Annotated in this window: 57 protein-coding genes and 1 tRNA gene; 30 read left to right on the forward strand and 28 right to left on the reverse strand. The window is 58.6% G+C overall.

Translation table 11 applies throughout. From position 1 onward, the window contains the following. Complete coding sequence (locus ACR0M9_RS03080; RefSeq protein WP_480504857.1) at positions 1-531, forward strand: sugar O-acetyltransferase; 531 nt, start codon at positions 1-3, stop codon at positions 529-531. Here the strand turns inward: ACR0M9_RS03080 and ACR0M9_RS03085 are convergent. The 3 genes from ACR0M9_RS03085 to ACR0M9_RS03095 all read right to left on the reverse strand — a co-directional run bounded on the left by ACR0M9_RS03085 (position 528) and on the right by ACR0M9_RS03095 (position 3719). Continuing rightward, positions 528-2336, reverse strand: a complete 1809-nt coding sequence (locus ACR0M9_RS03085) for an ABC-F family ATP-binding cassette domain-containing protein (protein WP_480772814.1) — start codon at positions 2334-2336, stop codon at positions 528-530. The genes ACR0M9_RS03080 and ACR0M9_RS03085 overlap by 4 nt on opposite strands. A 68-nt stretch (positions 2337-2404) precedes the next feature. Then, positions 2405-3145 carry a GNAT family N-acetyltransferase gene (locus ACR0M9_RS03090; protein WP_480772815.1) on the reverse strand — a complete coding sequence of 247 codons (741 nt, stop codon included), beginning with the start codon at positions 3143-3145 and terminating at the stop codon, positions 2405-2407. A gap of 100 nt (positions 3146-3245) precedes the next feature. Beyond that, positions 3246-3719, reverse strand: a complete 474-nt coding sequence (locus ACR0M9_RS03095) for an outer membrane protein assembly factor BamE (protein ID WP_480772816.1) — start codon at positions 3717-3719, stop codon at positions 3246-3248. 85 nt (positions 3720-3804) lie between these two features. Here ACR0M9_RS03095 and ACR0M9_RS03100 point away from each other — a divergent pair, with 85 nt between their 5' ends. From ACR0M9_RS03100 to ACR0M9_RS03135, 8 genes are all read left to right on the forward strand, one after another. Then, complete coding sequence (locus tag ACR0M9_RS03100) at positions 3805-4341, forward strand: YceD family protein (protein ID WP_480480538.1); 537 nt, start codon at positions 3805-3807, stop codon at positions 4339-4341. 205 nt (positions 4342-4546) lie between these two features. Further along, positions 4547-4753 (forward strand): 50S ribosomal protein L32, encoded by a 207-nt coding sequence (rpmF, locus tag ACR0M9_RS03105; RefSeq protein WP_008756996.1) that lies wholly within the window; start codon positions 4547-4549, stop codon positions 4751-4753. A gap of 24 nt (positions 4754-4777) precedes the next feature. Beyond that, complete coding sequence (plsX, locus tag ACR0M9_RS03110; protein WP_480480536.1) at positions 4778-5866, forward strand: phosphate acyltransferase PlsX; 1089 nt, start codon at positions 4778-4780, stop codon at positions 5864-5866. Between the two features lie 22 nt (positions 5867-5888). Beyond that, positions 5889-6860: a beta-ketoacyl-ACP synthase III gene (locus ACR0M9_RS03115; RefSeq protein WP_480772817.1), complete on the forward strand. Its 972-nt coding sequence runs from the start codon at positions 5889-5891 to the stop codon at positions 6858-6860. 96 nt (positions 6861-6956) lie between these two features. Continuing rightward, a complete protein-coding gene (ihfA, locus tag ACR0M9_RS03120; protein WP_209503673.1) occupies positions 6957-7259 on the forward strand; it encodes an integration host factor subunit alpha in 303 nt (100 codons plus the stop codon). A gap of 18 nt (positions 7260-7277) precedes the next feature. Continuing rightward, the gene (locus tag ACR0M9_RS03125) at positions 7278-7883 is read left to right on the forward strand and encodes a MerR family transcriptional regulator (RefSeq protein ID WP_480772818.1); all 606 of its coding nucleotides are present in this window, start codon (positions 7278-7280) and stop codon (positions 7881-7883) included. 61 nt (positions 7884-7944) lie between these two features. Beyond that, a tRNA-Pro gene (locus tag ACR0M9_RS03130) sits at positions 7945-8021 on the forward strand. Between the two features lie 61 nt (positions 8022-8082). Continuing rightward, positions 8083-9162 carry a 2'-deoxycytidine 5'-triphosphate deaminase gene (locus tag ACR0M9_RS03135; protein WP_480772819.1) on the forward strand — a complete coding sequence of 360 codons (1080 nt, stop codon included), beginning with the start codon at positions 8083-8085 and terminating at the stop codon, positions 9160-9162. A gap of 93 nt (positions 9163-9255) precedes the next feature. On the opposite strand, the gene scpB is transcribed toward ACR0M9_RS03135, so the two are convergent. From scpB to ACR0M9_RS03165, 6 genes are all read right to left on the reverse strand, one after another. Next, complete coding sequence (scpB, locus tag ACR0M9_RS03140) at positions 9256-9903, reverse strand: SMC-Scp complex subunit ScpB (protein ID WP_267363960.1); 648 nt, start codon at positions 9901-9903, stop codon at positions 9256-9258. After that, positions 9896-10690 (reverse strand): segregation and condensation protein A, encoded by a 795-nt coding sequence (locus ACR0M9_RS03145; RefSeq protein ID WP_480517368.1) that lies wholly within the window; start codon positions 10688-10690, stop codon positions 9896-9898. The genes scpB and ACR0M9_RS03145 overlap by 8 nt, the downstream gene beginning before the upstream one ends. Next, entirely contained in the window at positions 10680-11687 is a 1008-nt protein-coding gene (nagZ, locus tag ACR0M9_RS03150) for a beta-N-acetylhexosaminidase (RefSeq protein ID WP_480772820.1), read from the reverse strand. The genes ACR0M9_RS03145 and nagZ overlap by 11 nt, the downstream gene beginning before the upstream one ends. Then, entirely contained in the window at positions 11684-12748 is a 1065-nt protein-coding gene (locus ACR0M9_RS03155; RefSeq protein ID WP_480772821.1) for an SPOR domain-containing protein, read from the reverse strand. Before ACR0M9_RS03155 ends, nagZ begins: the two co-directional genes overlap by 4 nt. Positions 12749-12836: 88 nt before the next feature. Continuing rightward, positions 12837-14582, reverse strand: a complete 1746-nt coding sequence (gene argS, locus ACR0M9_RS03160; protein ID WP_480772822.1) for an arginine--tRNA ligase — start codon at positions 14580-14582, stop codon at positions 12837-12839. Between the two features lie 252 nt (positions 14583-14834). After that, positions 14835-15974, reverse strand: a complete 1140-nt coding sequence (locus ACR0M9_RS03165; RefSeq protein ID WP_480772823.1) for a deoxyguanosinetriphosphate triphosphohydrolase — start codon at positions 15972-15974, stop codon at positions 14835-14837. Positions 15975-16050: 76 nt separating this feature from the next. Between ACR0M9_RS03165 and ACR0M9_RS03170 the strand changes: the two genes are divergently transcribed. Together ACR0M9_RS03170 and xth are read left to right on the forward strand one after the other, a co-directional pair. Next, positions 16051-16374 (forward strand): HesB/IscA family protein, encoded by a 324-nt coding sequence (locus tag ACR0M9_RS03170; protein WP_480772824.1) that lies wholly within the window; start codon positions 16051-16053, stop codon positions 16372-16374. Positions 16375-16653: 279 nt separating this feature from the next. Next, positions 16654-17433, forward strand: coding sequence for an exodeoxyribonuclease III (gene xth / locus ACR0M9_RS03175; RefSeq protein ID WP_480538056.1), 780 nt, complete (start codon positions 16654-16656; stop codon positions 17431-17433). A gap of 4 nt (positions 17434-17437) precedes the next feature. On the opposite strand, the gene ACR0M9_RS03180 is transcribed toward xth, so the two are convergent. Both ACR0M9_RS03180 and dksA read right to left on the reverse strand, forming a co-directional pair. Then, positions 17438-18586: an FAD-dependent monooxygenase gene (locus ACR0M9_RS03180; protein WP_480772825.1), complete on the reverse strand. Its 1149-nt coding sequence runs from the start codon at positions 18584-18586 to the stop codon at positions 17438-17440. Positions 18587-18657: 71 nt separating this feature from the next. Beyond that, positions 18658-19080: an RNA polymerase-binding protein DksA gene (gene dksA / locus ACR0M9_RS03185; protein WP_209504868.1), complete on the reverse strand. Its 423-nt coding sequence runs from the start codon at positions 19078-19080 to the stop codon at positions 18658-18660. Between the two features lie 381 nt (positions 19081-19461). Here dksA and ACR0M9_RS03190 point away from each other — a divergent pair, with 381 nt between their 5' ends. The 7 genes from ACR0M9_RS03190 to ACR0M9_RS03220 all read left to right on the forward strand — a co-directional run bounded on the left by ACR0M9_RS03190 (position 19462) and on the right by ACR0M9_RS03220 (position 25081). Continuing rightward, complete coding sequence (locus ACR0M9_RS03190) at positions 19462-20307, forward strand: AAA family ATPase (RefSeq protein WP_480504831.1); 846 nt, start codon at positions 19462-19464, stop codon at positions 20305-20307. Between the two features lie 109 nt (positions 20308-20416). Beyond that, entirely contained in the window at positions 20417-20866 is a 450-nt protein-coding gene (locus tag ACR0M9_RS03195) for an N-acetyltransferase family protein (protein WP_480480508.1), read from the forward strand. Beyond that, positions 20863-22230 carry a DUF2927 domain-containing protein gene (locus tag ACR0M9_RS03200; RefSeq protein ID WP_480772826.1) on the forward strand — a complete coding sequence of 456 codons (1368 nt, stop codon included), beginning with the start codon at positions 20863-20865 and terminating at the stop codon, positions 22228-22230. The genes ACR0M9_RS03195 and ACR0M9_RS03200 overlap by 4 nt, the downstream gene beginning before the upstream one ends. Positions 22231-22237: 7 nt before the next feature. Next, positions 22238-22408: a hypothetical protein gene (locus ACR0M9_RS03205; protein WP_209503658.1), complete on the forward strand. Its 171-nt coding sequence runs from the start codon at positions 22238-22240 to the stop codon at positions 22406-22408. Between the two features lie 4 nt (positions 22409-22412). Continuing rightward, the gene (locus ACR0M9_RS03210) at positions 22413-23597 is read left to right on the forward strand and encodes a vWA domain-containing protein (protein ID WP_480772827.1); all 1185 of its coding nucleotides are present in this window, start codon (positions 22413-22415) and stop codon (positions 23595-23597) included. 100 nt (positions 23598-23697) lie between these two features. After that, on the forward strand, positions 23698-24294 hold the full coding sequence (locus ACR0M9_RS03215) for an NAD(P)H-dependent oxidoreductase (RefSeq protein WP_480772828.1): 597 nt from the start codon (positions 23698-23700) through the stop codon (positions 24292-24294). A gap of 100 nt (positions 24295-24394) precedes the next feature. Further along, complete coding sequence (locus ACR0M9_RS03220; RefSeq protein WP_480480500.1) at positions 24395-25081, forward strand: M48 family metallopeptidase; 687 nt, start codon at positions 24395-24397, stop codon at positions 25079-25081. A 71-nt stretch (positions 25082-25152) separates the two neighbouring features. On the opposite strand, the gene ACR0M9_RS03225 is transcribed toward ACR0M9_RS03220, so the two are convergent. Genes ACR0M9_RS03225 through ACR0M9_RS03245 form a run of 5 tightly spaced genes read right to left on the reverse strand, consistent with a single transcriptional unit; the run spans position 25153 to position 30417 of the window. Then, entirely contained in the window at positions 25153-25695 is a 543-nt protein-coding gene (locus ACR0M9_RS03225) for an RSP_2648 family PIN domain-containing protein (protein ID WP_480480498.1), read from the reverse strand. Beyond that, on the reverse strand, positions 25692-26894 hold the full coding sequence (locus tag ACR0M9_RS03230) for an RSP_2647 family RNA methyltransferase (RefSeq protein WP_480772829.1): 1203 nt from the start codon (positions 26892-26894) through the stop codon (positions 25692-25694). Before ACR0M9_RS03230 ends, ACR0M9_RS03225 begins: the two co-directional genes overlap by 4 nt. 38 nt (positions 26895-26932) lie before the next feature. Continuing rightward, entirely contained in the window at positions 26933-27205 is a 273-nt protein-coding gene (locus ACR0M9_RS03235; RefSeq protein ID WP_480504821.1) for a hypothetical protein, read from the reverse strand. Then, positions 27189-29984 carry a [protein-PII] uridylyltransferase family protein gene (locus ACR0M9_RS03240; protein WP_480772830.1) on the reverse strand — a complete coding sequence of 932 codons (2796 nt, stop codon included), beginning with the start codon at positions 29982-29984 and terminating at the stop codon, positions 27189-27191. Before ACR0M9_RS03240 ends, ACR0M9_RS03235 begins: the two co-directional genes overlap by 17 nt. A gap of 49 nt (positions 29985-30033) precedes the next feature. Then, a complete protein-coding gene (locus ACR0M9_RS03245; protein ID WP_480545449.1) occupies positions 30034-30417 on the reverse strand; it encodes a DUF4440 domain-containing protein in 384 nt (127 codons plus the stop codon). 148 nt (positions 30418-30565) lie between these two features. Here ACR0M9_RS03245 and ACR0M9_RS03250 point away from each other — a divergent pair, with 148 nt between their 5' ends. From ACR0M9_RS03250 to ACR0M9_RS03265, 4 genes are all read left to right on the forward strand, one after another. Then, positions 30566-30988: a DUF2852 domain-containing protein gene (locus ACR0M9_RS03250; RefSeq protein ID WP_480558102.1), complete on the forward strand. Its 423-nt coding sequence runs from the start codon at positions 30566-30568 to the stop codon at positions 30986-30988. Positions 30989-31054: 66 nt separating this feature from the next. Beyond that, positions 31055-31486 (forward strand): RDD family protein, encoded by a 432-nt coding sequence (locus ACR0M9_RS03255; protein WP_209596678.1) that lies wholly within the window; start codon positions 31055-31057, stop codon positions 31484-31486. Between the two features lie 75 nt (positions 31487-31561). Beyond that, positions 31562-32386, forward strand: coding sequence for an arginyltransferase (locus ACR0M9_RS03260; RefSeq protein ID WP_480480490.1), 825 nt, complete (start codon positions 31562-31564; stop codon positions 32384-32386). Between the two features lie 7 nt (positions 32387-32393). After that, on the forward strand, positions 32394-32783 hold the full coding sequence (locus tag ACR0M9_RS03265) for a VOC family protein (RefSeq protein ID WP_480772831.1): 390 nt from the start codon (positions 32394-32396) through the stop codon (positions 32781-32783). A gap of 135 nt (positions 32784-32918) precedes the next feature. Here the strand turns inward: ACR0M9_RS03265 and ACR0M9_RS03270 are convergent, their stop codons facing one another. The 3 genes from ACR0M9_RS03270 to ACR0M9_RS03280 all read right to left on the reverse strand — a co-directional run bounded on the left by ACR0M9_RS03270 (position 32919) and on the right by ACR0M9_RS03280 (position 37422). Further along, positions 32919-35273, reverse strand: coding sequence for a TRAP transporter large permease (locus ACR0M9_RS03270; RefSeq protein WP_480480486.1), 2355 nt, complete (start codon positions 35271-35273; stop codon positions 32919-32921). A 17-nt stretch (positions 35274-35290) separates the two neighbouring features. Continuing rightward, complete coding sequence (locus ACR0M9_RS03275; protein WP_209503644.1) at positions 35291-36217, reverse strand: TRAP transporter small permease subunit; 927 nt, start codon at positions 36215-36217, stop codon at positions 35291-35293. 122 nt (positions 36218-36339) lie between these two features. Then, positions 36340-37422 carry a TRAP transporter substrate-binding protein gene (locus ACR0M9_RS03280; protein WP_209503643.1) on the reverse strand — a complete coding sequence of 361 codons (1083 nt, stop codon included), beginning with the start codon at positions 37420-37422 and terminating at the stop codon, positions 36340-36342. 245 nt (positions 37423-37667) lie between these two features. Between ACR0M9_RS03280 and ACR0M9_RS03285 the strand changes: the two genes are divergently transcribed. Both ACR0M9_RS03285 and ACR0M9_RS03290 read left to right on the forward strand, forming a co-directional pair. Then, entirely contained in the window at positions 37668-39101 is a 1434-nt protein-coding gene (locus ACR0M9_RS03285) for a cache domain-containing protein (protein WP_209503642.1), read from the forward strand. Then, positions 39098-39745, forward strand: a complete 648-nt coding sequence (locus tag ACR0M9_RS03290) for a response regulator transcription factor (protein WP_267363844.1) — start codon at positions 39098-39100, stop codon at positions 39743-39745. Before ACR0M9_RS03285 ends, ACR0M9_RS03290 begins: the two co-directional genes overlap by 4 nt. A gap of 91 nt (positions 39746-39836) precedes the next feature. On the opposite strand, the gene ACR0M9_RS03295 is transcribed toward ACR0M9_RS03290, so the two are convergent. Together ACR0M9_RS03295 and ACR0M9_RS03300 are read right to left on the reverse strand one after the other, a co-directional pair. After that, positions 39837-40682, reverse strand: coding sequence for a HalD/BesD family halogenase (locus ACR0M9_RS03295; protein ID WP_267363842.1), 846 nt, complete (start codon positions 40680-40682; stop codon positions 39837-39839). Between the two features lie 114 nt (positions 40683-40796). Beyond that, positions 40797-41033 (reverse strand): hypothetical protein, encoded by a 237-nt coding sequence (locus ACR0M9_RS03300; RefSeq protein WP_480528328.1) that lies wholly within the window; start codon positions 41031-41033, stop codon positions 40797-40799. Positions 41034-41102: 69 nt separating this feature from the next. Between ACR0M9_RS03300 and ACR0M9_RS03305 the strand changes: the two genes are divergently transcribed. From ACR0M9_RS03305 to ACR0M9_RS03315, 3 genes are all read left to right on the forward strand, one after another. Next, the gene (locus tag ACR0M9_RS03305) at positions 41103-42854 is read left to right on the forward strand and encodes an acetolactate synthase 3 large subunit (RefSeq protein WP_480772832.1); all 1752 of its coding nucleotides are present in this window, start codon (positions 41103-41105) and stop codon (positions 42852-42854) included. Positions 42855-42922: 68 nt separating this feature from the next. After that, positions 42923-43483, forward strand: a complete 561-nt coding sequence (ilvN, locus tag ACR0M9_RS03310) for an acetolactate synthase small subunit (protein ID WP_209503637.1) — start codon at positions 42923-42925, stop codon at positions 43481-43483. A 313-nt stretch (positions 43484-43796) separates the two neighbouring features. Then, positions 43797-44516 (forward strand): helix-turn-helix domain-containing protein, encoded by a 720-nt coding sequence (locus ACR0M9_RS03315; RefSeq protein ID WP_480772833.1) that lies wholly within the window; start codon positions 43797-43799, stop codon positions 44514-44516. A 9-nt stretch (positions 44517-44525) separates the two neighbouring features. Here the strand turns inward: ACR0M9_RS03315 and ACR0M9_RS03320 are convergent, their stop codons facing one another. The 4 genes from ACR0M9_RS03320 to prfB all read right to left on the reverse strand — a co-directional run bounded on the left by ACR0M9_RS03320 (position 44526) and on the right by prfB (position 48673). After that, positions 44526-45311, reverse strand: coding sequence for a DUF2189 domain-containing protein (locus tag ACR0M9_RS03320; protein WP_480772834.1), 786 nt, complete (start codon positions 45309-45311; stop codon positions 44526-44528). 25 nt (positions 45312-45336) lie between these two features. Next, on the reverse strand, positions 45337-46737 hold the full coding sequence (locus ACR0M9_RS03325) for an amidase (protein WP_480772835.1): 1401 nt from the start codon (positions 46735-46737) through the stop codon (positions 45337-45339). A gap of 102 nt (positions 46738-46839) precedes the next feature. After that, entirely contained in the window at positions 46840-47544 is a 705-nt protein-coding gene (locus tag ACR0M9_RS03330; RefSeq protein ID WP_480772836.1) for a M50 family metallopeptidase, read from the reverse strand. A gap of 1 nt (position 47545) precedes the next feature. Further along, positions 47546-48673 (reverse strand): peptide chain release factor 2, encoded by a 1128-nt coding sequence (prfB, locus tag ACR0M9_RS03335; RefSeq protein ID WP_209503633.1) that lies wholly within the window; start codon positions 48671-48673, stop codon positions 47546-47548. A 77-nt stretch (positions 48674-48750) separates the two neighbouring features. Here prfB and ACR0M9_RS03340 point away from each other — a divergent pair, with 77 nt between their 5' ends. Next, positions 48751-49581 (forward strand): aminoglycoside phosphotransferase family protein, encoded by an 831-nt coding sequence (locus ACR0M9_RS03340; protein WP_480504794.1) that lies wholly within the window; start codon positions 48751-48753, stop codon positions 49579-49581. Here the strand turns inward: ACR0M9_RS03340 and ACR0M9_RS03345 are convergent. The 3 genes from ACR0M9_RS03345 to ACR0M9_RS03355 all read right to left on the reverse strand — a co-directional run bounded on the left by ACR0M9_RS03345 (position 49575) and on the right by ACR0M9_RS03355 (position 54609). Next, positions 49575-52064, reverse strand: a complete 2490-nt coding sequence (locus ACR0M9_RS03345) for a penicillin-binding protein 1A (RefSeq protein ID WP_480772837.1) — start codon at positions 52062-52064, stop codon at positions 49575-49577. The genes ACR0M9_RS03340 and ACR0M9_RS03345 overlap by 7 nt on opposite strands. 94 nt (positions 52065-52158) lie before the next feature. Continuing rightward, positions 52159-53379 (reverse strand): N-acetylmuramoyl-L-alanine amidase, encoded by a 1221-nt coding sequence (locus ACR0M9_RS03350; RefSeq protein ID WP_480772838.1) that lies wholly within the window; start codon positions 53377-53379, stop codon positions 52159-52161. A gap of 66 nt (positions 53380-53445) precedes the next feature. Beyond that, positions 53446-54609: a pyridoxal phosphate-dependent aminotransferase gene (locus ACR0M9_RS03355; RefSeq protein WP_480772839.1), complete on the reverse strand. Its 1164-nt coding sequence runs from the start codon at positions 54607-54609 to the stop codon at positions 53446-53448. Here ACR0M9_RS03355 and ACR0M9_RS03360 point away from each other — a divergent pair. Together ACR0M9_RS03360 and ACR0M9_RS03365 are read left to right on the forward strand one after the other, a co-directional pair. Beyond that, positions 54608-55990, forward strand: coding sequence for a M48 family metalloprotease (locus ACR0M9_RS03360; protein WP_480772840.1), 1383 nt, complete (start codon positions 54608-54610; stop codon positions 55988-55990). The two genes, ACR0M9_RS03355 and ACR0M9_RS03360, sit on opposite strands and share 2 nt — an antisense overlap. Further along, entirely contained in the window at positions 55987-56745 is a 759-nt protein-coding gene (locus tag ACR0M9_RS03365) for a DsbA family protein (RefSeq protein WP_480558133.1), read from the forward strand. Before ACR0M9_RS03360 ends, ACR0M9_RS03365 begins: the two co-directional genes overlap by 4 nt. Positions 56746-56784 lie beyond the last annotated feature (39 nt).

A 56784-nucleotide genomic window follows, 5' to 3' on the forward strand; every position in this document is an offset into this window, starting at 1 on the left:
ATGCAGTCCGGGCAGTGGTATTGCTGTCTCGATCCTGAGTTGGACGATCTGCGCGCGCGGGCACGACGGGCTGTTCACGCTCACAACACCTGTCCGCCCGACACACGCGGCGCGATGGCCCCGGAACTACACGCGCTGCTGGGCCATGTCGGCGAGGACTGTTTTCTCGAAGCCCCTTTTCACTGCGCGTATGGAATGAACATCCATCTGGGCAGCCGGGTTTTCTTCAATGCCGGATGCGTGGTTCTGGACACGGCCCTCGTTCGGGTCGGCGACGACACGATGTTTGGCCCCAATGTTCAGATTTACTGCGCTCATCATGCCAAAGACCCGGCTGATCGGGCACAAGGGTTGGAAATCGGCCTGCCCGTCACCATCGGCAGGCAGGTTTGGGTTGGCGGCGGAGCGATCCTGTTGCCCGGCATTACCATAGGCGACTACGCCACAATCGGCGCAGGCAGCGTCGTCACCAAAGACGTCCCCGCCAGAGAAACCGTGGCAGGTAATCCGGCAAAACGTCTGGCGCGCTAAGCGCTTTCAGCCTTCTCTTCGAGCGTCAGCCATTCCTCTTCAGCGGCCGAGAGTTTCTCCTGCCGCTCAACCAGCGCCTCGGTCGCTTTTTGGAACTTCACCGGTTCGCGCGTGAACAGCCCGGGGTCGGACATCAGCTCTTCCAGCTTGGCAATCTCGGCCTCAAGGCGCGCGATCTCGGCAGGCAGTTTCTCCAGCCGGTGCTTTTCCGAGAAGGATAGGCCGGATTTCGGCTTTTCTTCCTGCTTGATCTTTGGCTTTGAAGCTTTTGCTTTTTCTACGCTTTTTTGGATCACGTCGCCACGCTGCGCAATGTAATCCGACCAGCCGCCAGCATAGACTGTCGCCCGTCCATTCCCCTCCATCGCGATGGTGGTTGTCGCCACGCGGTCCAGAAAATCCCGGTCATGGCTAACCAGCAGAACGGTGCCGTCGTAATCGTCCAAAAGCTCTTGCAGCAGGTCCAGCGTCTCGACATCCAGATCGTTGGTCGGTTCGTCCAGCACCAGAAGGTTCGAGGGTTTCGCCATCAGCTTGGCCAGAAGCAACCGGGCTTTTTCCCCACCTGACAGGGATTTCACGGCTGCTCGGGCCTGCCGTTCGTCAAACAGAAATTCCTTGAGATACCCTACAACATGTTTGGGCTGCCCGCCCACCATTACCTGATCGGCCTTGCCCGACACCCGCATATCCGGATCGCCGGTCAGACTGTCCCACAGGCTCATCTCGGGGTCCAGTTGAGCGCGGGTCTGATCGAACACCGCGATTTCAAGGTTCGTCCCCAAGGAAACCGAGCCCGCGTCCGGCTCCACCTGCCCCAGCAGCATCTTCAGCAACGTTGTTTTGCCAACACCGTTCGGCCCGACAAAGGCCACCCGGTCACCGCGCTGCACCAGCAGATCAAAGTTCCGAACGATCTGCTTGTCGCCAAACCCTTTGGCCAGCGCCCTGGCCTCAATCACTTTACGGCCTGATTTTGGCCCGGCCTCCAGTGCCATTGCAGCCGAACCCTGACGTTTGATCTGCGCCGCCTTTTCGGCCCGCAACGCCTGCAAGGCCCGCACCCGGCCTTGGTTACGTTTGCGTCGGGCGCTAATGCCCTCAACCGCCCATTTCGCTTCGGACTTAATCAGGCGGTTCAGCTTGTGGCGTTGCTGGTCCTCTTCCTCCCAGACCTTGTCCCGCCAGGCCTCAAAGGCTTCAAAGCCCTGCTCCTGTCGCCGAACAGCCCCCCGGTCGATCCAAAGTGTTGCCCGGGTCAGCGCCCTTAGAAAGGCCCGGTCATGCGAGATCAGCACAAAGGCCGCTCGGGTCGCGCCAAGTTCGCGTTCCAGCCACGCGATGGCTTCGATATCCAGATGGTTGGTCGGCTCGTCCAGCAACATCAGATCCGGAGCTTCTGCCATCAGCTTGGCCAGCGCAGCCCGCCGCCTCTCTCCGCCCGAAGCCGTCTCAACCGCCCGTGAAGGATCGAACTTCAACCCTTCACCGGCCCGTTCAACCTTGTAAAGTTCTCCCGGCTCCAACCCGCTGGAGGCGTAATCCCCCAACGTGGCAAAGCCCTCCATCGTCGGATCTTGCTCCATATAGCCAACGGATTTTCCGGGCGGCACGACAATCTCGCCCCGATCAGCCTCGACCAGACCGGCCATCACTTTCATCAGCGTGGATTTTCCGGACCCGTTTCGCCCCACCAGCGCAACACGATCACCGGGCTGAACCACCAGATCCAGTTCGGAAAACACCGGGTCACCCCCGAAAGTCAGGGAAATACCGGACATCTGCAACAAAGGAATTCTCGCCATGTGCGCCAGCTAAACCGGCTGACACATTGCGTCAACGCCCCGTCTTCACCTTTTGAAAAATACTCAATCTACCCGGCCACCGCCCGCAACAGACGTTTGCGTGCCGGGGGGATCGCACCGATTTCCACCCCTGTGAAAACGTGCAGCGTGTTCATGTGGCGATCCACCACTGCATGATCGCTGACCCAACCGCCCATCATCAGATAGGTCCGCAACAAGGGTGGCATCCGCAGCATTGCCTTTTTCACGTCCGGTCTGCGCCGCAGACGCGCGGCAAATCGAAACACATCCGGAGCCTTCACACGCGGCAACCAACGTTTCGGGCCCAGATGGCGGTGTTTGAGCATCGCAAACGCATCCAGATACTGCTCAGTTTCGGTTCCGGCAAAAGAGGAACATCCAAACAGCATCTCGACGTTGTTCCGGTCAACGTAGGCCGTCATTGCCCCCCAGGCTACACGCAGGATGTCGGGGTCGCTGTGATTGGGGTGGATACAAAATCGTCCCATTTCAACCATCCGGCCTTCGAAGCCTTCGAGCGAGGTCAGGTCGTAGAACTGTGCCGAATAACTTCGCCCGATCTCGCCGCCACTATCCATGGTCAGCATCCGAAAGCAGCAGACCAGCCGGTCTGCCGAGCGCATATCCTCGATCAGGATATGGCTACAGCGTGCATCAAACTCGTCGCAGTCCGGTTGCTCTGTGCCAAAAGCCAAGGTCCGCAATGCCTGAGCTGTTCTGATATCCTCGGGCGACTGCGCCAGTCTGGCGCGATAGCGCCCCTTGCTTAACAAAACTGCCGTTGCCACGGTCGCGTCCTCCACGGTTGCCGACCCTCAGGCGTCGGTACGACACCGTTAGCACAAGACATGTGACTGCCCTGTGACCACCGCAAGGTTTTGGCGCAAATTAGTTGGCGCCCGGAATGTTGGCCGGATTGAAGTTGCCGATATTGCCCAGCAGCTGACGCAGGAAGCCCTTGTCCTGAACGTTGGAATCGGTAACGCGGCGCTCCAGAGCAATCACATTCCCGTCTTCAAGACCAAAGCGTTCGATGTTTCTGACGACACCGCGCTGATCAAAACTGATGGCAACCAGTTCGCGCGATACTACCTCGGGCCGTTTCGGACCGTAGTGACGCACGCGAGAGCGGACATAGTAATAGCCCGAATCCCGAACCAACCCGGATGCGCCCGGCGCGCCGATGGCCTCTTGCACGCTGTCACGCGTGTCTACGCCAACTTTGATTTCCGCCAGTTCCTCGGCCGGTGGCACATAGCCGTGATTCTTGAAGACAGCCGTACAAGCCCCGGTCGCAGCCAGACAGGCAACAAACACAAGCGATTTCGCAGCTGGTTTCAACTGGTTCACTACCTTCAACATCTGCACCCTCTTGCCTTGGCCTTCTTCGGCTTCTATCCGATTACATAAACCGCTGCCACGGTTCAACACATAGAAAGGCTCACGAATGAGCAACACGACATCATTTCGGGTGTCTGACCTGCCGCAGAACGCCCCGACACGGTTTGATCTGCGCCCTGCAACCACCGTGCTTGAGCAAATCAGGCAAGACCTTGGGCTGCTGGGGCTGCGAAAGCTCAGCTTTTCCGGCGAACTGCGGGCACAAGGCAAACGGGACTGGGTATTGAACGGCAAACTCGGCGCAACTGTCACCCAACCTTGCGTGGTGACGCTGGAACCGGTGACGACAAGGATCGACATTCCAGTGCACCGGACATTTCTTGCGGATTGGGCGGACCCTGATGATCCAGAGTTCGAGATCCCGGAAGATGACGAATCTGAACCTTTGGGACCTGAAATCGATCCGGCCCTTGTCATGATCGAGACCCTGTCTCTGGCTCTGCCACAATATCCACGGAAAGACGGCGCGGAACTGGGTCAGGCTGCCTACACAGAACCGGGCAAACAGGCGATGACGGATGACGATGCCAAACCCTTTGCAGGATTGGCAGGATTGCGCGATGTGCTAAAAAAAGACGAGTGACAGGTGCCGGATTTCCTGTCATAGCAGGCGGTCAGAAAAATCGCTTGAACATGCCGAGAATCGCAGTATTTTCGCGCGCTCATCGGATTTTGGGTTGGACATTGCGGGGCTCGTCGCCTAAACGCGCGTCAAACCACGATAAACGAACTACGAAACCCGGGTCGGCAGCGAATCTGCGGCCCCCAGTCAGACAAAGGTTGAGACCATGGCCGTCCAACAGAACAAAGTTTCCAAGTCGCGTCGCAACAACCGCCGCGCACACGACGCTCTGGTTGCTGCAAACCCGAACGAATGCCCGAACTGCGGCGAGCTGAAACGCCCGCACCACGTTTGTGCATCTTGCGGCCACTATGACGATCGCGAAGTCGTCGCACAGGCCGACGAAATCGATCTGGACGAAGACGCAGCCTAAGCCTGATCGAGCACAGGCCAAGGCATGAACGATCAGCCCACGCACGCCGGACGGATCACCATCTCGGTTGACGCAATGGGAGGGGACGCAGGCCCCGCTGTCGTCGTTGCAGGTCTGGCAAAATCGGCTGGCAAGAACCCGAATATCGGGTTCCTGCTGCACGGGCCCGAACAGGTATTGCGCAAGCTGGTTGCCAAACGACGTGTCCTTGAAGGGCGCGTCGTTTTTCGTGATTGTCCCGACGTTGTCACGATGGAGGACAAGCCCAGCCAGGTTGTGCGCAACGGCAAGCAGACCTCGATGTGGTCCGCGCTGGAAGCGGTTCGTCAGGGCGAAGCCCATGGCGCGGTATCCTGCGGCAACACTGGCGCCCTGATGGCCCTGTCGATGATGCGGCTGCGCAAATTACCGGGTGTCAACCGCCCCGCAATCGCGATCCTGTGGCCTTCGCGCAACCCGCAGGGGTTCAATGTGATGCTGGACGTGGGCGCCGATGTGCGCGCCGACGCCAAGGACTTGCTGCAATTCGCCCTGATGGGCGCGTCTTATGCGCGCAACGGCATGGCCCTGAACCGACCCCGGATCGGGCTGCTGAACGTTGGCACAGAAGAGCATAAAGGCCGCGCGGAACTGAAAGAAGCACACGCCTTGATCTCGGATTTCGCGGAACAGGCGAATTTCGAATTTGTTGGCTTTGTCGAAGGCAGCGACATTCCCGGTGACAAGGCAGATGTCATTGTTACCGATGGGTTTACCGGCAATGTCGCGATCAAAACGGGTGAAGGCACCGCCAGCCTGATCGGAGATCTTCTGCGCGAGGCGTTCAAATACTCTCCGTTGTCCCGATTGGCTTCGGTCCTGGCCATCACGTCGCTACAGCGCCTGAAAAAGCGCATTGATCCGCGGCGCGTAAACGGTGGCGTGTTTCTGGGTCTGAACGGGACAGTTATTAAATCCCATGGCGGGGCAGATGCGACCGGAGTGTCGGCGGCGATCAAACTGGCCTTTACCCTGGCACAGTCCGGCTTTGCCGAAAAATTAGCTGCGCGGGTTGCATCCACGGCCCAGCTTGCACAAGATGCCGCGCAAGCTGCGCCGCAGACCGATAAATAACAAAAAAGGCAGTACCTCAAAAATGGCAGGCCGTTCAGTTGTAGTAGGTGTCGGGCATTATTTGCCGGCACGTATTGTTCCAAATTCCGAGTTCGAGAAAACGCTGGACACGACGGATGAGTGGATCAGAACCCGGTCGGGGATCGAACGCCGTCACTTTGCCGCCGATGACGAAACGACGTCGGACCTGGCCACCAAGGCTGCCGAAGCTGCGCTGGCCGATGCGGGCCTGACAGCGGATGATATCGACGCGATCGTCCTGGCGACCTCGACCGCGGACCTGACCTTTCCTTCTGCCGCGACCATGGTTCAGGCCCGGCTGGGCATGACCAAAGGGTTTGCCTTCGACGTACAGGCTGTCTGCGCAGGATTCGTTTTCGCCCTCAGCAACGCAAATGCTTTGATTCTGTCAGGTCAGGCCAAACGCGTGCTGGTCATTGGTGCCGAAACCTTTTCCCGGATTATGGACTGGACCGACCGCTCGACCTGCGTTCTGTTCGGGGATGGTGCTGGCGCATTGGTACTCGAAGCGCAGGACGGCGAAGGCACCGCTGCGGATCGCGGCATACTCGCAACCGATCTGAACTCGGACGGGCGCTACAAGGACCTTCTTTATGTCGATGGGGGGGTTTCGACCCAATCCACCGGGCATCTGCGTATGCAGGGCAATCAGGTCTTCCGACATGCCGTTGAAAAGCTTACCAAAACCGCTGAGACAGCCCTGGGCCGCGCGGGGCTGAGCAACGCTGACGTAGACTGGATTGTTCCTCATCAGGCAAATATTCGCATCATTCAGGGCACGGCCAAAAAGATGGGCCTGCCAATGGAAAACGTAGTTGTGACCGTTCAGGATCACGGCAACACCTCGGCTGCATCCATCCCATTGGCATTGTCGGTTGGTAAACAACGCGGGCAGATCAAACCCGGCGACCTGATCGTGACCGAAGCGATTGGCGGCGGTCTGGCCTGGGGCGCGGTGGTTCTGCGCTGGTAACCGGCGCAATCCAGCTTACACAGCTTCTTGCAATTCATTGATATTGACAGCGAATTTGCCGTACCCGTATGCTTTGACAGCAACAGGGGAAATGACATGGGCGACAATACACTGACTCGAATGGATCTGAGCGAGGCCGTCTTTCGCGAAGTTGGGCTTTCGCGCAACGAAAGTGCGCAGCTGGTCGAAAGCGTTCTGAACCACATGTCCGACGCTCTGGTGCGTGGTGAGCAGGTGAAAATCTCGTCCTTCGGTACGTTCAGTGTTCGCGACAAGACCGCGCGAGTCGGCCGCAACCCCAAAACCGGCGAAGAGGTTCCGATACAGCCCCGCCGTGTACTAACCTTTCGCCCGTCGCATCTTATGAAAGATCGCGTCGCCGTCGGGAATCGCAAGTAACCCCAGGGTCACGCGGATATGAGCAAATCCCGCGACGCGTTTCGCACGATCAGTGAAGTAGCGGATTGGCTTGGTGTTCAGGCCCATGTTTTGCGTTTCTGGGAAAGCCGCTTCACTCAGGTCAAACCGGTCAAACGCGCGGGCGGGCGTCGGTATTACCGCCCCAATGACATGCGTCTTCTGGGCGGCATCAAGAAACTGCTTCACGAGGACGGGATCACAATCAAAGGTGTGCAGCGCATCCTGCGCGAGCAAGGCGTTGCACATGTCGCAGCACTGTCTCCGCCTCTGGACGAACCGGGCCCTGCCCTGATTGAACCCGTTCAAGGTACTGTGGTGCCGTTCGAACCCAAACCAGCTGCAGCCACCGAACAAATCCCTATGGATCTGGACGAACCGGCCAAGCAGCCGGTGAATGAAGGTGTGCAGGCCGAAGCACTTCCCGCGGCTGTGTCAGAACAAGAACCAGAGTCTGACCTGAACACAGCGCCCCTGATGGGCGGAATTGCTTCGCTGGCGTGGAAGTGCGCCGACTTTGACGACGAACTTCTGCGCCGGATTGCACCAATTGCAAAAGACCTGCGCCGCTGGCTGGATCGGGTCGAAACACAGGCGACGGGTTAGGAAAAAAGGCAGTGTTTTCCTCTTGCCCCTGCCGGGAAAATCTTTATGAACGGCCCAACGTCGGGCTATGGCGCAGCCTGGTAGCGCGTCCGTCTGGGGGACGGAAGGTCGCAGGTTCGAGTCCTGCTAGCCCGACCAAATCACACCGACGTTTATGGCACAAAGGCCAGATCCCGCTCTGGCACACGAGGGGATCGAGATGACAGGTGTTTGCGCGAACCAGCAAATCGAAGCGATGATCGCGCGCGGAGAGATTGCCGCCAACCCCGATGTTCTGCCAGCGCAAATTCAACCGGCCAGCCTTGATTTGCGTTTAGGAACAGTTGCTTACCGAGTACGTGCCTCGTTTCTCGCGGGCGAAGGACGGACTGTTACGGATCGCTTGGCCGAGTTTGAAATGCACCGCATCGACATCTCGGACGGCGCTGTTCTGGAAAAGGGCTGCGTCTATCTGGTGCCTCTGATGGAATCACTTGCCCTGCCCCGCGATATAACCGCCGTCGCCAATGCCAAAAGCTCGACCGGGCGGCTTGACCTTCTGACCCGTACCATCACCGATGGTGGCACCGAGTTCGATCGCGTGCCCGCAGGCTACAAAGGCCCGCTGTATGCCGAGATCTGTCCACGTTCGTTTTCGGTTCTGGTCCGACCCGGTATGCGTCTGAACCAGATCCGTTTCCGTCAAGGTCAGGCCGTCTTGTCTGACGCGGAACTGACCGCCCTGCACGCCGAATCGCCGTTAGTAGATGGCCCTGCTGTAATTCAGGACGGTCTTGGCTTTTCGGTCGATCTGCAACTGCCCGATACCGATCTGGTCGGCTATCGCGCCAAGCCCCATACCGGGGTAATCGATCTGGACCGAATTGGCGAATACGACCCCCAGGACTATTGGGAGGAAGTGCGCACCAAGGACGGCCGCATCATACTTGACCCCGGCGCATTCTATATCCTTGTCAGCCGCGAGGCGGTCCACATCCCGCCGATGTATGCCGCCGAAATGGCACCTTATCTGGCCATGGTTGGTGAATTCCGGGTGCATTATGCCGGATTCTTCGATCCCGGCTTTGGCCATGCAGCCGCCGGGGGGGCCGGGTCGCGAGGCGTGCTTGAGGTGCGATGCCACGAAGCGCCTTTCGTGCTGGAGCACGGACAGGTGGTCGGGCGCCTTGTCTATGAGAAAATGGCTGAAATGCCCACGCAGCTATATGGTGCCGGGATTGCATCGAACTATCAGGGCCAAGGCCTGAAGCTGTCCAAGCACTTCAAAGCGGCCGGCTAGTCCTCAGAATTTCTTGCAACGGTGCACGTGCCGGATAACCCGCGTTGCCTGTCGCAGGTTTGGCGCCTGACCCGTAGTGACCTGTCCGGGTAATTATTCCTCAAACAGTTCCGACTGGTCCTCGTCCACTTCGTCCTCGCGCCCCTCGCCCAGAGGGATAGCCCCCGGTGGAGGCCGGTTTTCCAACAAACCCGCAGCCCTCAATTCTTTGAGCCCCGGCAGGTCGCGGGCGTTCTCCAGACCAAAATGATCCAGAAATTCGGACGTCACCACAAATGTCACCGGACGACCCGGTGTCATGCGACGACGGCCCAGCCTGATCCACTCCATCTCTAGCAATTGATCAATCGTCCCGCGAGAGACTGACACGCCGCGAATTTCCTCAATCTCGGCGCGGGTGCAGGGTTGGTGATAGGCAACGATGGCCAATGTCTCGATCGCGGCCCGGCTGAGTTTACGAGTTTCAACCGTTTCCTTTTGCATCAGAAAGCCCAGATCAGGGGCCGTACGGATCGCCCATGCCTCTCCAACGCGCACCACACGCACGCCGCGCCCTTCGTAACGTCTCTGAAGCAACTCAACGGCTTGTGCGGCGTCGCTTCCATGCGGCATCCGCGCCTCAAGGTCGGCAATCGTCACCGGATCGGCGCTGGCAAACAAAACGGCCTCGACCATACGCTCCTGTTCCGCCAATGGTGGCGCCTCGAACAGGGTGCCGGTTTCTTCTGGGGCGTCAGTCACGTGTCTGGGTCCTCTTGCGCAAATGGATCGGTGCGAATGTCTCGCTCTGCTTGATCTCCATATGTCCTTCTTTCACCAGTTCCAGCGAGGCCGCAAAGGTCGCAGCCGTCGCCGACCTGCGGCGCACCGGGTCAGTATCCCAACCATCGGGCAGATAGGTTTCCATATCGGTCCACGTCCCCGCAAAACCGATCAGCGGGCGCATCCGCTCCAGTGCCTGCTCCATCGTGAACACCGAGTCGCGGTCCATCACAAAGGGGCGGAACTCGTCACGGGTGCGAATACGGGCATATCCCTGCATCAGATCCAGCAGCGTGGCGGAATATGTTACGGTGCGGATGCGGGTTACGTCCTCGCCCTGCCCGCGCTTGAAAAAATCACGACCCAGTTGGTCGCGGGCCATCAGCCGCGCAGCGACGTCGCGCATTGCCTGCAGGCGTTCAAGTTGAAACGCCAGATGTGCGGCCAGTTCTTCACCCGATGGCCCATCGTCATCCGGATCTGGCGGTAGCAACAGACGGGACTTGAGAAAGGCGAGCCACGCCGCCATGACCAGATAATCGGCGGCCAGTTCAATGCGCAGCGCACGCGCCTTTTCAACAAAGGCCAGATATTGCTGCGCCAGCGCAAGAACCGAGATCTTGCGCAGATCCACTTTTTGCGTGCGTGATAGAGTTAGCAGAACGTCCAACGGGCCTTCGAACCCGTCGACATCAACAATCAGCGCTTCGGCCGCAAGACGATCCGCGACCGAGACAGGGTCTTCGCTAAAAAGATTATCGTTCATTTACCTGCCCGCCCATTAGGGCAGATAGTTCCGCTTCGGCGGCTTGGATGTCAAGTTCCCGCGGGCGTTTGCGCATCGCCAGCGCCCGTTCTGCGCGGGCTTGTGCCACATCCGACATTTCTCCGGCAGTTTCCATTACAGTGGCACGTTCAGAAAAACTGCCATTGCAATGCAGGACTACATCGCAGCCCGCCTGCAAAGATTGGCGGGAGAGGTCCGTCAACGCCCCGCTGAGCGCTTTCATCGAGATATCGTCGGTCATGATCAGCCCGCCAAAGCCGATATTGTCTCGGATCAGACCCATCATGGCCGCGGAAATGGTGGCCGGCCGGGGATCGATCTGATCGAAGACCAGATGTGCTGTCATCCCCATCGGCAGGTCATTCAAGGCGCGGAACGGCGCGAAATCGCTGTATTCCAACTCTTCCAGCGGCAAATCAACGTGCGGAAGGTCATGGTGACTGTCCAGAGTGGCACGGCCATGGCCGGGAATGTGCTTGAGAACCGGAAGAACACCCCCATCCAGATGACCCTGTGCCACGGCCCTGCCGATCCTGGAAATCTGCTCAGGATCAAAGGCATAACAGCGGTTTTTCAAAAACGCGTGGGTCTCGGGCCGCGCCACATCGACCATGGGGGCACAGTTGCTGTCGATACCCAGACCAAACAGCTCATCCGCAATCAGGCGGTACCTGAGGTACATGGCGCGTTCCGCTTGATCACCCGCCCTGATCACATGATCCAGCGGCGGCAGCCATTCGCGGGCCAAGGGTGCGCGCAAACGCTGCACGCGCCCACCTTCCTGATCGATGGTAATGGGGCAGTTGCGCCCAACGGCCTCGCGGAAATCATCACACAAGGCCCGCACCTGATCGGCGCTTTCAATATTGCGGGAGAACAGGATAAACCCAAACGGGTTCATCTGGCGAAACAGGTCTCTTTCCTCCTGCGTCAGGCGCAGTCCTTCAGCATCTGTGATCGCTGCTCCGAACTTCACCTCACGGCCACCGGGATACAATCAGCGCCTTGCGCGACCAGAGCAGCGCAGAACTGGCGCGAGTCGCTCAGGTCTTCGAACCCCAGAACACGAAGGCGGTAGAAGGTCCGTCCACCGCTTGAAGTTTTCTGGATAACCCGCTGTTTTCCCGACAAATAATCACCAAATTGACCATTCAAACGGTCCCACTCGGCCTGTGCCACTTGCGTGCTGTCATAAGCTCCAAGCTGCGCCAGCCGGGTTCCCTTGGCCAGTGTATCCGGATCAACATCCACCCCGACCGCGGCTTTCACCGCTGCATTGATGGCGTCTTCGGAAGTCTCACTGGGCGCGACCTGACTGCGGGTGGACCGTGCCGGACGCGTCACAGGGCGCAATGATCGGCGCACGCCCGGCAACTCGGCGAAGCTCGGGTCCGGCAAGGCCGCAGCAAAATCTGCCGGGTCAATGGCGGGTTCTTCATCAGGGGTGGTCAGCGATGCCAGTTGCACACCATCTTCGAACTCTTGCTGCGTTTCTGCCGCCGCACCCGCCAATTCCGCAACCAGCGCATCTACTGCGTTCTGGCGCAAGCGCGCGGCCTCCTGCGTGGTGATCGGTTCTTCGACCACATGCAGCGCAGGGGTCGGCTTCAGTTCTCCGGCGGGCAGATCTTCGTCCGTCAAGGACACCGGGCGCGGCGCAAGGATCAACCGGTCGGCCGGCGCCGCAGCACTGCCTTCGGCGGCGACGGCATTCACGGCAAAGCCCTGATGATCGGCCGGAGTTCCACCCGGATTTTCCGGCTGTACACGCATCGGCCCTTCGGCGGCACGAACAACCGGCACGCCGCTGACATCGCGCATGATCAGTTGATAGCCCCAGACCCCGACACCGGCGACCAGCGCCAAGGATGCAACAGCCCCCAGAAAATTGACCGCCCTGCCCAGACCAAACGAGCCACGCGGCGCGTCATCTTCCTGCATGTCTTCGGGAAAATCATACACATCATCAGAATGCGCTTGATTCGGGTAATGAATCTGCCCGGGGCGTTGATGCCCCGAGTAATCGTAACTCGCCATGTCCGCCTCACTGCCCGTTTCGCGCCTGGAAATAAGGCCCGCGGGTCATTTCTTGCCTACCTCGTACCGGCGGTTCGGGCGATATTCGTTACCGCATCTCCTGCGCCGGAGTAACGCCAAGAATACCCAAGCCCGCTGAAATCACAACAGAAACGGCCCGGGCCAAAGCGATTTTTGACTGGCTTGTGGCAACATCGCCATCCTGGATGAAACGCAGTTGCGTCTCGTCATTGCCCTTGTTCCACAACGCGTGAAAGTCGCCTGCGAGTTCATAGAGATAAAAGGCGACCCTGTGCGGTTCATTGGTTCGGGCCGCAATCTCGACCAGCCGTGGCCATTCTGCCAGCTTCTTCGCAACAACCAGTTCCGAGGCATGATCGTTCTTGCTCAGGTCAGCGCCCTCAAGGGTCGCATCATCAGCGGCAATCCCAGCCTCGGCCGCACGACGCAGCACGCTCATGACACGGGCATGTGCATACTGAACGTAGAACACGGGGTTCTCGCGGCTTTGTTCCAGCACCTTGTCAAAATCGAAATCCAACGGCGCATCGTTCTTGCGAGTCAGCATAACAAACCGCGTCACGTCCGGGCCCACCTGATCGACCACATCGCGCAGAGTGACAAAGTTCCCTGCCCGCTTGGACATCTTGAACGGCTCACCATTCTTCCACAGCTTCACCAGCTGTGTCAGCTTGATATCAAGCGGCACCTTACCGTCGGACAGTGCCGAAACAGCCGCCTTCATCCGTTTGACATAGCCGCCATGGTCGGCGCCAAACACGTCGATCAGTGCGTCAAAACCACGGGTCACCTTGTCATAGTGATAAGCAATATCCGGGGCAAAATAAGTCCAGCTACCATCCGATTTCTTGACAGGGCGGTCGACGTCGTCGCCATGTTCGGTCGATTTGAACAGCGTCTGTTCGCGTGGCTCCCAATCCTCGGGCTTTTTGCCTTTCGGCGGCTCGAGCACGCCTTCGTAAATCAGGCCCTTGTCAGTCAGCGATTGCAATGCGGCCTCAATCCGACCAGTGCCATAGAGAGATTTTTCCGAGAAGAACACATCCATCTCGACGCCCAGCGCTTTCAGGTCAGCGCGGATCAGATCCATCATCGCGTCAGTCGAGAACTCACGCACCTCTTCCAGCCAGTCACTTTCCGGCTTGTCGATCAGGCTGTCGCCGTATTTCTCTTTCAACGCCTCACCGATCGGGATCAGGTAGTCGCCAGGATAAAGACCTTCGGCAATCTCGGGGCTCAGACCATTGGCCTCGCGATAGCGTTCGTAAGCCGAGCGCGCCAGCACATCCACCTGCGCACCGCCGTCGTTGATGTAATACTCACGGGTCACGTCATGGCCGGAATAGGCCAACAGGCTTGCCAGAGCATCCCCGAAAACCGCGCCCCGTGTATGACCCACGTGCAGCGGACCGGTTGGGTTGGCCGAAACATATTCAACGTTGACCTTTTGCCCATGGCCCATAGTCGAGCGGCCATAATCGGTGCCCTTCTCCAGCACGGCCGCCAGCACGCCTTGCCAGACCGACGGTGCCAGCCGCAAATTGAGAAAGCCCGGACCCGCCACATCGGCGCTGGTGATCCGATCATCCGCCACCAGCTTCCCTGCCAATGCCTCGGCAATGTCACGCGGTTTCATCCTGGCCGGTTTTGCCAGCACCATCGCCGCGTTGGTCGCCATGTCGCCATGCGCCGCATCACGCGGCGGTTCGACCGCCACGTTGTCAAAATTCAGCCCCTCGGGCAACGCGCCTTCGGACTGCATCTGTGCCAGCGCGTCCAGTACAAGGCCGCGGATCTCGGAAAACAGGTTCATTTCGGATGTCCTTTTGCTTGCCCGGCGGTTTACCACGCATCACGGCAAGGTCAATGGACGCCTATTGTTTGGACATGGTTTGCGCCCAATGTCTGCCAATGGCGCCCAGATATCCTCTGTCTGAAATTTCAAATACCCTGCGCGCTGTCCGTCGTACGGCTTCTGATCATCGCTTCCCGCCCGCGCAAGGTACTAATCAACCCGCAATAAAGGTCGCAAACATGGACCATTACCCGTGTCATTGCGGCCCAGTCAGCCCGTCAGCCGCGCGTGATCCTGCAAAGCGAAACGGTCGGTCATTCCTGCAATATAGTCCGATACGATCCGGGCCAGAGCAGTCTCGTCCGCCGCAGCTTCAATATCCTCGTGCCAGCGTGCGGGCATCTGTTTCGGATCGTTCAGGTAGATCGGGAACAGGTCTTCGACAACCGTTGCAACCTCGGCCCGCACCTTCATGACGCTGGGCGCGCGATACATCCGGGTGAACAGGAACGCCCTGATTTGTTTCAGATCCGCCCAAGTCCCGACCGAGAATTGGATGACAGGATGCCCAAGATGGCGAATCTCTTCGACCGACTGCGCGCCCGAGGCCGCGATCAAGTCGCGCGACGTTGTGATGACGTCCGCCACCATGACCCCAAAAACCCTCCGCAGTGCTTCATGACGCCGCCGATACGGATCAAGACCGGGGTATTTCGCATCCACATCTGCGTAACACGCCCCCACGATCGGAAGGTGGCGCAGATCATCATCTTCAAACAACCCCGCACGCAACCCATCCAGAAGGTCGTGATTGTTGTAAGCAATGTCATCAGACAAGGCCGCCACCTGCGCCTCGGCACTTGCATGGGTATGAAGTTCAAGGTCAAAGCCCTGGTTGCATTCCGCCAGGGCCCAGGGCAATTCGCCAACAACCGGGCCGTTATGCTTGGCGATACCCTCCAGGCACTCCCAGGTCAGATTGCATCCGTCAAACCCGGCATAATGCCGCTCCAACTTGGTTACGATCCGAATGGCCTGAGCGTTGTGATCAAACCCCCCGTAAGGCGCCATCAGCGCGTGGAGGGCGTCCTCACCCGTATGACCAAAGGGGGTATGACCCAGGTCGTGCGCCAGGGCTACAGCTTCGGTGAGTTCAGGATTCAGGCCCAACGCCCCTGAAATGGTTCGCGCGACCTGAGCGACTTCGATGGAATGGGTCAGCCGTGTTCGATAGCTGTCACCTTCGTGCTCGACAAAGACTTGCGTCTTGTGCTTGAGCCGTCGAAACGCACTGGCATGAATGATCCGGTCGCGATCGCGCTGAAAGCTTGACCGGAAGCTGCTTTCTTCCTCTGGAACCAGCCGCCCCCTTGCGCGGTCTGGGTCCGAAGCAAAACCCGCTCTGTCCAAAGGCCTTGTCCTTGTCGCCTGTCTTTTGGTTTCATATATTGTAGGACGCTTGGGAAATAAACCTTTGGAGACCGGCATGAATCTGCCCCCATCAGTCACCGAACGCGCCTTTGACCGCCTTGCCGAAATCGGTGCCGCGGAACAGGGGCAAGCCCTGCGTGTCGCAGTGGAGGGCGGTGGATGTTCCGGTTTTCAATATGAAATTGCTCTGGATACGCCAAACTCCGACGACCTCATTCTTGAAGGCAAAGGGCAGAAAGTCATCGTCGACCCGATCTCTCTGCCCTTTCTTGAAAACGCGGTGATAGATTTCACTCAGGAGCTTATTGGTGCGCGGTTTGTGATCGACAACCCCAACGCCACCTCTTCCTGTGGCTGCGGCACGTCGTTTTCGATGTAACCGGTGGGGGCTTTGCCCCCACACCCCCAGGATATTTTCAGCCAGATGAAGCAGGGATCCGCTCTCTGACCAAAACGACCAGAGAGCTTCACCTGGCGCGGTCATCGGCGTCCCCGCCTGTACCGCCCCTTCAAGTATCGAAAAATGGTTAAGGATCCGTTTCTTCATCTGGCTAAAAATATCCCGGAGCGCGAGGCAGAGCCTCGCTAATCCGATCTCCGACTTGCCGCTGGGCCCGTTCTGAGCGATAGGTTGCCACAAGGTTTCGGAGGATCGCGCATGAAAATCGCCACGTACAACATCAATGGCATCAAGGCGCGAACCGAGGCACTGCCCCGCTGGCTGGACGATGCCCAACCCGACGTTGTTCTTCTTCAGGAAATCAAATCCGTCGACGAAAACTTCCCCCGCGAGATGTTTGAAGATCGCGGGTACAACGTGGAAACACACGGTCAAAAAAGCTTCAATGGTGTTGCGATCCTGTCGAGGCTTCCGCTGGAGGATGTATCACGCGGCCTTCCCGGTGATGACAATGATGAACAGGCGCGGTGGATCGAGGCGACCGTCGTGGGCAAAAAGGCCTTGCGCCTCTGTGGGCTGTATCTGCCCAACGGGAATCCGGCACCCGGACCGAAATACGATTACAAGCTGGCCTGGATGGAACGGCTTTATGAACGCGCAAAGGGTTTGATGGAATCAGAAGAACTGGCGCTAATGGCGGGCGATTATAACATCATCCCACAGGCCGAGGATGCCAAACGCCCCGATGCCTGGCGGGAAGACGCGTTGTTCCGCCCGGAAAGCCGGGCCGCCTTTCGAAAAATCCTGAACCTTGGCTTTACCGAGGCCTTCCGCGCGACAACGCAGGGTCCCGACCACTATTCCTTCTGGGATTATCAGGCTGGCGCGTGGAACCGGAATGACGGAATTCGGATTGATCATTTCCTGTTGACGCCACAAGCGGCCGACCTCATGCAGGATTGCCAGATTGATGCGGCTGTTCGGGGGCACGAAAAGCCATCCGATCACGTTCCCGTCTGGATTGACCTGGATCTTTGAGGCCCTAGGCAACCGTGACGTCGTGACTGTAGATCCATTCATAGCGTTGGGACAACCGGGCACCAACGACTCTCAGCACACATTGCGCAGCCAATCGGGCTGGGCCGCGCAGATGAAAGTTCCGCGCATTTGATCCGGCCGCCGCGACAACGCGCTGCGCCCTTGGTTTGCGGGTCGTTTCATAGGTTGCCAACGCGCTGGTGATACCCGATCGTTCGTCAAACGCGCGCGTCAGCACCCAGGCGTCCTCGAGCGCCAGACATGCACCCTGTGCCATAAATGGCAATGTTGGATGGGCCGCGTCCCCTAGCAGAACCAACCGACCATTCTGCCAGTTTTGGGCGACAGGCCGAAGAAACAATGCCCACAGATGCACATCCGTGACTTTCGACAGAATGTCGCGCGCGGGGCCACCGAAATCGGCAAATCGCTTACGCAACTCGTCAGGATCGCCCGTCTGACGCCATCCTTCTTCCCGCCAGTCCGAACGCTCCTCGACCGCGACAATGTTCATCAGGCTTTCGTCACGCAACGGATAGGTTACCACATGCCGCCCAGGCCCCATGGTCAGGGACGCCGAAACCGGGTCACGACCGGGCTGCCAGGGGATGGTGGCGCGCCACGCTACCTGATGCGTGAACTCCGGCGCCTCTGCCCCGTTCAGAGCCGGGCGGAGCACGCTGCGGCCGCCATCGGCCGCAATGGCGCATTCTGCGCGAATTCGCTCGCCAGACGCCAAGACCACCTCTGCCTCGTTGGGGTGCTTTTGCACATGCGAAACTTTGGCACCCAACCGGAGATCCACGCCTGCGTCACAGGCCGCATCATGAAGAAGGTTCAGAAGGTCGGCACGGTGGTAGTAGTAGGTCGGACCAGCTGCGGGGCCTGGCAGCCGACTGACCACGCGCCCATTTCGGTAATCGCGCAAGACAGTTCCATGGGATTTCTGCCCGACAGAAAGACCTGTGACGCCAAGTGCATGAAGAACGCGCATCCCGTTCTCGCTGATCTGCAAACCAGCACCGACTTCGGTCAGGGCCGGGGCTTGCTCCAGAAGCGTGACATGCGCCCCACGGTGTTGCAGCGCCAGTGCCGAGGCCAGGCCGCCGATTCCACCGCCGATTACACAGAATTTCAATCCGTCTATCTTCATGACACCCACATAACGCAAAAACGCCGGAGCCACAGGCCCCGGCGTTTGGATTTCTTACACATACCCGGCGATTAATCGTCGCGGTGGACCTTTTCGCGACGCTCGTGGCGCTCTTGCGCTTCAAGTGTCATGGTTGCAATCGGTCGTGCGTCCAGACGTTTCAGCGAGATCGGATCGCCCGTCATTTCGCAATACCCGTATTCGCCATCATCAATCCGGCGCAGGGCCGAGTCGATCTTGGCGACCAGCTTTCGCTGACGATCACGGGTCCGCAGCTCCAGCGCACGGTCTGTTTCTTCGCTGGCGCGGTCCGCGACGTCCGGAATGTTACGGGTGTTGTCTTGTAGCCCTTCGATGGTGTCGCGGCTACCAGCCAGTAACTCTGTCTTCCAATCCAGCAGCTTGCGGCGAAAATACTCAAGCTGACGATCATTCATGAAAGGCTCATCTTCGGCCGGACGGTAATCTTCCGGCAGAAAAACTTCCTGCTTCATATTTGCTCCCTCGGTATGGCCAGTAACGTCGTTCGAGGCTGTTTCAGCTGACATTTGGCTCTCCCTTCTGCGCAGCGTTTAGCCGACGGGCGGTGGAATGTCACTACACAAACGTTGCGCAACAGTGCACCCCCGCGGATTTGTCTAACTATGAGACAAACATCAACAAAACCTTGTATTTCTATGAAATTTGACAGGCTTTTTTGGGGCGAGAGGCACGGCGCCCGGGATTGGTCTATTTCGGAATCAAGCAAAAGGGCTTGGAGTTGCAGCACAATTCCCGCCGGGCGACGCAGGGACGCGGGTTGTAAAAAACCTTGCCGCTCTGTAACCCGGAAACCACAACCTGCCCGTCCAACACAATATACGCACGAGAGGCCCATGACCGCACGTTTCCAAGGTACAGCCGAATATGTCGCCACCGACGATCTGACCATTGCCGTGAACGCCGCTGTCACGCTGGAACGCCCCCTGCTGGTGAAGGGCGAACCCGGTACCGGCAAGACCGAGCTGGCTAGGCAGGTGGCCGGTGCGCTAGGGCTGAGAATGATCGAGTGGAATGTGAAATCCACCACCCGCGCGCAGCAGGGTCTTTATGAATATGATGCCGTCAGCCGCCTGCGTGACAGCCAATTGGGCGAAGAGCGCGTCCATGACGTGTCGAACTATATCCGCAAGGGCAAGCTGTGGCAGGCCTTTGACGCCGACGAAAAGGTTGTTCTGCTGATCGACGAAATCGACAAAGCGGATATCGAGTTCCCCAATGACCTGTTGCAGGAACTCGATAAGATGGAGTTCCATGTCTATGAAACGGGCGAGACGGTCCGGGCCAAGCACCGCCCTATCGTCATCATAACTTCGAACAACGAAAAAGAGCTGCCCGACGCCTTCCTGCGCCGCTGTTTCTTCCACTATATCCGCTTTCCGGATGAGGCGACGATGCGCCGGATCGTCGATGTGCATCACCCCGGCATCAAGGACGCACTTCTGACCGCCGCGCTGACGCAATTCTATGAAATCCGCGAGACGCAAGGGCTCAAGAAAAAACCCTCGACCTCAGAGGTGCTGGACTGGCTGAAGCTGTTGCTGGCCGAAGACCTGACGGCGGAAGACCTCAGGCGTGACGGGGCCAGCGCGCTGCCGAAGCTGCATGGCGCTTTGCTGAAAAATGAACAGGATGTGCATCTGTTCGAACGTCTTGCATTCATGGCACGTGGCAAACGCTAGCCTGCGTGTGAACAATCTGTGATCACGGCTTGCCATTGGGTATCTCGGGTGTCAGCATCGAGATACCTGACGCAACCGCGTTGCAAAGCAGCAGTATTGGGGTCATCACTTGGCGAACGCTCTGACAATCCGGACCCTGCGGGCCGAGGACAAAGATCAGTGGGCCGAAATGTGGCGGGATTATCTGGCGTTTTATGAAACCACCCTGCCTGAAAACGTGTATGAAACGACCTTTTCCAGATTGGTGGGCGACGACCCGCAGGATTTTTCCTGTTTTGTCGCGGAACAGGATGGTGTTTTGGTCGGACTGACGCACTACCTGTTCCATCGCCACGCCTGGAAAGTGGAAAAGGTCTGTTATCTGCAAGACCTGTTCGCCCGACCTGAAACCCGAGGAACGGGCGTCGGTCGCGCCTTGATTCAGGCGGTTTATGAAGAGGCGGATCGCCAGGGCGCCCCATCCGTTTACTGGCTGACGCAAGAGTTCAACACCACGGCACGCCACCTTTATGATCGCATCGGCACCCTGACACCGTTCATCAAGTACGCCCGCCCATGATGCGTTTGGGCGCCCTTTTTCTGGCGCTGGTTATCGCTGGCTGCACGTCTGTCGAGACAATCGAACTCGGGAACGATGTCCCATATGTCGAAGTGGCGTTGCCGCCGGCCAAGTCTTTTGCGGCACCCCTCCCTTCGCCACCGGCACGGTCCAATACGAACATCGCGTCGGATTTCCTGTCCCTGCATTTCGAACTGGAAAGCGGGGCCGCACTGCCCGTGTTCACGCGGTTCGAAACGCCGATCACCGTTCGCCTGACCGGATCGCCGACACAAAGTATGCAGCAGGATTTGACCCGCCTGCTGAACCGCCTGAAGCGCGAGGCGGGTATCAACATCCGACAAATCAACGACGGGCAGGCCAATATCACGATCGAAGCGGTCAGCCAGAAGGAAATTCTGCAAATTCTGCCAAACGCGGCCTGTTTCGTGGTGCCAAACGCGTCCAGCCTGACCGAGTATCAGCGCGACCGCCGCAAACCCAAAAGCAGTTGGGTTGAGCTGCGCCAGCGCGAAAGATTGGGGATTTTCATCCCCTACGATGTCAGCCCGCAGGAAATGCGCGATTGTCTGCACGAAGAACTGGCACAGTCCCTTGGTCCTCTGAACGACCTCTATCATCTGCCGGATTCGGTGTTCAACGACGACAATATTCATACGGTCTTGACCGGGTTCGACATGCTGATCCTGCGCGCGGCTTATGCGCCCGAACTGCACACCGCCATGACCCGCGATCAGGTCGCTGCCGTCATCCCCGGAATTCTCAGCCGTCTGAATCCACGCGGCGACCGACTAGCTGCGCAACCCCCCACAAATACCCCCCGAGAGTGGATCAACGCGATCCAGAAATCACTGGGACCGGGGCCGGGTTCCCCCCGACAGATGCGCGCCGCACAAAAGGCAGCCCGCATCGGGCAGCAACTGGGATGGACGGATCACCGCCGCGCCTATCCCCACTACCTGATGGGCCGGATGGAGCAGTTTCGTGACCCGGCAGAAGCCCAGCGGCAGTTCAAGATCGCGCAACAATTTCTTCGCGCGACGCCCGGAACCGAGGTTCATCAGGCTTATGTCTTAACCCAGACCGCAGCCTTTGCGCTTGCGCAGGATCGCGGGCCCGAGGTCCTGCCCGAACTGGATCAGGCCATCGACGTGATGACCCGCGCGGAAAACGCTTCGCTTCTGGCAACCTTGCTGCTGCTGAAGTCCGAGGCCTTGAAACAGGCCGGTCAATTGCAGCAGGCACGTGCCGTCAGGCTGGACAGCCTTGGATGGGCGCGATACGGGTTCGGTTCGGATTTGGTGGCTCAATCTCTGGTTCAAAACAGTGGCCGACGCCCCGCTGACAGCACGAAAGACGGATGAAACGCATATGTTGCTAGTACTGGGAATGGCGATACTGGGTGCAATCCTGGGCGCTTTGACCGCAAAAAAACGCAATGGAAACGGCGCCGACATGGCGCAGTATGCCGCCGGATATGGGATCGCTTTTGCGCTTGTGGGGCTGGTGATCTCGCTGGTTCTGCTTCGCATGGTGGCGTGACGCGATGTTCCTGCCCTTTTTCGAAAACCTCCGCAAAGCGGGCATCCCGGTATCGCTCCGGGAGTATCTGACTTTTCTGGAAGGCATGAAAGAGGGTCTGGTCACCTATGATGTCGAAGCATTCTATTACCTTGCCCGGGTGTCGATGGTGAAGGACGAGCGCAATATCGACAAATTCGACCGCGCCTTTGCCGCCAGTTTTGAGGGATTGGGCGAGATCAGTTTCGATCAGGTGTTGGAAGCTGTCGATATCCCCGCCGATTGGCTCGCCAAGATGGCCGAGAAACACCTGTCGGACGAGGAGAAGGCAGAGATCGAAGCGCTTGGCGGTTTCGACAAGCTGATGGAAACACTGCGCGAACGACTCAAGGAACAACAAGGCCGCCACCAGGGCGGCAACAAGTGGATCGGCACCGCCGGAACCTCTCCGTTCGGGGCCTATGGGTACAACCCTGAAGGCGTCCGTATTGGTCAGAAAGAAAGCCGCCACCAGCGTGCGGTCAAGGTCTGGGACAAGCGGGAATTCAGGAACCTTGATGACACGGTTGAACTGGGCACCCGCAACATCAAGGTCGCCCTGAAACGCCTGCGCCGCTGGGCGCGGGAGGGAGCAGCCGAAGAGCTGGATCTGGACGGCACCATCCGTGCCACGGCCGAGCATGGCTATCTGGATGTCAAAACCCGGCCCGAGCGTCACAACGCGGTGAAGGTGCTGTTGTTTCTGGACGTCGGCGGCTCGATGGACCCGCATATCAAAGTGGTTGAGGAGTTGTTTTCCGCTGCAAGAACCGAGTTCAAGCATCTGGAATATTACTACTTTCACAATTGCCTGTATGAAGGGGTCTGGCGCGACAACCGCCGCCGCTGGAACCAACAGACCCCGACCCACGAAGTACTGCGCACCTATGGATCCGACTACAAGTGCATCTTTGTCGGCGACGCCTCGATGAGCCCCTATGAGATCGCCTATCCCGGCGGTGCCAATGAACATTGGAATCAGGAAGCTGGTCAGGTCTGGCTGCAACGCGCGCGCGAACAGTGGGCGTCAAACCTGTGGATCAACCCGGTGCCCGAGAAATACTGGGAATATACCCATTCCATCAGCATGATCCGCGACATCTTTGAAGATCGCATGGTGCCCATGACACTGGCTGGTCTTGAAAAGGGAATGCGCGAGCTGACGCGGTGAAACACACCTTCAGGTATTCCTGCTGATTTAACCTTGACCTCAAGCAGGGTTGAGCTTTCACAGTATCCCGGTTGCCGTTTAAAAACCTGAGGAGCTGACTGTGCATCTGCTGACAATCCTGGATCACCCAAAGCCGAACTCCTTTACGGCCGCCGCTGTCGCGAAACTCTGCGAAGGCGCAAAGGCGGCTGGCCATACCACCGAGGTTGCGGATTTGCATGCAGAAGGGTTCGATCCACGCTGGTCAATGGCGGATATCGAAGGCGAAGCAGGCACGGGCGCACCGCAAGACATACTTGCGGAACAAACACGGATTGCGCGCGCCGATGCAATCTGCCTGGCCTTTCCGTTGTTCTGGTGGGGAATGCCTTCGATGATGAAAGGCTGGGTCGACCGCGTGTGGATGTGGGGCTGGGCCTACGATCAGTTGGACGATCCGGAAAAGTCCCTCCAGAGGTCCCGAACTGGGTTATTGTTGGTGCCAGCCGGTGCGCGTTCTGACGAAATGGAAGCCAAAGGATATACCGACGCGCTTGAGACACTCTGGACGAATGGCACGTTTGGGTATTTCGGGTTTTCACCCCGGAAACTCGAGCTGTTGCATGGTGCGACCGGGTCAGCCCTGCGTCGACAGGCGCTTTTGGAACGTTGCTATGAAATTGGACTTACGCTTCCGCAACCTGAAAGCGATCCATGAACACGGTTACATCGACAGCCTCACTTCGAAATGAAACAGAACAGAGAAAAGCTGTTATTTTCCATTTGCTCTTGGGGTGTTGAAAACCCATATCTAACCCATGCTTCGCCTGACCCCTATCCTGCTGGCCATTGCCTATGGAATTGTGATGTACCGGATTTCCGTCTGGCGCACCCATCGGGAACTGGACGCAAAGTCGACCGAGCTTGTTGACCCGGCCCTCAAGCGCATGACCGACCGGTTGGCTGCCGCGCTCGAGATCGAGCGGGTCCCGGTTTATATCTACGAGATCGACCCGGTGAACGGGTTGGCCGCACCGGACGGGCGGATATTCATCACGCGGGGATTTTATCGCAAATTCCGCAACGGCGAGGTTTCGGCTGAGGAAATGGCCAGTGTAATCGCGCATGAGTTGGGCCATGTGGCACTAGGTCACGCGCGGCGGCGGATGATCGATTTTTCAGGGCAGAATGCGATGCGCACGGCGCTGATCATGGTCCTGAACCGGTTCATCCCTTTTGTCGGAGCGATGATTGCCAACGCGTTGACCGCACTGATCGCCTCGCGCCTGTCGCGGGGGGATGAGTATGAAGCGGATGAATATGCGGCCGCCTTGCTGACAAAAGCCGGTATCGGAATCGGCCCGCAGAAATCACTGTTTCATAAGCTGGAAGAGTTGACACAGCAACGCGCCGGGGTGGTCCCGGCATGGCTGATGAGCCATCCCAAGACAGATGAACGTGTTGCGGCGCTGGAAAAGCTTGAACAGCGTTGGGCACAGCAGTGAAGCCTGTGCTGCGAGAGGCCAGCCTCTCGCGCTCTCCGGGATATTTTTGGCCAGATGAAGCTGGATCTCGCTCAGGTGGCGAGTGCCTTGCCCAATCGCGGAAGCCGGGCTTTTTTCATGAGCGCGCGAAGGGTCCATTTTTCGGCTGAGAGGCGATTGGCTTCGGCAAGGACCTGAGTGGCAAGTGTGCTCATGCCTTCTGGATTGGATTGCCAAAAGCCGTACAGCAGGCTGTCGGGGTCTTGCCGGTCAAGCCCTTCATCAGTCAGGATATTTCTGGGAAAATCCTTGGCATTAACCGTGACAATCAGATCAGCGGAAGCAGCTATTGCTGTAGCCAGCACGTGGATATCTGCGGCGTCCGGCAGCCACAGACGGTTTTGAAGACCCTCATTCGTTGGACGTTCAGCATCCGGCCAGGCCGCTTGCACCAACGCGATCTCGGCGCGCGCCTGCGCCTCACCCGTCGGGCCCAGCTTACGGGCGGCGCGGGCCCATTCTTCGAGGATGCGGGCGGACCAGAGCGGGGTGAAATGCCCCAATCGCGCAGCACCCAACAGCATCTCGCGCATGACCGTGGGATAGAGGACGCAAGTGTCGAGAACAGCCTTCATAGGCGGTAGAACACCGCTTTGAGGTAGCCGCTTTCCGCCAGTTGCGGCAGTTGCGGGTGATCCGGCCCGGCAAATCCGGTGTGGATGAGTTGCGCCTGTCGACCCGCCCGGCCGATCCCGCGGGAGGAGGCATCGCGGAACCGCCCCAGATCGGCGGCATGAGAACACGAGCACAGCCCCAGATAGCCGCCGGGTTTGACCAGAGGTGCGGCAAGCCGTGCGATACGCTCATAAGCGCGCAACCCCGCGTCCAGCGCTTGTTTTGAGGGGGCAAAGGCAGGTGGATCACAGATGACCACGTCAAACGCCGCACCCTCGTCCCCCAATTGGGTCAACACATCGAACGCGTCGCCCTGTCGGGTCTGGAACCTGTCGGCAAGGCCCGAAGCCTCGGCACCTTTGGCGGCCAGTTCCAGCGCGGCAGCAGACCCATCGACGGACAGGGCTTGTCCGGCTCCTGCGGCCAGCATCGCCAGGCCAAAGCCGCCAACATGGCTGAACACGTCAAGCACCTGCGCTCCGGGATGTACCAGCCGTGCGGCAAAGGCATGGTTGGGGCGTTGATCGTAAAACAGGCCGGTTTTCTGACCTCCGGTCAGGTCGGCCATATACGTGGCACCATTCATCGGCACAGGCAGGGGTGCGTCGGGTGCGGTGCCGTGCAAATTCAGGTTCTCATCGTCCAGCCCTTCCAGCCCGCGCGTACGGCCCGAGGCGTTTTTCAGCACCGTCGTCACGCCTGCGACCTTGATCAGCGCGTCGGTGAGCGTATCCAGATGCATCTCTGCCCAGGCCGCGTTGGGCTGGATGACACAGCTATCGCCAAACCTGTCGATGATCACACCGGGAAAGCCATCGGCCTCGGCATGGACCAGACGGTAGAAAGGCGCATCAAACAAGCGTTCACGCAGTGCAAGGGCGCGGCTAAGGCGGGTTTCGAACCAAGTATTGTCCAATTGTGCGGTGGTATCACGATCCAGCACCCTGCACATGATTTTTGAGTCAGGGTTGACCGCCACCAGCGCAAGCGCCGCGCGGTTGTCATCCTCGAGAATCGCCAGAGCGCCTGCGGGGATCTTGCGCGTGCGGCGGTCGGTGACAATGTCATTTGCATAGACCCAGGGGAAGCCATGGCGCAGCCCGCGCGCGTTGGCTTTGGGTTTCAGGCGGATACGGGGGCGGTCGGCAGATTGGGTCATGGCGCCCTCTTAGTCGCGAATGTGCCGATGGAAAAGCCCTAGCGGTTCCGAGAGCGCCAGCCTCCACGTCGTTTCGGGGTTTGGGCCGCCTGAAGGCCCTCGGACAGAACCTGAGTCATGGGATGGTCCGGGCTGTGCAGCGCGTATGCCGCATGCAACTCGGTCAGCGCCGTGTTCTGGTCACGCTCTTCGGGCAGGCTGAGCGCCCAGTCCAGAAATATGCTGCGGCATTCCGGCAAGGTGATGCCTTCGATGCGATAGGCTTCCTGGATCAGACCTTTGTGGTCATTGGGATCAGTGCTGCGTGCCATTTTCGCCCTCTTGGATCACGCTGCCGATCAGGTCGGCCGCGGTTGTGTAACTCTTCTGTAATGCCCGTTGCAGTGCATCGACCTGTTTAAACCCGGTGGCGCGGCACAGGAAATCCACACCTCCTTCACCGATCTGTTCCGCCTCGATGACCTTGCCCGAAAGAAGCCGGGCCGCACATTGCACCGACCAGCATAGGCTGTAGCAGTCTTTCAGGGATTGCGCCTGCGCGACATCCAGCAATCCGGTAGCGACGGCACCATCGAGGCCTGAGGACACATCGCGTGCCGTAGTCCCTGCCAGCAAGGCTCCGGTTTCGGCCATCAGTTCGATATCCATCAGGCGGCCGGGCCCGTTTTTAGCATCCCAGATCCCGGCGGGTGCCTTGGCCGCGGCCAGACGCGTTCGCATCTCGGCGACTTCGCGCAAAACCTTGTCCCGCTCGCGTGGGCGCGACAGAAACCCGGCGCGGAACGCTTCGATATCATTTGCCAAACCGGCATCACCCGCAACGACATGAGCACGGGTCAGGGCCAGATGTTCCCATACCCAGGCCTCATTCTGCTGATAATTGGTAAAGCTGGCCCAACTGGTGGCGACCGGCCCCTGATTGCCGGACGGGCGCAGGCGCATGTCAACCTCATACAGCCGCCCCTGAGACATCGGAGCCGAAAGTGCGGTGATCAGCGCCTGCGTGAACCGCGCGTAGTAGGTGCGCGTGGCCAGAGGGCGCGGACCATCGGACATGTCCTTATCCTGCGGGTCATAGATCACAATCATGTCCAGATCGGATTGCGAATTGATCCGTCCTGCGCCCAGCGATCCCATGCCCAACACCGCCGCTCCGCGTCCCGGGGCGGGCCCGTGTTTGCGGGCGAAATTCTCGGTAACATAGGGCAGGATGGCGGCAATCACCAATTGTGCAAGCTCTGCATATTGTCGGCCTGCCTGTGCCCCGTCGATCAGACCCCGCAAGTGGTGGACGCCGACCCGGAAATGCCATTCCTTACACCAGCGCCGCGCAAAGTCGAGCCGGGTTTCATAGTCAGACTCTTCCGCCAGCGCACGGGCCAGTTCGACCTGCAATTCCTTCTGCCCTGGCCAATCGGCAAAGAAACTGCCGCCGATCACCGCGTCGAAAACCGAGGCATTGCGCGACAGATGCGAGGCCAGAGCGTGAGACGTGCCAACGATATCGACCAGTAGGTCGATCAGTTGCGGATTGGCCTCGAACAAGGAAAACAGCTGCACCCCGGCGGGAAGGCCAGACAGAAACCCATCCAGCGCCATCAACGCCTCTTCCGGTTTGGCGGTCTTGGCAAGACGCGACAGCAGCTCGGGCCGCAACCGTTCGAATATCCGCGACCCGCGCTGGGACCTTAAGGCCGGATAGGTCGTCCACCGGGCCAGAACACTCTGGTCAAATTCCACATCCTGCGCCGCCACAGGTGCAGGACCGGGTCCAGGCGCAAAAAATCCTTCAGTCAGTTCGTGCACTTCGGTCAGGCGGTTTTTCACGTCCTGTTTCAGTTCATCGCTGCCGATCCCTATCAAACAGGCGATGCGTTCAATGCCTTCCGGTGATTTCGGAACCTTATGCGTCTGTGCATCATGAACCATCTGAATGCGGTGTTCGACTTCGCGATGTGCCCGGTAATGATCGGTCAATTTATCCGCGACATCCTGCGGCACCCAGCCTTTTGACGCCAACGCCGCCAGCCCCGGAACCGTTCCGCGCACCCGCAAATCCGGATCGCGACCACCTGCGATCAGCTGACGGGTCTGGGTGAAGAACTCGATCTCGCGAATACCGCCCTGCCCCAGCTTCATGTCGTGGCCGGGGATCGACAAGGCCCCGCCCGTACCTTTGTTTTCGCGAATCCGAAGACGCATATCATGCGCGTCCTGAATGGCGGCAAAATCCAGATGGCGACGCCAGACAAAAGGGCGCAGACTGTCCAGAAACCGCTGCCCCGCGGCCAAGTCTCCGGCGCAGGGGCGGGCCTTGATATATGCCGCGCGTTCCCATGTGCGGCCAAGGCTTTCGTAGTACCGTTCAGCGGCCTCCATTGCCATGCAAACCGGTGTTACGGCGGGGTCTGGCCTCAGCCTCAGATCTGTACGGAAAACATAGCCATCGGCAGTCTTGTCGCTGAGTGTCGCGCAGAAGTTCCGCGTTGCCCGCACCATGCCCTGCCGGGCCTCGTAGAAGTCATCCGGGTCAAACCGTGTCTCATCAAACAGCACAATCAGATCGATATCCGAGCTGTAGTTCAGCTCATGCGCGCCCATCTTGCCCATGGCCAGAATGACCATCCCGGCGGCAGTTTCGATAGCATCCTCGGTCATACCCGGCAATTTGTTGCGCCGGATCAACATGGCGATCTCGGCCTTGGCCGCAACATCCGCGGCCAGTGCTCCGAAATCGGTCAGCGCCGCGGTGACTTTCTCAAGCGGCCAGGCACCTGCAATGTCGGCAAGCGCGGTCAACAACGCCACACGCCGCTTGGCCTGCCGCAATCCGGATTTCAGCTGATCCGGCGGCAGCTCACGCGCATCCGCCATGACTTCAGACAGAGCCTGATCCGGGCGCATTATGGCATCAGGCAGCCATTCCCTTTCACGCTCGATCAGGCCTTTCAGATATGGGCTGGACCCGGCTGTTCCCGCCACCAGCTCTCCCATCTCCTGCGACAGATCAGGTATCAGAGCGCGGGTTTCATCGCCCAGAGACGGATCAAACGCACGCGGAAGGCGGGTAATGGCAAGAGCGTCAGTCATGCGCGCACCCTGCGCATTGCGGCGCGTAATCGTCAATGGGGTATTCTGATCAGGTTACCTGAACCGGCGTATCCTGACTGAAGCTGTTGATCCAAACGTCGTTTCTTCTTTCCCACAAAGATGAAATCAGCATTGCCTCGCGCCGATCTGCGCCCGGGCGCAGGTAGTCGGCACGGTAGGACAACAAGACGATATCCGGGGTCAGAATGCGTAACCGGGCATCACTCAGATCAAACTCGGCCATCGTTGGCGCATCTGCAAATTGCCCGACGTGATCGTCCCGATTGGCAAAACCCGTGGGATAAACGCCCAGAAAATCCGCGCTCAGCAAGGCGCGGTCGGCGCTTGCATCGCCTTCAACCAGCGCCACCCAGACCTGCGTTTCCAGTTCAAGAATGTCCTTTAGTGCAGGGGCAGCTTTGTTGTCCGTCATATCCATACCCAGAACCTGCGAGCCAGATCCTGAAACGTCAACCGGATTGCTTAATGTAAATCTTTTTCACATTACCCCTTGCACCCAACCAAACGATACCCCATCTATGCAATGTGAATAGAGTTTACATCAACCCTGGAGAGCTCAAATGACCGCATTGTCCGACCCCGCCGTCCCCGCGAATCCGGGATGGCTTTATCGAACCGAAGCCTGGCTGGACGACAAAGGCAAAGGGGCCTGGATCGCCGCCATGGTTCTTGGATTTATCTTCTTCTGGCCCGTTGGCCTTGCCCTGCTGGCCTATATGATCTGGAGCAAACGCATGTTCAGCAAATCCTGCAACCGCCGCAAATCCTGGCACAGCCACATGAGTGCAATGAAGCCCTCGGGCAACAGCGCCTTTGACGCCTACAAAGCAGATACACTGGCCCGCCTGGAACGCGAACAACAGGATTTCGAAGCATTTTTGCGCCGCCTGCGTGACGCCAAGGACAAGGCCGAATTCGACCAATTCATGGATGAACGCGCCCGCGAGAACCATGACGAAGAAGGCAAGGGCGAGCCCGCCTGATTGACCTTGCCCTGCCCCGGTGTTTCGGGACAGGGTGCCCCCACCCCAGTTTTTCGGACCTATCGAATGAACCATCTGCCCAACCCGGACACCCAACCCGATTTCTATCGTTCCGTGACAACCAAACGCTTTGTCGCCTGGCTGTTCGATATCGCCTTCATTTCGCTGCTTTGCACGGTGGCAATCCTCTTTACTGCGTTTCTGGGTCTGTTTTTCCTGGCCCTGATCTACGCCGTTGTCAGTTTCGTCTACCGGGTGGTGACCATCGCCAACGGCTCAGCCACGCTGGGTATGCGCTTTATGGGGATCGAGCTGCGTGACGCGTTCGGAGAACGAATGGACCTGGGCAAGGCGCTTGCCCACACTGCCGGCTATTTTGTCAGCATGGCCTTTCCCGTGGTCCAGATCATCTCGGTCATCATGATGATGACCAGCGCCCGTGGCCAGGGTCTGACCGACAGTTTTCTGGGCACCGTGATGATCAACCAACGGGCCTGACGCAAGGTTGCGTGAAACACTTGGCGGTCTCGGGAACGGTTGCTATCATCCCTCCCGAGGTTGGATGGGGATTTCATGCGACATACGCTGCCAATTGCGCCACAATTCTATGTCACGGCACCGCAGCCCTGCCCTTATCTTGGCGGCAGGATGGAACGTAAACTGTTCACCGCCCTGCAAGGCGAAGGGGCTGAACAGCTGAACAACTCCCTGTCTCAACAAGGATTTCGCCGGTCTCAGAATGTACTCTACCGTCCTTCGTGTACGGATTGCGCAGCCTGCCTGTCGGCCCGGATCGATGTTTCAGCCTTCCGGCCGACCAAAAGCCAGAAGCGCGCAGCAAGGCGGAATGGTTACCTGGAACGCCGCGCAACCTCGCCATGGGCCACGGATGAGCAATACGAGCTGTTCCGCCGCTATCTTGATACCCGTCACGCCGATGGCGGCATGGCTGACATGGATGTTTTCGAATTCGCCGCGATGATCGAGGAAACACCGATCCGCAGCCGCGTTGTGGAATATGCCGATCCTGAAACGGGCGAGTTGATCGCCGTCAGCCTGACCGATGTGCTCGATGACGGGCTAAGTATGGTCTATTCTTTCTACGACCCGGAACAGCCGCAAAACTCACTCGGCACCTACATGATCCTCGACCATATCGACATCGCACGTGAGGCGGGCCTGCCCTATATCTATCTGGGGTACTGGGTCCCCGGCAGCCCCAAGATGGGCTACAAAGCCAAGTTTTCAGGGCTCGAGGCCTATATTCAGGGGGGCTGGCAAAAAATCAGTGATCCGGATGCCTATACCGGCACATCGCATCACCCCTTGTCGGCGCCGCCAATCGCCGAACAGGTCGCCAATATCCAGCTCCCTGACCGGCACCCGACCAAAGGCTGACCGCGCGATGAAACAAAGCCTGCATGCCGTCACCCTTGTGGTGCCGGATTACGACGACGCCATCTTGTTTTATACAAAGACGCTCAGCTTCCAACTTATCAAGGACATAGACCTCGGCAATGGCAAGCGCTGGGTTCTGGTCGCGCCTCCCGGTTCGGATAGCGGCTGTCTTCTTCTGGCAAAGGCTGACGGACCCGAACAAACCGCCGCCATAGGCAACCAGACCGGCGGGCGCGTTGGGTTCTTCCTGCAAACCGATGACTTTTATCGTGACCACGCAGATATGCGCGCCGGGGATGTCCATTTCGAAGAAGAGCCCCGTCACGAACCTTATGGCATTGTCGCAATCTGGGGTGATCCCTTCGGCAATCGCTGGGACCTGATCCAGTTCACCTGATCCGAATCTTCATCTGGCCAAAAATATCCCGGGGATGAATTGGCCGCAGGCCAAGAAGGGGCTGGCCCCTTGCCCGAAACAAACAGAAAAAGGGGGCCAACCGGCCCCCTTTGCAATATTCCCTTCCGGATCGGATCAGTTTGGCATCAGGTCCGGAACGATCGTGACAATCGTCGGGAAGAACCACAAGATCGCGATCCCCATCACCTGGATCAGAACAAACGGAACGATCCCGCGATAAATATGGCCTGTTGTGACCTCTTTCGGCGCAACCCCTCGAAGGTAGAACAACGCAAACCCGAAAGGTGGCGTCAGGAAGGACGTCTGAAGGTTCACCGCCACCATGATCGTGACCCATTTCGGATCGAACGAGCCGCCATAGATCACCGGGCCCACGATGGGGATCACGATGTAGATGATCTCGAGGAAATCCAGCACGAACCCCAGAATGAACAGCACCAGCATCACGATCAGGAAAACCGTGAACTCGTTGTCAAAGCTCTTCAGGAATTGCTGGATATAATGCTCCCCTCCGAATGAAATCACCACGAGGTTCAGCAACTGCGATCCGATCAGGATGGTGAACACCATCGAGGTCACTTTGGCTGTCTCACGCACCACCGGGGTCAAAACACCGCTGGAATAGAGCACCCAGCATCCGTACAGCAGCCCGAACAGGGCGTACAGATAGGCCGCATAAGCAATGATGAAGGCGATCCAGGTTTCCACCGTCACACTGCCTTGATTGATACGCAGGTCAAAGTTGACCCCCATCAGCAGTGCAATGACAACGGCGAAGGTCGACCAGATGACCACTTTGCCCGAACGGCCCTGATCCTGCAGCTTGCGATAGGCCGCCAGCATGATCGCGCCACCCGCGCCCAGCGCAGCCGCTGGTGTCGGATTGGTGACACCTCCCAGGATCGAGCCCAGCACCGCTATGATCAGAACAAGCGGCGGGAAGACCACGCGGATCAGATCGTTTGTGGCACAGCGGGCCGCAGCCTCTTTGCAACCATACATGGCCAGCGCGAACGGCAGGGCGAGCAGCACGAAAGTCACGCCAGAGGATGTGGTCGGCGATATCATCAGGATATCGACCAGTGCCATCAGCAACAGCCCGATCGCGCCAAGGATCAGCGGCTGCGGTGACCGCGACGGTGCGATACCACGGCCGAGAACCAGGGTCAGACCAAGCAGAACAAGGGTAACCGCCACTCCAGTGCCGATCGGCGCCGCGTCGGCAATCCTTTTTTGTTGTTCAGCAGCCAGTTCCTCTTCTGTCAGGCGATGCGCTTCGGTTGTGCCGCCAGCGGCATCAATGGCCTCCTGCTCGGCAACAGCCTGATCCCAGGCAACTTGCCCGTGCAGATCGATCATCGACGCCTTGCACTCTGCCGAAACGTTGGTCCTCAGCGACGCACCCTCGCCGATATCCGAGAAGGCCGAGACCGAGATATTCTGGCTTCCGATCACACCGACATTGCCCAAAAGGACCGCACCGACGATCAGGGCTACAGGCGCACCCAGCAACCATGTCAGGCCTTCTGACCGCGTAATGGGTTCCCCGGAACCACCGGACACAGCCACAGCGGGCGCTTTGTGTGGATTCAGCAATGCATAACCAAAGGCATAGAGCGCATAGAGCAGCGCCAGCATGATCCCTGGCAACAGCGCAGCCTGGAACAATGTCCCGACCGAGACAACCGCAGGCTCACCCAGATAGGTCAGCGCGTCGGTACAACCGGCTTCAACAGCCCGGGTTTCCTGCGCTGTCGAATACAGATCCCCCGCCAATGTGCCCAGCAGGACGATCACGATCGACGGTGGAATGATTTGCCCCAAGGTGCCCGATGCCGCGATCACACCGGTCGCCAGTTCCGGCGAATAGTTGTTGCGCAACATGGTTGGAAGCGCCAGCAGGCCCATCGTCACAACGGTCGCGCCAACGATACCGGTCGAAGCCGCAAGGAACGCCCCCACAACCACGATCGACACGGCCAGACCACCCGGAAGTGGGCCAAAAACACGTGCCATCGTCGTCAGAAGATCGTTGGCAATCTTTGAACGTTCCAGCGTGATGCCCATCAGAACAAACATGAGCACGGCCAGAAGGGTCTCGATGGATTGACCGGCCAGAACCCGCTCGTTCATGCGGTTCACGATGAACGACACGTTGCGGTCCAGCGCGGTTTCCCAGCCCGAGGCAAAAACCGGTTCGGCGAGCCTTGGCAAATCCGGGTATCGGAACACCGATATGGTGTCCGGCTTGATCCCGGAATTCACAAGGTCCCGATAACTTTGCGATCCAACGTCAATCGCCTGGTGGATCAGCAACCCCGCACTGTCCAGCGCGGCGATGATGCCAAAGGATATAATCCCTGCCCCGCCGATGGCAAAAGCCACCGGAAAGCCGGAAAGAATGCCCCCGAAAAGGCAAAAGAATACGATAATAAGGCCTATCTCGACGCCATCAAGTCCGAATAGCATTGTCTTTGTCTCCGCCCTTAATGCGCGCCTTCATAGGCTTCTTCGCCCTCACCAAGGCTGTCCTTGTCGAGGTATTTTCCAACGCTGTCCGGTCCTTCCACGTATTCCAGATACGACCGGTACAAAAACGCGATGGCGTGCAGGAACACCATGGCCGCAAACGCCACCAGAAGGATCTTGAACAGGAAGTAGGCATTGAACCCGTTGGGGCTGAACCCGATGGTTTCCACGTTCCAGCGCAAGGCGCGGGATTTGGCCACCAGACGGTCCAGCGCGTCACTGGCCGAAGGGTTCGGCACGATCAGGTGACGCCACAGGAAGAACCAGCCGTACATCCAGGTCAGCACCGCCATTGGCATCATGAACAGCAACGCACCGCACATATCGACCACACGCTTGGCGCGGTGGCTGATACCGGCATAGATCAGATCAACGCGCACATGCCCGCCCTGCACAAATGTGTAGGTACAACACAGACAAACAACCATGGCGTTATACAGTTTCAGCTCTTCCGCGAACCAGCTGATATCCATCTGGAACGGTATTCCCAGACCGAAGGACATATCAGGACGGGTAAAGACCCGTTGCATGAATACGATGACGATCTGCTGAATCACCATCAGCAGACCCGCCCAGGCAAAGAACCGCCCGGTGGTGTTTGCAAAACCTTCCAGGCCGCGCACGATGGCCCACATGAAGTTCCGATAATACAACCCGACGGCTGTCAGAACCAAAAAGAAGGTGAACACCACAAAGAAGAACTCGACCGAGCCGCCGTAATAGACAAAGCGCATGATCGACGCCTTGTCAGACCAGTCCAGCCAGAGCTGCGGATGCGTGACCGCATATCCGAAATTATAGAAGGCTTCGGCAATGTTCTGAATGAACCAGACCAGTCCATTCCACAGGGCGCCGAAGAACGAGATACCGTTTTCGTCCTGCATGTTGTCCCCAGGTCGTCTCAGTTGCGCGCAGGCCTATTGTGGCTTGCCCAAGTCCCTTCACGCAACGGGAAAGGCTTCCCCGCAAGGCGCGGGGAAACCGCTTTTTCTTTGATCAGGAAGGCTTAGCCGCGAACACGGTCACGCTGTGCGGTGTAGACACCCGACGACAGGTTGTTCCATGCCGACGAAGCCGCCATCGACGACATCGCGCTGTCGTGGATCTTCTTGAACAGCTCATCGCTCATGTTCTCGTCCAGAACTTCCTGGCTGGCCTTGCCGAACGCATCCCAGACACTGTCGGGGAATTCCAGGACCTTGACGCCACCGGCCTGCAGGCGCTGCAGCGCTGCACCATTGTTGGCCAGGAACTGCGCCAGGTTCCACTGGTGTGCTTCTGCGGCAGCGATCTCGATGATCTTCTGCTGGGCCGGGGTCAGTTCATTGAACACGTCGCGGTTGGTTGCCAGCGACAGACCTGCGCCCGGCTCGTGGAAGCCCGCGGTGTAGTAGGTCTTGGTGATTTCCTGGAAGCCCGCTTTTTCATCGGCCCAGGGTCCGATCCACTCGGTTCCGTCAATCGCGCCGGACGACAGCGCCTGATACACTTCAGAACCGGGGATGTTCTGAACGGACGCGCCCAGTTTGCCCAGTGCTTTACCGCCCAGACCGGGCATACGGAACTTCAGACCATTGAAGTCTTCGGGGCTGTTGATCTCTTTCGAGAACCAGCCGCCCGCCTGCGCACCGGTGTTACCGGCCAAGAAGGACTTCAGGCCAAAGATTTCGCCCAGCTCATCATGCAGCTCCATACCGCCGTCATGATAGTACCAGTTCACCAGTTCCTGTGCGGTCATGCCGAAGGGCACGGCCGTAAAGAACGCATAGCCCGGGTGCTGACCGACAAAGTAATAGTCAGCGGCGTGATACATGTCGGCCTGACCGGACGACACCGCGTCAAACACCTCGAACGCGCCAACCAGTTCGCCTGCCGCTTTGATCTCGACATTCAGGCTGCCATCCGACATCGCGTTGATGCTGTCGGCACAACGCTGCGCGCTGTCAAACACGCCAGCCAGACCACGACCCCACGAGGTCACCATGGTCAGTGTGCGCTGTCCCTGCGCATAGGCCGGAGCCGCCAGAGCGGTTGCTGCAGCTGCCGAGCCGCCCAGCGCGGATTTTTTCAGAAATGAACGACGATCCATATGAGTGTTCCTCCCCTTCATAGTCACGATCCGGCAGAACCGGACCTGTCGCATTCAGTGCGCGTCAGCCTAATGTGAGCGAAGCGAAAGGGAATACCTACTACTGCGTAGAGAATCGATTTCTTTTGGGGATGCGGTGAAATTTCCGAACGAAAACTCCAACAAAAACGGCCCAAATACCGGAATTTCACAGACCAACGCCAATCTTTTTGCATTTTTGCCGCCGCTTGCGTATCGATTCGTCCATGCAAAGACTTCGACATCTGGTCTCGCTGACCTATGCGCAGAAACTGTCGCTGGTGGCCGCAATCCCGCTGGTTGTGGCCGTGGCCGCAATCGCTGTGCTTGTAGCCTATGAGGCACGTGCGACCGCCGAGCGCGAGATCGAAGCCCTGGAGCGCAGCCTGATAGAAGCCAAGAAAGAAGAACTGCGCAACTACGTGACGCAGGCGCGCAATGGTTTTGCCTATATCTATGGCCGCGCTGAACCGGATGACGAGGTATCAAAGAACCTTGTCTCGCAGATACTCTCGGCAATGATCTATGGGCAGGACGGGTTCTTTTTTGTTTACGACTATGATGGCAACAATCTGGTCAGCCCCCGTCAGACACAATTTATCAACCGCAACTGGGAAGGTCTGACCGACAGCGATGGCACGCCCATCGTTGACGAGTTCATTCGCCTCGCCCGTCAGGGGGCCGGGTGGCACAGCTTCATGTGGGAAAAACCCTCGACCGGGGATGAGGCGCAAATGATCGCCTATGTCGTCGGGTTGCAGGACTGGCGCTGGGTCGTGGGTACCGGGGTCTTCATTGACGACATTGTCGCCACGGTCGCCAACGCAAGAGCCGAGGTCGAGGCCCGCGTGCAACGCACCTTCATGTATATCGGCGCCATTGTTGTTGCCGCCGTTCTGATTGTCTTTGCCTCGGGCATGTTGCTGAACATTCGCGAGCGACGGTTGGCGGATGCCAAGCTGAAGGAACTGACGCAACGTGTCTTCGACGCGCAGGAAGAGGAACGCGGCCGGGTTGCCCGCGAACTGCATGATGGCATCAGCCAGATCCTTGTGGGTGTACGCTATGCGCTGGACAATGCGCGCCGCCGTCTGTTGCGCGGCGATGATGCAGGTGCGCGCGATCCGCTGGACAAAGGCATCGACCATCTTCGCACCGCCATCACCGAGGTGCGCCGCATCAGCCGCGACCTGCGCCCCGGCGTGCTGGACGACCTTGGCCTTGGACCTGCGCTGAAGGCTCTGACCGACGATTTTCGCGAACGAACCGGGATCGAGACCGAATTTTCCACCGTCGTTTTCCGAAACCGGCTGGATCAGGACAGCAAGATCGCGCTTTATCGCATCGCACAAGAGGCGCTGACAAATATCGAACGCCACGCGGATGCCTCTTATGTTACGATTGATCTGCGCGGCCACAAGAAAGGCGCAACCATGCGGATCACCGACAATGGCCGTGGGTTGCGCGCAGAATCAGGGACCCCGACCACCGGCATCGGCCTGCGCAACATGCAGGAACGAATTGAACAACTTGACGGATCGCTGCGTATTCTGTCATCACGCGGGCCGCGCGGCGGAACAGTGATCGAGGCCAGTCTGCCGCTGAGCCACCTGTTGCCACCGCAGGAAGACGCAACTCCGAACCGAAAGGCCGGTACATGAGCGCCAAAAACATCCGAGTTCTAATTGTCGACGATCATCCCATGGTGGCCGAGGGCATTCAGTCGATCCTTGAAAGCTACGACGATATCGAAGTGGTTGGAACACTCGGCAGCGGTCAGGCCGCGGTGGATCAGGCGGTTGGCCTCGCCCCGGATGTCATCCTGATGGACCTGAACATGCCTGGCCTCGGTGGTCTCAGCGCCACGGAGATCATTCTGGAACGCCTGCCCGATACGCGCATCCTGATCCTGTCGATGCATGACAGCCCCGAATACATTTCGACCGCGCTCAGCCACGGCGCAAAAGGCTATGTTCTCAAAGATGTCCCAACCGAAGAGATCAAGCAGGCCATCGATGCGGTCATGCGGGGTGAGCAGTATCTGTGCACCGGTGCCAGTGGGTCCCTGAAACCCAAAGGCGACAACGCACGCGAGGCGCTGACAGGGCGCGAGCAAACAATTCTGCTGGAACTGGCGCAGGGCAAATCAAACAAAGAGGTTGCGCAAAAGCTGGATATCTCGGTGCGCACGGTTGAAACGCATCGCAAGAACATCAAGCGCAAACTGGGAATTTCCTCGACTGCCGGGCTGACCCGCTACGCGCTGGAACATGGCATGCTGCAAGGCACCGGGGTCGGTTTCTGATCCTTGCGCAGCGCTGCCCGGCCCAACCAGAGAAGACGCGCCACAGGCGCGTTGACGGCGGGCGGGAGCGTTCACCTCCGGTAGTGCCCCTTCAATCCAGCAACTGATCCTTTCGCAAACCCTCACGCTCATAATGATGCGGCAACACGCGTCCATAAAGCTGCTGCGTCCGTTCGATCCCGCCGCACATGCCTTCGGCCTCGACAAATGAAAAGATACCCACATACCGCCGCCGCGTGCCCTTGACCGGTGCGACCCTGTGCAGAGAATAGCGGCCTTTGAATATCTGCAAGTCCCCAGGTCGCAATTCCAGCCGATGAACACGCGCCGTGTTTCCATCCAGAACCGAAGCGACCTGATCGAAATTCTCATCCTCGGCTGAGCGCAGATTGGGCGCGTATTCGAATGCACCGCCCTGCTCGCCATTCTGGATCGCTAGTGTCACGGTGTAGTTGTTGGTGTCGAAATGCCAGGGAAAGCCCTGCCCCTCTTCCACGACATTGATGATCACGTCCGCCAACGGGTCGTCGTAACGAAAGAAGCGGTCCTCAGGCTCATCCAGCGCATCCCGAATGAAGGGAAGAAATCCGCTAAACTCGTAAATCCTGCGCAAAGGACCGGACTGCGCAAAATTGTCGGCAGGAACAAACGCGTTCGAACGGTCATAGAACCGTCTGATCGGATGGGCGGCGTCGAACCGTGGGTCGTCTTTGGTGAAATAGGCATTTGTACGATTGAAAGACCGGTGTGCATTGGGCGCCACCTCGTCTGCCTCTTGCACCAAAAGCTCGATCCCCTGTGCATGTGCGAAACCCGGTAGAACCGCACATCCGTCCTGTTCCAACTCGCGCCGCAAATCCTCGATCAATCGCCTGTAAGCTGGCGAATCCGGGCGATCGATCGGATATCGTCCCAGATCTACCAGGTCCTGTAACATGCTCCGCCTCCCTCGTTTGCGACCACAAGGTCAGCGTGACCCAGACAAAACACCGGATCATGCCAGTTTCAGACATCGGCCTGACGCATTCAGACCTTCATACTTGTCCCGCCCTCAGGAAAACGACTGCCCTTTTCCCGGAAATTCCCGGCATGCGGCAATCTGCGCAACAAAATTTCGCAAAATACCGCCATTGAGATAGAAAATTGGTGGATTTGCCTGTTGACGCTCCTCCCCCCCGACCATAATGTCCCCTCCAAGCAAAAAGGAGCCTCTGGCGATGAGAACGCTAGTCGTAATCGTAGGAACCACGCGCATGGGCCGGTAACGGTAAACCATAATCGAACCCATGCGCCTCCGAAAATTCGGGGGCTTTTTTTTGTCAAACGCAAGACACATGTCGCGAACGGAGCAAAGCAGATGACACGTGAGATGACCGGCGCAAAGATGGTGGTTCAGGCCCTCAAGGATCAGGGCGTGGACACGGTTTTCGGATACCCCGGTGGCGCCGTCCTACCGATCTATGACGAGATCTTTCTGCAAAACGACATTCGCCACATTCTGGTGCGTCACGAACAGGGTGCGATCCACGCCGCCGAAGGCTATGCGCGGTCGACCGGTAAGCCGGGTGTTGCGCTTGTAACCTCTGGTCCCGGTGCCACAAACGCCGTTACTGGCCTGACTGATGCGTTGCTGGATTCGATTCCGATTGTGGTTCTGACCGGGCAGGTCCCGACCTTCATGATCGGATCGGATGCCTTTCAGGAAGCCGACACCGTTGGCATCACCCGCCCCTGCACCAAGCATAACTGGCTGGTAAAGGACACGAATTCGCTGGCCGAAACGCTGCACGAGGCGTTCCATGTGGCCAAGTCGGGCCGTCCCGGCCCGGTTCTGATCGACATTCCCAAGGATGTGCAGTTTGCCACGGGTGAATACAACAGTCCCAAACCTTCGACCTCGCATTACCAGCCAGTGCTGAAAGGCGATCTGGAGGAAATCAACGAACTTGTTGCAGCCATTGAAAAAGCCAAGAAACCAGTTTTCTACACGGGTGGTGGTGTCATCAACTCTGGCCCCGCAGCCAGCCAGTTGCTGCGCGAGTTGGTGGATTCCACGGGCTTCCCGATCACCTCAACCCTGATGGGTCTGGGTGCCTATCCGGCGTCGGGCGAAAACTGGTTGGGGATGCTGGGGATGCATGGCCTCTACGAGGCGAACCTTGCGATGCATGGCTGTGACCTGATGATCAACATCGGCGCACGGTTCGACGACCGGATCACCGGGCGCATCGACGCGTTCTCTCCAAAGTCGAAGAAAGCCCATATCGATATTGATCCGTCTTCGATCAACAAGGTCATCCGTGTGGACATCCCGATTGTCGGCGACGTGGCGCATGTACTGGAAGACATTCTGAAGGTGTGGAAGTCACGCGGGCGCAAGACCGATGCGGCAGCCGTCAAGAAATGGCAGGCGCAGATCTCTGAATGGCGCAAGATCAACTGTCTGTCCTACACCAACAGCGAAAAGTCGATCAAACCGCAATACGCGCTGCAACGTCTTGAAGAGCTCACGAAAAAGCATGATCGCTATATCACGACCGAGGTTGGGCAGCATCAGATGTGGGCGGCACAATATCTTGGGTTCGAAGATCCCAACCGCTGGATGACATCGGGCGGGTTGGGCACGATGGGCTACGGCTTCCCGGCTTCGATCGGTGTGCAGATGGCACATCCTGACGCGTTGGTAATCAACGTCGCCGGTGAAGCCTCTTGGCTGATGAACATGCAGGAAATGGGCACAGCCGTTCAATACCGCCTGCCGGTCAAGCAGTTCATCCTGAACAACGAACGCCTCGGCATGGTCCGCCAGTGGCAGGAGCTGCTGCATGGCGAGCGCTATTCGCATAGCTGGTCCGAGGCCCTGCCCGATTTCGTCAAACTCGCCGAGGCCTTCGGGGCCAAGGGTATCCTGTGTTCCGACCCCGCCGATCTGGACGATGCGATCATGGAGATGATCAACTACGACGGCCCAGTGATCTTCGACTGTCTGGTCGAAAAGCACGAGAACTGCTTCCCGATGATCCCGTCGGGCAAGGCACATAACGAGATGCTTCTGGGTGAGGCCGAAACGCAGGGCGTGATCGATAGCAAAGGTTCGGTTCTGGTCTGATACCGCCCGAGGATTACCGCCGGGCGACCGTTGCGCCCGGCAAACACAGGATGATGAAAGGGACATAAATGTCTGCCCTACATATCAAAAAAGGCTCCAACCGCCATTCGGCCTATAACCTACGGCCTACCTTCTCGGACGTGCAGGAACGCCATACCATTGCCGTGCTGGTCGAGAACGAACCCGGTGTCCTGGCCCGTGTGATCGGTCTGTTCTCGGGGCGCGGATACAACATCGAAAGCCTGACCGTGGCCGAGGTGGATCACACAGGACACCTGAGCCGCATCACCATTGTCACCACTGGCACACCGCAGGTGATCGAACAGATCAAGGCGCAGCTGGGCCGGATCGTGACTGTCCATGACGTGCATGACCTGACGGTCGAAGGCCCTTCGGTTGAACGCGAACTGGCCATTATCAAAGTCGTGGGTGAAGGCGACAAACGAGTCGAGGCGCTGCGCCTGGCTGACATCTTCCGCGCCAATGTGGTTGACAGCACCCTGAACTCTTTCATCTTCGAGATCACCGGCGCGCCGGACAAGATCGACGCTTTTGCTGACCTGATGCGCCCGCTGGGCCTGATGGAAATCGCCCGTACCGGCGTGGCGGCCCTGCTGCGCGGCGACTGAACAACATGCCCGCCTTGGGGATTATCTTGCCCCCAGGTGGGAACACTATTTGAGGTTGGTGGGCCTTTCAAAAAACGGCCCAAACGCCTTTCTATGCGCTAAATTTGCCATAGAACTGTCTTTTCCAGATAAAGATCAGTCATTTTTAGATAAAGCCTATTGCCATTGCGCTTTATGGCTTTAGCCTTGATGCCGCAACGCGACGTGGGGATACGTTGCTTGGGGTCAATCTGTACGATTTTTCACTGCGCGCCGGGGCTTGGTTCCAGTGCTGCGATGGTTTTTCAGGAATCTCAGCAAGACGTGGGCATCCATGACCAACGACATTCGCAGCCCGGCTGAACTTCGCGCGATGTTTGGCGCGAACCTGCGGCAACTGGCACGAAGGTATCGGTCAGTCTCGGCACTGTGCCGCAAGCTTGGCGTAAATCGCACGCAATTCAACAGGTATCTTTCGGGCGAAAGTGTTCCACGGCCAGATGTTCTGGATCGCATCTGTCGGTTTTTCGACGTGGATGCGCGCATTCTTCTGAAGCCGCTGGACGAAATTGAAAAGGTCGAGGATCACGCCGCGAAAACTGCCTTGACCGAGTTTCTGGGGTCAGGTGTGGACATGATCGCCAGAACTGCGTTTTCTCCGGGGTTTTATGCCGTGATCGAAAGCGTCTCGGCCTCGCACCGTATGACCCTTCTGCACGCCCGGCCACAGGCCCAATGCACATTGATACGCGGATATGTGTCGCGCGCGGCGATGCCTGAGGCAACGCCGCAAGCGCGCGAAATACAAGGGATCGTCGCCTGCACCGGCAGTTCCGTCTATATGCTGACCTCTCAGCGGGAGGGTCAAAACAGTCGCGTTTATATGATTTCACCCGATCCGACGGGAACAGCGGTTCAGTGGCGGGGTACGGTTATCAGCCCCGCCACCCCTGAAGCACCGGAGCCCGTGGTTCTGAAATATCTCGGGCATGATGCAGCTGCAATTTTCGCCGCTGCGCGGCTGTCCACGAACAATCCGGCTCAGCAACTCTGACCTGTTATCTCAGGACGATGTGCCCTCCCCTTCGACTTGGGTGATTTGCCTATACAGGTGCCAACTGGCGTGGCCCAACAGTGGCAGAACCACCAGAAGGCCCAGAAACCAGGGCACCATGGCCAGGAACGTCAGAACAGCGATGATTACCCCCCAGACAAGCATCACCGGAAAGTTTCCGGACACATAGGTAAAGCTTGCAATCATCGCAGTGACAAAATCCAGTTCGCGATCCAACAGCAGTGGGATCGACAAAACGGTGATCATATACAGAACGGTTGCGAAAACCGCCCCAACCACCGTGCCCACAGCCAGCATTGTCAGGCCATTTGCCGTCAGAAAGACTTCAAGCGAGGACGACACGTTTGTCATCGTAGCCAGCCCAAGGAACAGGGCAAAGATCATGTGCCCCAGAAAAAACCAGAACAGAAACACCACGACAATGATGGCACAGATCGACGGCAATTGCCGACGGCTTTGTTGCAGCACGACACCAAAGATCGCGCCAAGGCCCAGCGGTTCGCCCTGTTCCAGCCGGTGCGACACTTCGTAAAGGCCAACAGCGGCAAACGGGCCGATCAACGGAAAGCCAATGGCTGCCAGAACCAGCCAGAAGGTTGTACCGGTCTGGATGGTGACCCATGCCATCGCCCATCCCGCAAGCACGTAGAACCCGGCAAAGATCAACCCGAACTGCGGCGCGTGCCGAAAGTCGGCCCAGGCGCGCTTCAACGCCATGCGCAGCATAGCGGTATCTACCGGGCGCATGTCCGGAACACCAAAAGGCTTTTCCATGTCGTCTTCTCCTCCCTTACCGACGTTATGACATCGCCGGTCTCTTGTTTGGCCAGTCGGTTTCGGCGTGATAAGCCGCTCCGACCGACAGTAATTTGTGATCCGACCCTCTTGGTCCAAACAGTTGAAAGCCCATGGGCAGGCCCTGCACACCAAATCCCGCGGGCGCGGCCAGACAAGGCAAGCCGATCAGGCTGACCGGTACCGTGACATGCATCCAGCGATGATATGTATCCATTGCGCGGTCCGCGATCCGGGTGGGGTATGGTGTTTCAATCCCAAACGGCCAAACCTGTGCGGATGGCAGGACAAGGGCATCAAACTGCTCGAACAGTTCAGCCGCGCGCCGGAACCATTCTGACCGGATTACGCTGGCGTGATGCACGTCCATGGCACTCATCGTCAGACCCCGGTCCAACTCCCACTGGGCAGTGTCTTTCAGATGGTTCCGTCGTTCAGCCAAGGGTTCAAGCCCCGCAGCAACGCTCCAGGACCGCAGGGAGATCCAACTGGTCCATAACCGTTCGGCATCAAAAGGCGGGGCGACATGTTCAACGCGCGCGCCCCGCGCTTCGAACACTTTCATCGCATCCCGGCACAGCTCAAGGATTCCGGCTTCAATTGGAAAGGCCCCGCCCCAATCGCCCAGCCAGCCAATGCGCAACCCGTTCAGATCTGCTGCGTCCACCGGGGAAACCGGCGTACTATCACTGGCCAGCGGCAGGCGCGGATCGGGCCCCGAGATCACATCGAGCAGGATACCCAAATCTTCGGGACTGCGCGCCATCGGCCCCAGCGTGGACAGTTGATGCAGGAAACTGTCACCCACAGGATCAGACGGCACCCTGCCCCAGCTTGGGCGAAAGCCGTAGACGTTGTTCCAGGCTGCCGGGTTGCGCAGGCTGCCCATCATGTCAGACCCGTCGGCCAATGCCACCATACCCGTTGCCAAAGCCACTGCCGCACCACCGGATGAGCCGCCGCAGGTGAAACTGGCATCATACGGGTTGCGCGTTGCACCATAGACCGGGTTGAACGTGTGCGAGCCCAGCCCGAATTCCGGTGTGTTGGTCTTGCCGATCAGGATGGCGCCCGCGGCCCTCATCCTTACGGCAATCAGATCATCCCTGTTAGGAACGACATCCCTGAAAACAGGCGATCCGTGCGACGAGACAATACCTGCCACATTGACCAAATCCTTGACCGCAATTGGCAAGCCGTGCAGCGTGCCAGTGACGGGGCCGCTGTCGCGGGCCTGTGCTTCGGCCATCAGTTCACTCTTGTCCAGCAGCGCCACGATGGCGTTCACGTCACCGTTGACCTTGGCAATACGATCCAGCGTGGCCTGCATGACTTCCGTGGCCGAAACCTGCCGGGTAGCCAGTTGGTTCAGAAGCTCTGTGGCAGATATCCGGGTCAGGTCCATAACACGCCAGTCTGTTGTTGGTCTTCGACAGCCTAGCGAGCGGTTCACCTCATTTAAACCCACTGTTTAGATGTATCTTTTCTTGTCTTACTAACAACAGCATCACAGTGCTTTGCGGTGCAATGGCAGGTTGCTGTCCCGGCCCAGCCAATACCGTAGGCAAACGGCAATGGCCGCGCTACTCAACACCAGCCAGACCCCACCCCACAGCATCGCGGTGCCGCCGAATTCCTCGGCCAGTAGGAACGCGTCCGAGCGCGCGCCGGACCGTCGGATGGTGTCATCAAAGATATCAAACGGGACATAGATCATGCTGGTCAGCCCGATGACGCGCAGCACCAGATCACTGACCTCGTGGCTCATGAACCACGCTGTCGCAATCATTGCGGCCCCGACGCCTGCGCAAAATAACAAGGCGAAAGCATCGCGTATGTACAGCAGTGCGATCAGACACATGATTGCGCCGAAAACAGCCAAAACAGCCTGGTCAACATTTGTCCGCAAGGCGATGATCAAAAGCGCCATGCCAAACACGAGCGAGCCGAGATAGCCGGCGGACAGGCTGAGAAACCTGCTGCCGCCCCGGCCGATCACCATCCCTCCTTGCTGGGGTGAGATCGTGAAACTCTCGACCGAGCCGCCAGTCAGTAGGATTGTCACGGCATGAGACAGCTCATGCAGAAAGACGACCAGAATTTTCAGCGGAACTACAACCGGCGTGTTCCAGAGCGCAAAGACCAGACCGGTGATCAGGATTAGCTGCCAGTGCCCTTTCAGCAGGTCCGGAAAGGAACGCTGGCGTGTCACCTTAGCTGTCGCCCTGCGCCTCGGATCGACTTTTGCCTGACACGTTCAGGGCCAAGGTTGCCGCCATGAATCCGTCCAGGTCCCCGTCCAGAACACCTTTGGTATCCGAGGTTTCGTGATTGGTTCGCAGGTCCTTGACCATCTGATAGGGCTGCAACACGTAAGACCGGATTTGGTTGCCCCAGCCCGCATCGCCCTTAGCCTCGTGCGCCGCGTTGATATCCGCGTTGCGGCGATCCAGTTCCTGCTGGTACAGGCGCGATTTCAGGGCTTTCATGGCAATATCGCGGTTCTGGTGCTGCGACTTTTCCGAACTGGTCACAACAATCCCGGTCGGGATGTGCGTGATCCGAACGGCCGAGTCGGTGGTGTTCACGTGCTGGCCACCAGCCCCCGAAGACCGGTAGGTGTCGATGCGGATATCGGCCGGGTTCACCTCGATCTCGATATTGTCGTCGACCACCGGATAGACCCAGACCGAGCTGAAAGACGTATGGCGTTTTGCCGCCGAGTCATAGGGCGAGATCCGCACCAACCGGTGTACGCCGCTTTCCGATTTTAGCCAGCCATAGGCGTTGTGGCCGGAAATCTTGTAGGCTGCGGATTTGATCCCCGCTTCTTCGCCCGGTGTCTCGGATTGCAGCTCGACCGTGTAACCCTTTTTCTCGGCCCAGCGCACATACATGCGCGCCAGCATCGACGCCCAGTCGCAGCTTTCGGTTCCCCCCGCGCCCGAGTTGATTTCGAGGAAGGTATCATTGCTGTCTGCCTCGCCGTCCAGCAGCGCCTCAAGCTCTTTTTTTGCGGCCTTGGTTTTCAGCGTCTTGATCGCGGCTTCGGCATCCTGAACGACTTCTTGGTCTTCCTCCATCTCGCCCAACTCAATCAGTTCTATATTGTCGCTGAGGTCGGTCTTGATGGATTCATACGTTTCGATTGCATCGACCAGCAACTGCCGTTCGCGCATCAGTTTCTGCGCATTTTCAGGGTTATCCCAAAGGTTGGGGTCTTCGACGCGCGCGTTGAATTCTTCAAGGCGATGCGGCGCGGTTTCATAGTCCATACGCTGCGCCAGCAGCTCCAGTGACTTTTTGATATCCGCCACGATGTTCTGGGTTTCGGCGCGCATGGTCTTGTCCCAACTTGCTCAATCAGGCCTGCGTGATAGCAAGAGGTGCGAGACACCACAAGACAGGCTGGACCTGAATGCAAAACACAGTCGAAGAGTTTCTGGGCAGATGGGATTTGCACTTTCCTGAACTGGTTGCGGACACCGGCCATGCAAGAGTGTGGAAAGTACAGTCCAATTGCGGCCCAGCTGCCTTGAAGCTTTATCGCAGGCAAGATCGCGGGAACGAAAAACCGGGCACAAACTTGTTGGTCGGGTGGCGCGACAGGGGCGCTGTTCGGATTTTGGAAGAGGCGCGGAGCGCCGTACTGATGGAGTGGTTGGATGGACCATCTCTGGGAGATATCGCCCGCGCGGGCAGGCCCGAAGAAGCCGTCAAGACACTTGCGGAAACAGCAGCGTGTTTGCACGCAGGGGACCCGGTCAGCGCCACTGGAATGAAACCCTTGCAACAGGTGTTCGCCCCCTTGGCTGAATGCACCTTTGCGGCCGAGTGCCCTGCCCAACTGCGTAACGCGGTGAAGTCAGCGATTGCACTAAGTGAAGACTTGTTAGACAGCCAACCTTCACCCGTACCTCTTCACGGGGACTTTCATCCAGACAATGTCATTATGACACTATCAGGACCCCGGATCATCGATGCAAAAGGTTATCTAGGCGATCCCGCTTTTGAACTGGCCAACGCGTTGCGACACCCTAAGGGAATGCCGGATCTTGTGCGCCAACCCCTGCAAATCGAAACCTGTCTGTCGGAGTATTCCAAAGCAATGAGTGTTCCACGAATACGGCTGGCTCAATGGGCTGCCGCGAAATGCGCATTGTCCATCTACTGGCGATCTGACGGCCCGATCTGCGGTGACGCAGAAGCTGATCTACTAAACCTGTTTCTGAAAGCGGCCGGTCAGTAAAGCCCGCCGGTGCTCAGGTCCCCTTGGGAAGCTTTCGGACCAACGGTCACGGTCTGGCCCGTCGACGTCTGAACCTGTACACCAGCGCGCTGGACTTCTTCAAACAATGGCAGGTCCGATCCGATGGCAAAACCACCATCATAGACACGGTCGATAAAACCATCGACGCCGTCGCGGAAGAATTCGGCCACGACATAGTCACCGGTGGCATCATCGGGCAGACGGGCCCCGCTGAAGCGGTCGATCTTGATGAAATGACCGCCTCCCGGCACTTCAAACGGACCGCCGCCGTATTTTTCGACCGCTTTTTCCATGAAGCTCTGGAACACAGGGCCACACAGCGTGCCACCATAGGCCCCACGTCCCATCGGACGCGGTCGGTCATAACCGATATAGCAACCGGCCACGATGTTCGACGTAAAGCCGATGAACCACGCATCCTTGGAGTCGTTGGTGGTTCCGGTTTTGCCCGCTGTTGGCACGGGCAGATTCACAACGCTGGATGCCGTCCCGCGATCGACCACACCCTTCATCATCGATGTCAGCTGATAGGCGGTGATCGCATCCATGACCTGCGCGCGATCCGTGACAAGGGTGGGCGATTCATCTGGTTCCAGCCAGGTCGAGTTACAGTCCAGACACTGACGGTCATCGTGGCGATAGATGGTTTTTCCGAACCGGTCTTGAATGCGGTCGACCAGAGTGGGTTCCACACGCTGGCCGCCATTGGCGAACATCGCATAGGCCGCGACCATCTTGTAAAGCGTGGTTTCTTCGGCCCCCAGCGAGTTGGCCAGAAACGCGCCCATCCGGTCATAGACACCGAACCGTTCCGCATAGCCGGCAACGACGGGCATTGTAACTTCCTGCGCCAGACGGATGGTCATCAGGTTCCGCGACTGTTCGATCCCTGTGCGCAAAGGAGTTGGACCGTAGAATTTGTTGGAAGAGTTCTTGGGGCGCCACAGACCCTGCGGCGTGTTCACTTCGATGGGTGCATCGACAACGATGGTCGCGGGGCTGTATCCGCTATCCAGCGCAGCAGCATAGACAAACGGCTTGAACGACGATCCCGGCTGACGCTGTGCCTGTGTGGCCCGGTTGAACACGGTATCCTGATACGAGAACCCGCCCTGCATCGCCAGAACACGACCCGAGTTCACATCCATCGCGACAAAGCCGCCTTGTACCTCGGGCACCTGGCGCGCCGACCACTGCCCATCTTCACCCGCAACGACAAAAATGACGTCACCGCGCTTGAAGTTGGCCGCAAAATCACCCTGCATCCACTTGATGTCCGCGCGCGGGATAGTCCCATCGGCAGGACCTTCTTCGACACCAACGGTCAGTTGCTGGTCGGTCACGCCCAGAACCACGGCGGGATACCAACGGGTTGGCAGAATAACGTCGCGCGGAATTTCCATGGCCGCCAGCGCCTCGCGCCATTGCGCCTCATCCGCCAGTTTTTCTTCCGGGATCACGTCACCTGTTCCGCGCCATTTGCCACGGGAGCGGTCGTATTTCTCAAGCGCCTCGCGCAGGGCCCGTGCGGCCTCAACCTGCATTTCCTCATCCACCGATGCACGCACGGTGAAGCCGCCGGTAAAGAACTCGCCCTCACCAAAATCTTCGCTCAGCTGGCGACGGATTTCATCGGTGAAATAGTCGCGGGGCGGCAGGGCCGTACGGAAGCTTTCAAAATCTCCGTTCTGGACCGAGCGCAGAGGCAACTCGACCTCGGCCTCATAAGTCGCCTGATCGATGTAACCGTTCTGCTGCATCTCGCGTAACACGTAATTGCGGCGGGCCAGAAGGCGCTCTTTTTGCCAAACGGGGTGGTAATCTGACGGCGCTTTGGGCATGGCAGCCAGCATGGCGGCCTCATGCGGGGCCAGTTCCTGGAGGGTCTTGTTGAAATAGGTCTGCGCGGCGGCAGTCACACCGTACGAGTTCTGGCCCAGAAAGATCTCGTTCATATAAAGTTCGAGGATCTGTTCCTTGTCCAATGTATCCTCAAGCCGGGTCGCAAGAATGATTTCCTTGATCTTACGCTCGGCCCGGCGGTCACCGGACAGCAGAAAGTTCTTCATGACCTGCTGCGTAATAGTCGACGCACCGCGAACGGTTTCGCCCTTGGTCCGCACCGCCTCGACCCCGGCGGCAATGATGCCGCGCGGGTCATAGCCCTGATGGTTGTAGAAATTCTTGTCTTCCGCCGAAATAAACGCCTGCTTCACCAGATCCGGGATTTCCTCGGACGGGGTAAACAGGCGGCGTTCCTGCGCGAATTCATCGATCAGCTTGCCTTCACCCGAATAGATCCGGCTGATCGTGGGTGGCTTGTACTGTGCCAGCGACTCGTGGCTGGGCAGATCGCGCCCATACATCCAGAACACCGCACCGATCACCAGCGCGGCCATGAAAATACCCAATGTCACGAGGCTGAAAATCGCCCCGAAAATCGAAAGAATGAACCGGATCACGTTACTGCCTTTTTCTCGCGGTGCCGCCTATATAGTGATGCGCCGCCCAAGGGTCAAAACACCGAGCGTATTCTAGCCGTTTTGCGCCGCAAGGTCACTGGCCAATAAGGGATTTGCGGATCACATCCTGCTGGCGCCAATCTTCAAGCCCCCGATGAATTCCCAGCGCCATTCTCGCCCGCCAATCAGGATCATTGAGGTTCTTCAGGTCTCTGGGGCTGGACAGAAATCCAAGCTCGACCAGAACCGACGGGATGTCCGCCGCCTTGAGTACTGAAAAAGACGCAGTACGCAGGGGTTTGCCGTTCATCGGCCCCCCTTGTTGTGCCAGACCGTTTGCAATGGCCTTGGCCAGCGCGCTTGTGCGTGGCATCGTTTCCTGACGGGCCATGTCCAGCAGAACATCCGTGATCTGATCATCTGCCCCGTTCAGATCGACACCGGAAATCAAATCCCCGCGGTCGTGCCGTTCCGCCAGCTTCGCACTGGCCACATCCGAGGCATCGTTGGACAGGGTATAAACCACCGCACCATGCGCCCGCCCTTCGGACAGGGAATCAGCGTGCAGCGAAATGAACAGGTCCGCACCGGCCCGGTGCGCCAGCGCAATTCGGCGCTCCAACGAGACGAACTGATCGTCGACCCGTGTCAAAACCACCTCGTACCCGCCTGATCTTAGAAGGATTTCGCGCAGCTCACGCGCGAAAGTCAGCATCAGGGTTTTTTCATCAATCGCGTCAGTCTCGGCCCCCGGATCAATGCCTCCGTGGCCCGGATCCAGCATGACACGCAAGGGTCGGTCGGCACTGCGCACCGCGGCTTGCGGCACATCCGCCGGTTCCGGCAAGTCCCAGCCCGGGTTTCGCGGCGCACCTGCCGAGGCGTTGAAAGCATCGAAATCCGTCCCCTTGAGGTCGAGCGACAGCAATGCGGCCCCCGAATCCTCTGCCACCGACATTTCTGCTTTCGTCACTGCCATCGGCGCCCCCAGCTCCAGCACCAGACGTGACCAGCCCGAGACATAGGCACCGAACTTCACGCCGCTGATGCGATCGGATTGCAGGAAATCTTCGCTGCTCAGCCCGGCCCAATCCACTTCGTTGAAGTCCAGAACCATACGGTAGGGATCCTGCAAGGTGAAAATCCTGTAGGGAACGCCCTGACTGAGGGCGATGTCCACCCGAACACCGGTACGCCCGACATCCGTAATACGGCTCTGGTCAGGCTGGACACGCGCCAACGCGCTGAAATCCTGCGCAATGGCACCACCAGCCAACGCCCAGAACAGCGCAATGCTTAAGAAGATCCTGCTCATGGCCTCAAGTTTTCCCGAGATCGTTTGTCGGGCACCCTATACCACAACGGGCGGTTTGTGAACGGCTCAGGCCCGTTCCGTGACAGCACCGCGCCGGATCATAAACAGGCGCAAACGCTCAAGCCCTTCCTGAATGTCAGAGGTCGCGCGCGCATAGGAAAAACGCAATGTGGTATGGCCGCGCTGCGGGTCAAAATCCAGCCCGGGTGTCACAGCCACACCGGCCTGTTCCAGAATCTCGGCCGCAAATGCGCGGCTGTCATCGGTCAGATCAGACACATCGGCATAGACATAAAACGCCCCGTCGGGCGGCGCGATGTTCGAAAACCCGGCCTTGGGCAGCCCGTCCAGCATCAGCGCGCGATTGCGGCGGTACACGTCCAGATTGGCTTGCAATTCGTCGTCGCAGTCCATGGCAGCCAGCGCTGCGACCTGACTGGCGTGGGGGGCGCAGATGAACATGTTCTGAGCGATACGTTCGACCACGCGCACCTGATCCTCGGGCACCACCATCCAGCCTACGCGCCATCCGGTCATCGAAAAGTATTTCGAGAATGAGTTGATCACATAGCATTCATCTGTCAGTTCCAGCGCCGTCACGGCCTTGGCTTCGTATTCCAGCCCGTGGTAAATCTCGTCACTGATGAATGACGCGCCCTGCCCATGAGCCGCCTCGATCAAGGCACCCATGGCGGCGCGATCCAACATCGTACCGGTCGGGTTTGCGGGTGAAGCCACCATCAGCCCTTTCAGGTCCATTCCCTGAATATCTGCTGCGACGGGCTGCAACCTGTTTTCCGGCGCGGTCGGCAGGTCGACCGGGACCAGACCCAGCGCCTTCAGGATCTGGCGATAGGACGGATAGCCGGGCGCCCCGATACCGACACGGTCGCCACTGTCGAACAAAGCGGTAAAGGTCAGCAGGAATCCGCCGGACGAGCCAGGAGTGATCACCACCCGCTCGGGGTTCAGGTCGACATTGTACCAATCGCCGTAAAGCCGGGCGATCCGCTGCCTCAGGGCGGGCAGACCCAGGGCAACCGTATAGCCCAGCGGGCCTTGCTCCATCGCTGCGGCCAAAGCTTCGGTCGCACCCTTGGGCGCGCCGGTTCCGGGCTGGCCGACTTCCATGTGGATCACGTGGCGACCTGCCTCTTCGGCCTTGCGTGCCGCCTCCATCACATCCATCACGATGAAGGGATCGACCCCGGACCGGGTTGAGTTTCTCATGCCCATCTCCCATGTTGCAGTCATGGCTTTTGAGCGCGTATCCCGGTTGGCGTCAATCCCGGCCTTGATGGTTGCCGTTGTCGTCTGGCTGGCGGCAGCGGTGCAATCGCACGCGCAAAGCCTGATCCGCGACCCAGATATCGAACATGGCCTGCGTGAACTGGCCTTTCCGGTGTTGCGGGCTGCGGGGCTGAACACGAACCGGGTTCAGATTCTGGTCGTAAACGACAACACGTTCAATGCATTCGTCATCGACTACAACGCGATTTACGTGAACTACGGGCTGATTCTGACCGTCGAAAGCCCCGAGATGTTGCAGGCTGTCATCGCCCACGAGGCCGCACATATCTCGAATGGTCATCTGGCACGACGGGCTGAGAACCTGAAAGCGGCGCAGCGCAACGCCAGCCTCGGCACGGCTTTGGCCCTGCTGGCAGCTGCGGCGGGTGGGGGCGAGGCCGCCATCGGGATCGCTGCTGGCACCCAAGGCGCAGCAATTCGCGGTTTTCTGGGTCACACCCGCGCAGAAGAGGCATCCGCCGACCGCAGTGCGGCAAGTTACCTGCGATGGGCCGAAATCTCGCCCAGCGGGATGGTGGAACTGCACCGGAAGTTCGCCGGTCAGGAACTGCTGAGTGTCGCCAATCAGGACCCCTATATGCGATCACACCCGACAAGCCGTGACCGCCTGCGTGCCGCCGAGGCGTTCCTGGATGAGTTTGGCGACCGAGCCGTTCCAAACCCCAATGCGGACTACTGGTTTGCGCGGGTCAAAGGCAAGCTTTCGGCCTTTCTGCGGTCGCCCAGTTGGACCTTGCGGCGCGCTGGCGAAGAATCCTACCGAGACATCCGCCTGATGCGAGAGGCTTCGGCCTATCATCAGAACCGCGATCTGTTCCGCGCCCGTGCCGCAATTGACGCAGCACTTGCCGAACGTCCTGATGACCCGTTCTATTACGATCTGAAGGGGCAAATACTGTTGGAAAACAGACGTGTAAGCGAGGCTGTTAAAGCTTATGCTAGCGCTGTTGAAATGGCCCCGAACAATGCGTTGATCCTTGCGAGCTACGGGCGTGCCCTGCTGGCGCAGGGGGAAACGAAACAGGCATTGAACGCACTGGAACAGGCGCGCGCGCGCGATTTTCGTAACGCGCGCCTGATGCAGGATCTGGGTGTGGCTTATGCGCAGGTCGGAAATAACGGCATGGCTTCGACCGTGACGGCAGAACGCTATGCGCTGCAAGGTCGGATGGAGGATGCCGGAATTCACGCGAAACGGGCTGTAGGACAGTTGCCCGAAGGCTCTCCGGGTTGGCAAAGGGCACAAGACGTGCTGATTGCCTCAGAACGACTCAAGAAAGATAAAAGGAAACGGAAATGATCCTCAGACATGCTGCACCTGCCCTTCTGGGGCTTTCCATGGCGGCGACCTCGGCACAGGCGCTGGACCTGAACGCGATGAATGATGCCGAAAAGGCAGAGTTTGGTGCTCAGGTACGCGAATACCTGCTGGAGAACCCCGAAGTCATTATCGAGGCAATCAATATACTCGAACAGCGAAACGCAGTGGCCGAAGCGGCCGCCGACAAAGAACTGGTCGCCGCCAATGCGGCCGAACTGTTCGACGATGGCTATAGCTGGGTCGGCGGCAACCCGGATGGCGATATCACGCTGGTCGAATTCATGGACTACCGCTGCGGCTATTGCCGCCGTGCGGTGCCCGAAGTGGCAAACCTGCTGGCCAGCGACGGCAATATCCGGTTTGTGATCAAAGAGCTGCCAATTCTGGGCGACGCATCTGTTTTGTCCTCGCGCTTTGCCGTGGCCACCAAACACGTCGCTGGTGGTGACGCCTATAAACAGGTTCACGATGCCCTGATGGCCTTCAACGGCGAACCGTCCGAAGTTACCCTGCGCCGCATCTCTGACGGGCTGGGCCTGGACAGCGACGCGATCATCGCCGCGATGGACAGCGACAGCGTCACGGATGAGATCAGCCGCACCCGTGCCCTGGCGCAACGGATGCAGATTTCGGGCACGCCCTCATTCGTGCTGGGAACCGAGTTGCTGCGCGGCTATCTGCCCGCCGATCAGATGCAGCAAATTGCAGATGGCGTTCGCGCGGAACAGGGTTGATTGGTATTGGGGGCGGCACAGCTGCCCCCAGACAAAAAA

It is taken from the genome of Ruegeria sp. CH2 (assembly GCF_056537065.1).

Bases quoted from the DNA above. Each gene is read 5' to 3' on its own strand.
- ACR0M9_RS03080 (WP_480504857.1), top strand. From the start codon at position 1: ATGCAGTCCGGGCAGTGGTATTGCTGTCTCGATCCTGAGTTGGACGAT.
- ACR0M9_RS03085 (WP_480772814.1), bottom strand. From the start codon at position 2,336: ATGGCGAGAATTCCTTTGTTGCAGATGTCCGGTATTTCCCTGACTTTC.
- ACR0M9_RS03095 (WP_480772816.1), bottom strand. From the start codon at position 3,719: ATGTTGAAGGTAGTGAACCAGTTGAAACCAGCTGCGAAATCGCTTGTG.
- ACR0M9_RS03100 (WP_480480538.1), top strand. From the start codon at position 3,805: ATGAGCAACACGACATCATTTCGGGTGTCTGACCTGCCGCAGAACGCC.
- rpmF (WP_008756996.1), top strand. From the start codon at position 4,547: ATGGCCGTCCAACAGAACAAAGTTTCCAAGTCGCGTCGCAACAACCGC.
- plsX (WP_480480536.1), top strand. From the start codon at position 4,778: ATGAACGATCAGCCCACGCACGCCGGACGGATCACCATCTCGGTTGAC.
- ACR0M9_RS03115 (WP_480772817.1), top strand. From the start codon at position 5,889: ATGGCAGGCCGTTCAGTTGTAGTAGGTGTCGGGCATTATTTGCCGGCA.
- ihfA (WP_209503673.1), top strand. From the start codon at position 6,957: ATGGGCGACAATACACTGACTCGAATGGATCTGAGCGAGGCCGTCTTT.
- ACR0M9_RS03125 (WP_480772818.1), top strand. From the start codon at position 7,278: ATGAGCAAATCCCGCGACGCGTTTCGCACGATCAGTGAAGTAGCGGAT.
- ACR0M9_RS03135 (WP_480772819.1), top strand. From the start codon at position 8,083: ATGACAGGTGTTTGCGCGAACCAGCAAATCGAAGCGATGATCGCGCGC.
- ACR0M9_RS03145 (WP_480517368.1), bottom strand. From the start codon at position 10,690: ATGAACGATAATCTTTTTAGCGAAGACCCTGTCTCGGTCGCGGATCGT.
- ACR0M9_RS03155 (WP_480772821.1), bottom strand. From the start codon at position 12,748: ATGGCGAGTTACGATTACTCGGGGCATCAACGCCCCGGGCAGATTCAT.
- argS (WP_480772822.1), bottom strand. From the start codon at position 14,582: ATGAACCTGTTTTCCGAGATCCGCGGCCTTGTACTGGACGCGCTGGCA.
- ACR0M9_RS03170 (WP_480772824.1), top strand. From the start codon at position 16,051: ATGAATCTGCCCCCATCAGTCACCGAACGCGCCTTTGACCGCCTTGCC.
- xth (WP_480538056.1), top strand. From the start codon at position 16,654: ATGAAAATCGCCACGTACAACATCAATGGCATCAAGGCGCGAACCGAG.
- ACR0M9_RS03180 (WP_480772825.1), bottom strand. From the start codon at position 18,586: ATGAAGATAGACGGATTGAAATTCTGTGTAATCGGCGGTGGAATCGGC.
- dksA (WP_209504868.1), bottom strand. From the start codon at position 19,080: ATGAAGCAGGAAGTTTTTCTGCCGGAAGATTACCGTCCGGCCGAAGAT.
- ACR0M9_RS03190 (WP_480504831.1), top strand. From the start codon at position 19,462: ATGACCGCACGTTTCCAAGGTACAGCCGAATATGTCGCCACCGACGAT.
- ACR0M9_RS03200 (WP_480772826.1), top strand. From the start codon at position 20,863: ATGATGCGTTTGGGCGCCCTTTTTCTGGCGCTGGTTATCGCTGGCTGC.
- ACR0M9_RS03205 (WP_209503658.1), top strand. From the start codon at position 22,238: ATGTTGCTAGTACTGGGAATGGCGATACTGGGTGCAATCCTGGGCGCT.
- ACR0M9_RS03210 (WP_480772827.1), top strand. From the start codon at position 22,413: ATGTTCCTGCCCTTTTTCGAAAACCTCCGCAAAGCGGGCATCCCGGTA.
- ACR0M9_RS03220 (WP_480480500.1), top strand. From the start codon at position 24,395: ATGCTTCGCCTGACCCCTATCCTGCTGGCCATTGCCTATGGAATTGTG.
- ACR0M9_RS03225 (WP_480480498.1), bottom strand. From the start codon at position 25,695: ATGAAGGCTGTTCTCGACACTTGCGTCCTCTATCCCACGGTCATGCGC.
- ACR0M9_RS03230 (WP_480772829.1), bottom strand. From the start codon at position 26,894: ATGACCCAATCTGCCGACCGCCCCCGTATCCGCCTGAAACCCAAAGCC.
- ACR0M9_RS03235 (WP_480504821.1), bottom strand. From the start codon at position 27,205: ATGGCACGCAGCACTGATCCCAATGACCACAAAGGTCTGATCCAGGAA.
- ACR0M9_RS03240 (WP_480772830.1), bottom strand. From the start codon at position 29,984: ATGACTGACGCTCTTGCCATTACCCGCCTTCCGCGTGCGTTTGATCCG.
- ACR0M9_RS03245 (WP_480545449.1), bottom strand. From the start codon at position 30,417: ATGACGGACAACAAAGCTGCCCCTGCACTAAAGGACATTCTTGAACTG.
- ACR0M9_RS03250 (WP_480558102.1), top strand. From the start codon at position 30,566: ATGACCGCATTGTCCGACCCCGCCGTCCCCGCGAATCCGGGATGGCTT.
- ACR0M9_RS03255 (WP_209596678.1), top strand. From the start codon at position 31,055: ATGAACCATCTGCCCAACCCGGACACCCAACCCGATTTCTATCGTTCC.
- ACR0M9_RS03260 (WP_480480490.1), top strand. From the start codon at position 31,562: ATGCGACATACGCTGCCAATTGCGCCACAATTCTATGTCACGGCACCG.
- ACR0M9_RS03265 (WP_480772831.1), top strand. From the start codon at position 32,394: ATGAAACAAAGCCTGCATGCCGTCACCCTTGTGGTGCCGGATTACGAC.
- ACR0M9_RS03270 (WP_480480486.1), bottom strand. From the start codon at position 35,273: ATGCTATTCGGACTTGATGGCGTCGAGATAGGCCTTATTATCGTATTC.
- ACR0M9_RS03275 (WP_209503644.1), bottom strand. From the start codon at position 36,217: ATGCAGGACGAAAACGGTATCTCGTTCTTCGGCGCCCTGTGGAATGGA.
- ACR0M9_RS03280 (WP_209503643.1), bottom strand. From the start codon at position 37,422: ATGGATCGTCGTTCATTTCTGAAAAAATCCGCGCTGGGCGGCTCGGCA.
- ACR0M9_RS03285 (WP_209503642.1), top strand. From the start codon at position 37,668: ATGCAAAGACTTCGACATCTGGTCTCGCTGACCTATGCGCAGAAACTG.
- ACR0M9_RS03290 (WP_267363844.1), top strand. From the start codon at position 39,098: ATGAGCGCCAAAAACATCCGAGTTCTAATTGTCGACGATCATCCCATG.
- ACR0M9_RS03295 (WP_267363842.1), bottom strand. From the start codon at position 40,682: ATGTTACAGGACCTGGTAGATCTGGGACGATATCCGATCGATCGCCCG.
- ACR0M9_RS03300 (WP_480528328.1), bottom strand. From the start codon at position 41,033: ATGGGTTCGATTATGGTTTACCGTTACCGGCCCATGCGCGTGGTTCCT.
- ACR0M9_RS03305 (WP_480772832.1), top strand. From the start codon at position 41,103: ATGACACGTGAGATGACCGGCGCAAAGATGGTGGTTCAGGCCCTCAAG.
- ilvN (WP_209503637.1), top strand. From the start codon at position 42,923: ATGTCTGCCCTACATATCAAAAAAGGCTCCAACCGCCATTCGGCCTAT.
- ACR0M9_RS03315 (WP_480772833.1), top strand. From the start codon at position 43,797: ATGACCAACGACATTCGCAGCCCGGCTGAACTTCGCGCGATGTTTGGC.
- ACR0M9_RS03320 (WP_480772834.1), bottom strand. From the start codon at position 45,311: ATGGAAAAGCCTTTTGGTGTTCCGGACATGCGCCCGGTAGATACCGCT.
- ACR0M9_RS03325 (WP_480772835.1), bottom strand. From the start codon at position 46,737: ATGGACCTGACCCGGATATCTGCCACAGAGCTTCTGAACCAACTGGCT.
- prfB (WP_209503633.1), bottom strand. From the start codon at position 48,673: ATGCGCGCCGAAACCCAGAACATCGTGGCGGATATCAAAAAGTCACTG.
- ACR0M9_RS03340 (WP_480504794.1), top strand. From the start codon at position 48,751: ATGCAAAACACAGTCGAAGAGTTTCTGGGCAGATGGGATTTGCACTTT.
- ACR0M9_RS03350 (WP_480772838.1), bottom strand. From the start codon at position 53,379: ATGAGCAGGATCTTCTTAAGCATTGCGCTGTTCTGGGCGTTGGCTGGT.
- ACR0M9_RS03360 (WP_480772840.1), top strand. From the start codon at position 54,608: ATGCCCATCTCCCATGTTGCAGTCATGGCTTTTGAGCGCGTATCCCGG.
- ACR0M9_RS03355 (WP_480772839.1), bottom strand. From the start codon at position 54,609: ATGAGAAACTCAACCCGGTCCGGGGTCGATCCCTTCATCGTGATGGAT.
- ACR0M9_RS03365 (WP_480558133.1), top strand. From the start codon at position 55,987: ATGATCCTCAGACATGCTGCACCTGCCCTTCTGGGGCTTTCCATGGCG.